The sequence below is a fragment of the Rhodococcus sp. DMF-1 genome, assembly GCF_021441945.1.
GTDB classification, from domain to species: Bacteria; Actinomycetota; Actinomycetes; order Mycobacteriales; family Mycobacteriaceae; genus Rhodococcus; species Rhodococcus ruber.
In genome coordinates this window covers 1,025,099-1,081,944 of sequence record NZ_CP090442.1, presented here as the reverse complement: position 1 = coordinate 1,081,944, position 56,846 = coordinate 1,025,099, and the positions used below count along the sequence as shown (strand labels likewise).

Annotated in this window: 51 protein-coding genes and 3 tRNA genes (2 of these 54 running past the window's edge); 18 read left to right on the top strand and 36 right to left on the bottom strand. The window is 70.1% G+C overall.

Annotation, left to right across the window (positions count from 1 at the left end):
* Positions 1-84, bottom strand: partial view of an ammonium transporter gene (locus tag LZP97_RS05035; RefSeq protein ID WP_010592828.1) — the 5' portion only. The gene continues 1,269 nt to the left of window position 1, outside the view; only the first 84 of its 1,353 coding nucleotides appear in the window; it begins with the start codon at positions 82-84; its stop codon lies off the left edge, out of view.
* Between the two features lie 238 nt (positions 85-322).
* On the opposite strand from LZP97_RS05035, the gene LZP97_RS05030 reads away from it, so the two are divergent.
* Entirely contained in the window at positions 323-2,632 is a 2,310-nt protein-coding gene (locus LZP97_RS05030; RefSeq protein WP_017680502.1) for an FdhF/YdeP family oxidoreductase, read from the top strand.
* A complete protein-coding gene (gene fdhD / locus LZP97_RS05025; protein ID WP_017680501.1) occupies positions 2,632-3,444 on the top strand; it encodes a formate dehydrogenase accessory sulfurtransferase FdhD in 813 nt (270 codons plus the stop codon). Before LZP97_RS05030 ends, fdhD begins: the two co-directional genes overlap by 1 nt.
* A gap of 16 nt (positions 3,445-3,460) precedes the next feature.
* Here the strand turns inward: fdhD and LZP97_RS05020 are convergent, their stop codons facing one another.
* On the bottom strand, positions 3,461-4,636 hold the full coding sequence (locus tag LZP97_RS05020) for an alpha/beta hydrolase family protein (RefSeq protein ID WP_040271701.1): 1,176 nt from the start codon (positions 4,634-4,636) through the stop codon (positions 3,461-3,463).
* A 63-nt stretch (positions 4,637-4,699) separates the two neighbouring features.
* Between LZP97_RS05020 and LZP97_RS05015 the strand changes: the two genes are divergently transcribed.
* The gene (locus tag LZP97_RS05015; protein ID WP_225222741.1) at positions 4,700-5,341 is read left to right on the top strand and encodes a TetR/AcrR family transcriptional regulator; all 642 of its coding nucleotides are present in this window, start codon (positions 4,700-4,702) and stop codon (positions 5,339-5,341) included.
* 31 nt (positions 5,342-5,372) lie between these two features.
* Here the strand turns inward: LZP97_RS05015 and LZP97_RS05010 are convergent, their stop codons facing one another.
* The gene (locus LZP97_RS05010) at positions 5,373-6,245 is read right to left on the bottom strand and encodes a shikimate dehydrogenase (RefSeq protein ID WP_040271699.1); all 873 of its coding nucleotides are present in this window, start codon (positions 6,243-6,245) and stop codon (positions 5,373-5,375) included.
* 101 nt (positions 6,246-6,346) lie between these two features.
* Here LZP97_RS05010 and LZP97_RS05005 point away from each other — a divergent pair, with 101 nt between their 5' ends.
* A complete protein-coding gene (locus tag LZP97_RS05005) occupies positions 6,347-6,997 on the top strand; it encodes a TetR family transcriptional regulator (protein WP_040271698.1) in 651 nt (216 codons plus the stop codon).
* A 166-nt stretch (positions 6,998-7,163) separates the two neighbouring features.
* Positions 7,164-8,507, top strand: coding sequence for an MFS transporter (locus LZP97_RS05000; RefSeq protein ID WP_010592835.1), 1,344 nt, complete (start codon positions 7,164-7,166; stop codon positions 8,505-8,507).
* A 133-nt stretch (positions 8,508-8,640) separates the two neighbouring features.
* On the opposite strand, the gene clpX is transcribed toward LZP97_RS05000, so the two are convergent.
* The 5 genes from clpX to LZP97_RS04975 form a co-directional block, all read right to left on the bottom strand.
* Positions 8,641-9,918, bottom strand: a complete 1,278-nt coding sequence (clpX, locus tag LZP97_RS04995) for an ATP-dependent Clp protease ATP-binding subunit ClpX (RefSeq protein WP_040271697.1) — start codon at positions 9,916-9,918, stop codon at positions 8,641-8,643.
* A 228-nt stretch (positions 9,919-10,146) separates the two neighbouring features.
* Positions 10,147-10,833, bottom strand: coding sequence for an ATP-dependent Clp protease proteolytic subunit (locus LZP97_RS04990; protein WP_003938128.1), 687 nt, complete (start codon positions 10,831-10,833; stop codon positions 10,147-10,149).
* A 49-nt stretch (positions 10,834-10,882) separates the two neighbouring features.
* The gene (locus LZP97_RS04985) at positions 10,883-11,509 is read right to left on the bottom strand and encodes an ATP-dependent Clp protease proteolytic subunit (RefSeq protein WP_003938127.1); all 627 of its coding nucleotides are present in this window, start codon (positions 11,507-11,509) and stop codon (positions 10,883-10,885) included.
* Positions 11,510-11,690: 181 nt separating this feature from the next.
* Positions 11,691-13,067, bottom strand: a complete 1,377-nt coding sequence (gene tig / locus LZP97_RS04980) for a trigger factor (RefSeq protein WP_026137695.1) — start codon at positions 13,065-13,067, stop codon at positions 11,691-11,693.
* 101 nt (positions 13,068-13,168) lie between these two features.
* A tRNA-Pro gene (locus LZP97_RS04975) sits at positions 13,169-13,245 on the bottom strand.
* A 137-nt stretch (positions 13,246-13,382) separates the two neighbouring features.
* Between LZP97_RS04975 and LZP97_RS04970 the strand changes: the two genes are divergently transcribed.
* Positions 13,383-13,456 (top strand) — tRNA-Gly (locus tag LZP97_RS04970).
* Positions 13,457-13,464: 8 nt separating this feature from the next.
* Here LZP97_RS04970 and LZP97_RS04965 read toward each other — a convergent pair.
* The 4 genes from LZP97_RS04965 to LZP97_RS04950 all read right to left on the bottom strand — a co-directional run bounded on the left by LZP97_RS04965 (position 13,465) and on the right by LZP97_RS04950 (position 17,441).
* On the bottom strand, positions 13,465-13,833 hold the full coding sequence (locus LZP97_RS04965) for a carboxymuconolactone decarboxylase family protein (protein WP_010592839.1): 369 nt from the start codon (positions 13,831-13,833) through the stop codon (positions 13,465-13,467).
* 59 nt (positions 13,834-13,892) lie between these two features.
* Entirely contained in the window at positions 13,893-15,284 is a 1,392-nt protein-coding gene (locus LZP97_RS04960; protein WP_234574981.1) for a wax ester/triacylglycerol synthase family O-acyltransferase, read from the bottom strand.
* Positions 15,285-15,654: 370 nt separating this feature from the next.
* Complete coding sequence (trxA, locus tag LZP97_RS04955; RefSeq protein ID WP_010592841.1) at positions 15,655-16,029, bottom strand: thioredoxin; 375 nt, start codon at positions 16,027-16,029, stop codon at positions 15,655-15,657.
* Positions 16,030-16,061: 32 nt separating this feature from the next.
* Positions 16,062-17,441 (bottom strand): MBL fold metallo-hydrolase, encoded by a 1,380-nt coding sequence (locus tag LZP97_RS04950; protein WP_102030781.1) that lies wholly within the window; start codon positions 17,439-17,441, stop codon positions 16,062-16,064.
* Between the two features lie 257 nt (positions 17,442-17,698).
* On the opposite strand from LZP97_RS04950, the gene LZP97_RS04945 reads away from it, so the two are divergent.
* From LZP97_RS04945 to LZP97_RS04930, 4 genes are all read left to right on the top strand, one after another.
* Positions 17,699-18,298 carry a rhodanese-like domain-containing protein gene (locus LZP97_RS04945; RefSeq protein ID WP_010596415.1) on the top strand — a complete coding sequence of 200 codons (600 nt, stop codon included), beginning with the start codon at positions 17,699-17,701 and terminating at the stop codon, positions 18,296-18,298.
* A 2-nt stretch (positions 18,299-18,300) separates the two neighbouring features.
* The gene (locus LZP97_RS04940) at positions 18,301-19,179 is read left to right on the top strand and encodes a sulfite exporter TauE/SafE family protein (protein WP_017682004.1); all 879 of its coding nucleotides are present in this window, start codon (positions 18,301-18,303) and stop codon (positions 19,177-19,179) included.
* Between the two features lie 167 nt (positions 19,180-19,346).
* A complete protein-coding gene (locus tag LZP97_RS04935) occupies positions 19,347-20,720 on the top strand; it encodes a wax ester/triacylglycerol synthase domain-containing protein (RefSeq protein WP_040271695.1) in 1,374 nt (457 codons plus the stop codon).
* A gap of 50 nt (positions 20,721-20,770) precedes the next feature.
* A complete protein-coding gene (locus tag LZP97_RS04930) occupies positions 20,771-21,562 on the top strand; it encodes a hypothetical protein (RefSeq protein WP_010596411.1) in 792 nt (263 codons plus the stop codon).
* Here LZP97_RS04930 and LZP97_RS04925 read toward each other — a convergent pair.
* The 3 genes from LZP97_RS04925 to LZP97_RS04915 all read right to left on the bottom strand — a co-directional run bounded on the left by LZP97_RS04925 (position 21,559) and on the right by LZP97_RS04915 (position 23,561).
* Entirely contained in the window at positions 21,559-22,356 is a 798-nt protein-coding gene (locus LZP97_RS04925) for an Fpg/Nei family DNA glycosylase (protein WP_010596410.1), read from the bottom strand. The genes LZP97_RS04930 and LZP97_RS04925 overlap by 4 nt on opposite strands.
* A 20-nt stretch (positions 22,357-22,376) precedes the next feature.
* Positions 22,377-22,856: a ribose-5-phosphate isomerase gene (locus LZP97_RS04920; RefSeq protein WP_010596409.1), complete on the bottom strand. Its 480-nt coding sequence runs from the start codon at positions 22,854-22,856 to the stop codon at positions 22,377-22,379.
* Between the two features lie 84 nt (positions 22,857-22,940).
* Complete coding sequence (locus LZP97_RS04915) at positions 22,941-23,561, bottom strand: mycothiol-dependent nitroreductase Rv2466c family protein (RefSeq protein ID WP_010596408.1); 621 nt, start codon at positions 23,559-23,561, stop codon at positions 22,941-22,943.
* Positions 23,562-23,700: 139 nt separating this feature from the next.
* On the opposite strand from LZP97_RS04915, the gene LZP97_RS04910 reads away from it, so the two are divergent.
* Together LZP97_RS04910 and pepN are read left to right on the top strand one after the other, a co-directional pair.
* Positions 23,701-24,945, top strand: coding sequence for an NAD(P)/FAD-dependent oxidoreductase (locus tag LZP97_RS04910; protein WP_017682000.1), 1,245 nt, complete (start codon positions 23,701-23,703; stop codon positions 24,943-24,945).
* A gap of 62 nt (positions 24,946-25,007) precedes the next feature.
* A complete protein-coding gene (gene pepN, locus LZP97_RS04905) occupies positions 25,008-27,590 on the top strand; it encodes an aminopeptidase N (protein ID WP_010596406.1) in 2,583 nt (860 codons plus the stop codon).
* A gap of 82 nt (positions 27,591-27,672) precedes the next feature.
* Here pepN and LZP97_RS04900 read toward each other — a convergent pair whose 3' ends face one another.
* The 3 genes from LZP97_RS04900 to LZP97_RS04890 form a co-directional block, all read right to left on the bottom strand.
* Entirely contained in the window at positions 27,673-28,149 is a 477-nt protein-coding gene (locus LZP97_RS04900) for a DUF5130 family protein (RefSeq protein ID WP_026138056.1), read from the bottom strand.
* Positions 28,136-28,399, bottom strand: a complete 264-nt coding sequence (ctaJ, locus tag LZP97_RS04895) for an aa3-type cytochrome oxidase subunit CtaJ (protein WP_003937126.1) — start codon at positions 28,397-28,399, stop codon at positions 28,136-28,138. The genes LZP97_RS04900 and ctaJ overlap by 14 nt, the downstream gene beginning before the upstream one ends.
* Positions 28,400-28,463: 64 nt before the next feature.
* The gene (locus LZP97_RS04890) at positions 28,464-29,087 is read right to left on the bottom strand and encodes an HNH endonuclease (protein WP_010596404.1); all 624 of its coding nucleotides are present in this window, start codon (positions 29,085-29,087) and stop codon (positions 28,464-28,466) included.
* A 174-nt stretch (positions 29,088-29,261) separates the two neighbouring features.
* On the opposite strand from LZP97_RS04890, the gene LZP97_RS04885 reads away from it, so the two are divergent.
* Both LZP97_RS04885 and LZP97_RS04880 read left to right on the top strand, forming a co-directional pair.
* Positions 29,262-29,654, top strand: coding sequence for a globin (locus tag LZP97_RS04885; RefSeq protein ID WP_010596403.1), 393 nt, complete (start codon positions 29,262-29,264; stop codon positions 29,652-29,654).
* Positions 29,655-29,718: 64 nt separating this feature from the next.
* On the top strand, positions 29,719-31,308 hold the full coding sequence (locus LZP97_RS04880; RefSeq protein WP_017681997.1) for a glycoside hydrolase family 13 protein: 1,590 nt from the start codon (positions 29,719-29,721) through the stop codon (positions 31,306-31,308).
* Between the two features lie 47 nt (positions 31,309-31,355).
* On the opposite strand, the gene LZP97_RS04875 is transcribed toward LZP97_RS04880, so the two are convergent.
* The 8 genes from LZP97_RS04875 to LZP97_RS04840 all read right to left on the bottom strand — a co-directional run bounded on the left by LZP97_RS04875 (position 31,356) and on the right by LZP97_RS04840 (position 42,980).
* Entirely contained in the window at positions 31,356-32,060 is a 705-nt protein-coding gene (locus LZP97_RS04875; protein WP_010596400.1) for a hypothetical protein, read from the bottom strand.
* Positions 32,053-32,487 carry an acyl-CoA thioesterase gene (locus LZP97_RS04870; RefSeq protein WP_010596399.1) on the bottom strand — a complete coding sequence of 145 codons (435 nt, stop codon included), beginning with the start codon at positions 32,485-32,487 and terminating at the stop codon, positions 32,053-32,055. The genes LZP97_RS04875 and LZP97_RS04870 overlap by 8 nt, the downstream gene beginning before the upstream one ends.
* A gap of 51 nt (positions 32,488-32,538) precedes the next feature.
* Positions 32,539-37,356 carry an NAD-glutamate dehydrogenase gene (locus LZP97_RS04865; RefSeq protein WP_230831780.1) on the bottom strand — a complete coding sequence of 1,606 codons (4,818 nt, stop codon included), beginning with the start codon at positions 37,354-37,356 and terminating at the stop codon, positions 32,539-32,541.
* Between the two features lie 108 nt (positions 37,357-37,464).
* Complete coding sequence (locus LZP97_RS04860; protein ID WP_010596396.1) at positions 37,465-37,875, bottom strand: acyl-CoA thioesterase; 411 nt, start codon at positions 37,873-37,875, stop codon at positions 37,465-37,467.
* Positions 37,868-39,541, bottom strand: a complete 1,674-nt coding sequence (gene ettA, locus LZP97_RS04855) for an energy-dependent translational throttle protein EttA (protein ID WP_017681995.1) — start codon at positions 39,539-39,541, stop codon at positions 37,868-37,870. The genes LZP97_RS04860 and ettA overlap by 8 nt, the downstream gene beginning before the upstream one ends.
* 80 nt (positions 39,542-39,621) lie before the next feature.
* The gene (locus tag LZP97_RS04850; RefSeq protein ID WP_048773875.1) at positions 39,622-40,758 is read right to left on the bottom strand and encodes a lipase family protein; all 1,137 of its coding nucleotides are present in this window, start codon (positions 40,756-40,758) and stop codon (positions 39,622-39,624) included.
* A 79-nt stretch (positions 40,759-40,837) separates the two neighbouring features.
* A complete protein-coding gene (locus LZP97_RS04845; RefSeq protein WP_048773877.1) occupies positions 40,838-41,947 on the bottom strand; it encodes an alpha/beta hydrolase family protein in 1,110 nt (369 codons plus the stop codon).
* A 142-nt stretch (positions 41,948-42,089) separates the two neighbouring features.
* On the bottom strand, positions 42,090-42,980 hold the full coding sequence (locus tag LZP97_RS04840) for an SRPBCC family protein (protein WP_010596392.1): 891 nt from the start codon (positions 42,978-42,980) through the stop codon (positions 42,090-42,092).
* A 224-nt stretch (positions 42,981-43,204) separates the two neighbouring features.
* On the opposite strand from LZP97_RS04840, the gene LZP97_RS04835 reads away from it, so the two are divergent.
* Positions 43,205-43,561, top strand: coding sequence for a hypothetical protein (locus tag LZP97_RS04835; protein ID WP_010596391.1), 357 nt, complete (start codon positions 43,205-43,207; stop codon positions 43,559-43,561).
* A gap of 79 nt (positions 43,562-43,640) precedes the next feature.
* Positions 43,641-44,186, top strand: a complete 546-nt coding sequence (locus LZP97_RS04830) for a DUF2716 domain-containing protein (RefSeq protein ID WP_010596390.1) — start codon at positions 43,641-43,643, stop codon at positions 44,184-44,186.
* Between the two features lie 256 nt (positions 44,187-44,442).
* Here the strand turns inward: LZP97_RS04830 and LZP97_RS04825 are convergent, their stop codons facing one another.
* Positions 44,443-45,570, bottom strand: coding sequence for an alpha/beta hydrolase family protein (locus tag LZP97_RS04825; protein ID WP_048773879.1), 1,128 nt, complete (start codon positions 45,568-45,570; stop codon positions 44,443-44,445).
* 114 nt (positions 45,571-45,684) lie between these two features.
* On the opposite strand from LZP97_RS04825, the gene LZP97_RS04820 reads away from it, so the two are divergent.
* Positions 45,685-46,542 (top strand): tryptophan-rich sensory protein, encoded by an 858-nt coding sequence (locus LZP97_RS04820; protein WP_017681991.1) that lies wholly within the window; start codon positions 45,685-45,687, stop codon positions 46,540-46,542.
* Here the strand turns inward: LZP97_RS04820 and LZP97_RS04815 are convergent.
* The 7 genes from LZP97_RS04815 to LZP97_RS04785 are packed head-to-tail and all read right to left on the bottom strand — an operon-like array spanning position 46,539 to position 55,384.
* Positions 46,539-48,572: a cytochrome c oxidase assembly protein gene (locus LZP97_RS04815; RefSeq protein ID WP_017681990.1), complete on the bottom strand. Its 2,034-nt coding sequence runs from the start codon at positions 48,570-48,572 to the stop codon at positions 46,539-46,541. The two genes, LZP97_RS04820 and LZP97_RS04815, sit on opposite strands and share 4 nt — an antisense overlap.
* Positions 48,573-48,603: 31 nt before the next feature.
* Positions 48,604-49,818, bottom strand: coding sequence for a vWA domain-containing protein (locus tag LZP97_RS04810; protein ID WP_048773881.1), 1,215 nt, complete (start codon positions 49,816-49,818; stop codon positions 48,604-48,606).
* Entirely contained in the window at positions 49,815-50,684 is an 870-nt protein-coding gene (locus tag LZP97_RS04805) for an AAA family ATPase (RefSeq protein WP_010596385.1), read from the bottom strand. Before LZP97_RS04805 ends, LZP97_RS04810 begins: the two co-directional genes overlap by 4 nt.
* A 25-nt stretch (positions 50,685-50,709) precedes the next feature.
* Positions 50,710-51,597 (bottom strand): XdhC family protein, encoded by an 888-nt coding sequence (locus tag LZP97_RS04800; protein ID WP_048773882.1) that lies wholly within the window; start codon positions 51,595-51,597, stop codon positions 50,710-50,712.
* 28 nt (positions 51,598-51,625) lie between these two features.
* A complete protein-coding gene (locus LZP97_RS04795) occupies positions 51,626-54,022 on the bottom strand; it encodes an aerobic carbon-monoxide dehydrogenase large subunit (protein WP_040271682.1) in 2,397 nt (798 codons plus the stop codon).
* The gene (locus LZP97_RS04790) at positions 54,019-54,498 is read right to left on the bottom strand and encodes a (2Fe-2S)-binding protein (protein WP_003936856.1); all 480 of its coding nucleotides are present in this window, start codon (positions 54,496-54,498) and stop codon (positions 54,019-54,021) included. Before LZP97_RS04790 ends, LZP97_RS04795 begins: the two co-directional genes overlap by 4 nt.
* 4 nt (positions 54,499-54,502) lie before the next feature.
* A complete protein-coding gene (locus tag LZP97_RS04785; protein WP_040271681.1) occupies positions 54,503-55,384 on the bottom strand; it encodes an FAD binding domain-containing protein in 882 nt (293 codons plus the stop codon).
* A gap of 159 nt (positions 55,385-55,543) precedes the next feature.
* On the opposite strand from LZP97_RS04785, the gene LZP97_RS04780 reads away from it, so the two are divergent.
* Positions 55,544-55,617, top strand: a tRNA-Arg gene (locus tag LZP97_RS04780).
* A gap of 147 nt (positions 55,618-55,764) precedes the next feature.
* Here LZP97_RS04780 and LZP97_RS04775 read toward each other — a convergent pair.
* Both LZP97_RS04775 and LZP97_RS04770 read right to left on the bottom strand, forming a co-directional pair.
* A complete protein-coding gene (locus tag LZP97_RS04775; RefSeq protein WP_006554821.1) occupies positions 55,765-56,634 on the bottom strand; it encodes an SDR family NAD(P)-dependent oxidoreductase in 870 nt (289 codons plus the stop codon).
* Positions 56,631-56,846, bottom strand: the 3' end of a protein-coding gene (locus LZP97_RS04770; protein WP_006554822.1) for an NUDIX domain-containing protein. Its footprint extends 306 nt past the window's final position; 216 of the gene's 522 nt are visible here — the last part of the coding sequence; its start codon lies off the right edge, out of view — the gene reads right to left on this strand; it ends in the stop codon at positions 56,631-56,633. Before LZP97_RS04770 ends, LZP97_RS04775 begins: the two co-directional genes overlap by 4 nt.

Here is a 56,846-nt window from a genome sequence, read left to right as displayed (position 1 = left end):
CGCGAGCCCGGGAACCATCAGCGAGACCGCCGTGAAGGCCGCGAGAATCCAGGCGGTATCGGCGGCAGCGATTGCCTCTTCCATAGGTGTCCACCTTGTCCAGTCCCGAGGGATCGCCCCTCGTCCGTGTCGCGGTGACTGTCTTATGTTGTTAATCACCGTCACCTGAGAGTGAACTCGCTGTGTAATGTGCGTGGGAGCCGCCGGTGAACTTCGTGTAACGGCAGCTCGCGCCCGGAACTGCCACCCCCGATCGCTCGCTCGGCGGCAACCGGTAGCGTTCGAACTGGTATGCGCATCTCCCGCGGGTGAGGATGGACACATGACTCGACACGGTCCGCTGCACGACATCGTGGAATCCGACCTGGAGGTCACCGGGCCGAAGGACCACGCCGCCGGTGTCCCGGCGGTCCTGGTGTCGCTGAAGCGCGCCTACGAACAGATGGGCGTCGCCCGCACCGCCGCGACGCTGCCGCGTCTGAACCAGCGGCACGGCTTCGACTGCCCGGGCTGCGCCTGGCCCGAGACTCCCGGTCACCGCAAACCCGCGGAGTTCTGCGAGAACGGCGCCAAGGCCGTCGCCGAGGAAGCCACCCTGCGCACGGTCACGCCCGAATTCTTCGCCCGGCACTCCGTCGCCGAGTTGTCGCAGAAGACCGACTACTGGCTCGGACAGCAGGGCCGGCTGACCCATCCGATGGTGCTGCGCCCGGACGCGAGCCACTACGCCCCGATCGAGTGGGACGACGCGTACCGGCTGATCGCCGACCACCTGCGCGACCTGCCCACCCCGGACCACGCCGTCTTCTACACCTCGGGCCGCACCAGCAACGAGGCCGCGTTCCTCTACCAGCTGCTGATCCGCAGCTACGGCACCAACAACATGCCCGACTGCTCCAACATGTGCCACGAATCGTCGGGCAGCGCACTCGTCGAGAGCATCGGAATCGGCAAGGGCTCGGTGTCGGTGCCCGACCTCGAACAGGCCGACCTGATCCTCATCGCCGGACAGAACCCCGGCACCAACCATCCGCGCATGCTCTCCACCCTGGTGAAGGCCAAGGAGAACGGCGCGAGGATCATCGCGATCAATCCCCTGCCCGAGGCCGGGCTGCTCCGGTTCAAGGACCCGCAGCGCGTCGACGGCGTGCTCGGGCACGGCACCGACATCGCGGACGAATTCCTGCAGATCCGCCTCGGCGGCGACCTGGCCCTGTTCCAGGGACTCGGCAGGCTCCTGTTCGAGGCGGAGGACGCGGCCCCCGGCACCGTGATCGACCGGGCTTTCGTCGACGCCCACTGCGCGGGCTTCGACGCGTACGAGCGGCACATCCGCGCGGTGGATCTCGGCACGGTCGTCGAGGCCACCGGGCTGAGCGAGGAGCAGCTGCGCGCCACCGCCGCGGACCTGGCGCGCTCGCAGCGCACCGTCGCGTGCTGGGCGATGGGACTGACCCAGCACACCCATGCCGTCGCCACCATCGCCGAGGCCGTCAATCTCCTGCTGCTGCGGGGAATGATCGGCAAGCCCGGCGCGGGTGTGTGCCCGGTGCGGGGACACTCCAACGTGCAGGGCGACCGGACCATGGGCATCTGGGAGAAGATGCCCGAGTCGTTCCTCGCCGCGCTCGACCGCGAGTTCGGCATCACGAGTCCCCGCGCACACGGGTACGACACCGTCGACGCGATCCGTGCGATGCGCGACGGACGGGCGAGCTTCTTCATGGCGATGGGCGGCAACTTCGTCGCCGCGACCCCGGACACCCGTGCCACCGAGGAAGCGCTCCGGCGCTGCGACCTGACGGTGCAGATCTCGACCAAGCTCAATCGCAGCCACCTCGTGCACGGCCGCACCGCACTGATCCTGCCCACTCTCGGCCGGACCGACCTCGACGTGCAGAAGAGCGGCAGACAGCTGGTCTCCGTGGAGGATTCGATGTCCATGGTGCACCTGTCCCGCGGCCGGCTGCACCCCGTCAGCGACGAACTGCGCAGCGAGGTCGCAATCGTGTGCCGGCTCGCGCGCGAGTTGTTCGGCCCCGACCACTCCGTCCGGTGGTCGGCGTTCGAGGGCGACTACGACCTGATCCGCGACTCGATCGGGCGCGTCGTGCCCGGCTGCGAGGACTACAACACGAAGGTCCGCCGACGCGACGGGTTCCAGCTGCCGCACCCGCCGCGCGACAACCGCGAGTTCGACACCCCCACCGGCAAAGCCAACTTCAGCGTCAACGACCTCGTCTGGGTGCCCACTCCCCCGGGCCGGCTCGTCCTGCAGACCCTGCGCAGCCACGATCAGTACAACACCACGATCTACGGACTCGACGACCGCTACCGCGGCGTGAAGAACGGCCGCAAGGTCGTCTTCGTCAACGCCGAGGACATCACCGAACTGGGCCTGACCGACGGCGATCTCGTCGATGTCGTGTCGGAGTGGCAGACCGGGGACACGGTCGAAGAACGCCGGGTGAAGAGCTTCCGGGTCGTCGCCTACGACACCCCGCGCGGCAACGCCGCCGCCTACTACCCGGAGACCAACCCGCTGGTGCCGCTCGACCACGTCGCCGAGAAGTCCAACACCCCGGTCTCCAAGGCGATCGTCGTGCGGCTCGAACCGGCCGGGACGGACTGATGGGCCGAGTCACCGCCCGCCGGCCCGTCCTGCGGATCACCGCGGACGGGCAGGCGCGCCGGCCGGACAGCCTCGCGGTGGAGGAACCGCTCGAGATCCGCCTGGACGGCCGCGCCCTCACGGTGACCATGCGGACCCCGGGACACGACGTGGAACTCACCCACGGCTTCCTCCTCGCGGAGGGCATCATCGGCGGCCGCGAGGACGTCGCCGTGGTGCGCTACTGCGACGGGGTCGACGACACCGGCGCCAACACGTACAACGTGCTCGACGTGCAGCTCGCGCCCGGGGTCGCGGTGCCGGACGGGGCGGGCGCACGCAACTTCGTCACGAGTTCCGCATGCGGGGTGTGCGGGAAGGAGTCCCTCGATCAGGTGCGCACCCGTACCCGGTTCCCGCTGACCGACGGTTTCGCGGTCTCCGCCCGCGCCCTCACCGGAATGCCCCCACGGATGCGTCAGCGGCAGAAGGTCTTCCAGAGCACCGGGGGCCTCCACGCCGCAGCGCTGTTCACCCCCGACGGCACCCTGCTGGCGCTACGGGAGGACGTGGGCCGGCACAACGCGGTCGACAAGGTGCTCGGCTGGGCGCTGACCGAGAACCGGATCCCGTTGTCGGACAGCGTGCTCGTCGTCAGCGGGCGGGCGTCCTTCGAGCTGGTGCAGAAGGCCGTGATGGCGGGAGTACCGGCGCTCGGCGCGGTTTCGGCCCCGTCGTCGCTCGCGGTCGATCTCGCCGCGGAGGCGGGCCTGACACTGGTCGGCTTCCTCCGCGGCGACTCGATGAACGTCTACACCGGCACCGTCGCGTGAATCGACGGTCCGGACCTCAGCTGCAGACGGCCGCCGGCGCCTCGCCGGAGCTCACCTCCTCGACGAACGAGCGCACGTCGTCGTGGGCGGCCTCGAGCACGCCGCGGTGGTCGGCGCCGTCGTAGACCTCGTACGAGACAGGGGATCCATTGCTGCACAACGAGTTCGTGACCTCGTCGGTGATCTGGCGGGAGACGAGCACGTCGGTCGTCCCTTGCACGACGAGCGTCGGCACGGTCAGCGTCAGGGCTTCGGGTTCCTGCGTGGCGAAGTACTCGGTCAGGCGACCGACGTCGGCGCCGGGCGCGAACACCTGGTCCACGGGCACGGTTGCGGCCGCGGCGCGCACGTCGTCCATGCACCCGGTGCGCGCCGCCGCGAGCAGCGGCCGGGAGGCGTCGGTGAGCATCGCGTCGGCCGCGATGTCCGGGTCGGCGGCCTCGGCGCCGAGCAGCAGGACGGGCAGGAAGCTCAGCGCCTGCGCGATGCCCGGACCGCCGGTTTCGAAGTAGGCGGCCGTCTCGCTGGTGCGGCTGCCCGGCGCATAGGCGACCGCTCCCTGCAGTTCGAGCTCGGGGGCGCGCTCGGCGCCGTGCGCGGCGGTGAACAGCGCGGCGTGCCCGCCCTGACTGTGGCCCATCGCCGTCCACCGGGTGCCGACCCCGGGATCGGCCTCGCGTGCCGCCCGCACGATGTCGACGACGGTGTTCGCGGCGCTGTCGCCGTTCATGTACGGGTGGCCGCCGGGCGTGCCGAGCCCCTCGTAGTCGGTCTGCACGACGACGTAGCCGTCCGCGACCCACCGATCGAGCATGGCGGTGGTGCGGGACAGGTAGCCGTGGGCGGGCCCGCCGACCGTGTCGGCGGACGGTGCGCAGGCGTCCCCGACACCGGTGGTGCCGTGGGCCCAGCTGATCACCGGCCACCCACCGTCGGGCGCATCGCCCCGGGGGATTGCGACCGTCCCGGATACGAGGATCGTGCGGCCGGCCGCATCCTCGGACAGGTAGGTGATCAGGTCGGTACGCGCCGCACTGGGCAGTGCCGCAGCGGTGGTCAGGGGGCGGGAGCTGACGAGTGCACCGGGTGCGCGCTCGGACGGCGGCGGATTCGACTCCGAACACGCCGATGCAGCCACTACCGAGGACAGAGCGAGCGCGACGACGATGCGCCTGCCGGAAAGTCGGGTCACGAGTTCCTCCGTTAAGATGCTCGTATTAAATGGAAAGTTGAGCTTCTTAGTACAGTGGACGTCATGGTCGTGTCAACGGGTCGTCTCGCCCTGCTCGATGCCGCGGAGGAACTGATCGCGCACCGCGGCATTCACGGCGTCTCGGCGCGGGAGGTGGTCAAAGCCGCCGGTCAGCGCAACAATTCGGCCGTCGCGTACCACTTCGGGTCGTGGCACGGACTGCTCGACGCGGTGTGGACCCGGCACGCACCGCGAGTCAACGCGGAACGGGCCGCCCTCGTGGACGCCGCCCGCCTCGACACGCCGCCGCGCCTGGAACGGCTGGTCTTCGCCTACGTCCACCCCCTCACGACCGAGGTCGCCCGCGGCCGGCCCAGCTACTGGGCCCGCTTCAACGAGCAGTGGCTCGCCGTGGCGCCCCTGGAGTTCCTGACGATCCCCGCCTCCGGCGCGTCCCGTGCCGACTACTACCCGACCGACGAGTCGCTCACGGTGCTCACGTCGCTGTTCGAGGCGATCGTGCACAGTCTCGAGCTGGCCGAGGCCGAGGCCCGGCGCCGGGTCGGCCTGACGGTGCGGTTCGTCATCGGCTCCTACGCCGCCTGGGAACGCGCCCACGACGTGGGGGAAGCGCCCGAACTGGGAGCGTTCGAGTCGGAGATCGTCGATCTGGCCTGCGCGATGCTCCGCGTGCCCAAACGGTAGCCGCCCCGGAGGACGCACCCGGACGTGCCGGTCAGACGGCGACCTTCTCCGCTTCGATCAGGGCGGTCATGTGCGCGAGCATCCGCTCCGCATCGGGCTCCACGCCGGTGAAGATGCGGAATGCGTCGACGGCCTGGAAGACGGCCATCCCCGCCCCGGTCAGCGTCGGGGCGCCGAGCGCCCGAGCCCGCAGGACGAGCTCGGTCTCGATGGGCCGGTAGACGACCTCGGCGACCCACAGGTCGGGCCGCAGCAGCGCCGGGTCGAAGGCCGTCCCGGGGTGGGTGGCCATGCCGACGGGCGTCGCGTGGACGAGGCCGTCGGCGGCGGCCAACAATCGGGGCAGCTCGTCCGGCGTCGCCGAACCGACAGCGGCGCCCGGGAACAACACGGTCAGCTTGTCGCGCAGTGCGGTGGCTCGCGCGAGATCGGCGTCGACGACGGTGAATTCGCGCACGCCGCGGGTGAGCACCGCATAGGCGACCGCCGCACCGGCTCCCCCGGCCCCGAGCTGGACCACCCTGTCGAGGGCGACACCGCCCAGACCCCGGTCGAAGTTGCGACCGAATCCCGACCAGTCGGTGTTGTGCCCGATCGCCCGGCCTCCGTCGAAGAGGACGGTGTTGACGGCACCGAGCCGGCTCGCCTCCGGGGAGAGGTCGTCGAGGTGCTCGATGACCGCCTGCTTGCACGGATGGGTGATATTCAGGCCACGGAAGCCCAGGTCGTGCGCGGAGCGGAGCAGCCGCGGCAGATCGGCCACCGCCAGACCCAGCACGTCGAGGTCGACGATCTTGTAGACGTAGCGCATACCCTGTCGCGCGCCCTCCGCCTCGTGCATGGGCGGGGTCAACGACGCACCGATGCCGGTTCCGATGAGGCCGCAGAGGATGGAGTCGGTCATGGCGGGCCTTTCCCAGCGCAATGTACGAACTAGTGAGTTACAAGACACAGCGTACGGCCACGGAGGGCGCCGGCACAACACCCGGTCGATAGGGTGGCGCCATGGCAACCGAGCAGACCACCGGCCGACGCCGCCGCAACAGCGACCTCACCAGGGAGAACATCCTCGAGGTGGCCACGGCGGAGTTCGCGGACAAGGGGCTGTCCGGAGCCCGGGTCGACGAGATCGCCGAGCGCACGCAGACCACCAAGCGGATGATCTACTACTACTTCGGCGACAAGGAGGGCCTCTACCGGGCCGTCCTCGAGAACTCGTACGGAACGATCCGCGCCCAGGAGCGGGAGCTGGACCTCGCGGACCTCGGCCCCGTGGAAGCCATCCGCACGCTGGCCGAGGCCACGTTCGACCATCACGACCAGCACCCCGACTTCATTCGCATCGTCGCCAACGAGAACATGCTCCGCGGCGAGCACATCCGCCGGTCGACCCGGCTCGCCGGCCTGGGGGCGCCCGCCGTCGACGTGCTCACCGGCATCCTCGAACGCGGCCGGGCCGACGGAATCTTCCGCGACGGCGTGGACGCTCTCGACATCCACCTGGTGATCAGCAGTTTCTGTGTCTTCCGCACCGCCAACCGGTACACCTGGAAGGCACTGTTCGACCAGGATCTCGCCACGGACGAACTGCGGACCCGGCACCGGCGGATGCTGGGCGATCTCGTGGTCGCCTACCTGACGACCGCGCCCGACTGAGCGACCCCGACGCCACGGCACACCGGCACGCCTCCCGAAAATTTATGAACTATCTAGTTCATACATCTTGCGGTGGGCGTGTGATGGCGCCTACATTCGGAACGACGCAGAACGAACCCGGGTTCGTATCTCGAACATCCCCCATCTTTTCCGCACAGGAGACGCGATGACCGCGCACACCCTCGACACGCCGGAGAATTCCGGTATGACGACCGCTGCCCGCCCGCACGACACCACCAAGGTCAAGCGCGCGGCGTCGTCGGCCTTTCTCGGCAGCATGCTCGAGTACTACGACTTCTACATCTACGCCTCCGCCGCTGCCCTGATCTTCCCGACGGTGTTCTTCCCCGACAGCGGGCACGCGGCACTGCTGTCCCTGTCGACCTTCGGCGTCGCCTACGTCGCGCGTCCCCTCGGCGCCGTGGTCCTCGGCCACTTCGGTGACCGGGTCGGGCGCAAGAACGTCATGCTGTTCACCCTCATCCTGATGGGTGTCGCCACCTTCGGCATCGGCCTGATCCCCAGCGCCGAGTCGATCGGCGTGCTCGCCCCCGCCCTGCTCGTACTGATGCGCATCTTCCAGGGCATCTCCGCCGCCGGCGAGCAGTCCGGCGCCAGCTCCCTGACCCTCGAGCACGCCCCGCAGAACCGTCGCGCATTCTTCGCGAGCTGGACGCTCAACGGCACCCAAGCCGGCTTCATCCTCGCCAGCCTGGTGTTCCTGCCCGTCGCGGCCATGCCCGACGACATCCTCTACAGCTGGGGCTGGCGCGTCCCGTTCTGGGGCAGCCTGCTCGTGCTCGTCGCCGCGTACGTCATGCGGCGCAAGCTCGAGGAGCCTGAGGAGTTCGCGGAGACCAAGAAGGCCGACGACGTCGCCAAGCTGCCGGTGGCCGACCTGCTGCGAACCCACTCCGCCAACCTGGCTCGCGTGGTCTTCTGCGCCTTCGTCGCGGTCGTGAGCACGATCTTCGCCGTCTTCGGCCTGGCGTTCGCGACCAGCGACGAAGTGGGCATCGCCAAGTCGACGATGCTCGCGGTCGCGATCGCCGCCAACGCCGTCGCCCTGTTCAGTCAGCCCGCCCTCGCCGCCCTGTCGGATCGCGTCGGCCGTAAGCCCGTCTTCGTCACCGGCGTCCTCGGCTCGGCGGTGTTCGTCTTCGTGTACTTCCAAGCCATCTCGACCGGTAACGTCGCGCTGATCTTCGCCGCCGGCATCGCCCTGATGGGTCTGCTCTACGCCGCACCCAATGCGATCTGGCCGTCGTTCTACGCCGAGATGTTCAACACGAAGGTCCGCTACTCCGGTATGGCGATCGGAACCCAGCTCGGCTTCGCCATCGCCGGCTTCGCCCCCGCCATCGGCACCGCGCTCATGGGCGGCGACCCGACGAACTGGCTGCCCGTCGCCATCCTCACCTCCGGCGCCTGCCTGGTGTGTGCGGTCTCCGCGCTGTCCGCGAAGGAGACCTTCCGCACCCCGTTGCGCGAGCTCGGCAACCGGATCTGACCCTCCCCCTCAGGGACCGAATGTCACATCGCGTCGATCACATCGATGCGATGTGACATTCGGTCACACAGGTTCCGGACATACGAGTAGGCCCCGCCACGTCGTGTGCCGGGGCCTACTCCGTGTTCCGCGATCAGGCGGTCTTGTCGCGACGCTCGCGCTCGGGCTTGCGCGGCACGATCGTGGGAAGCACGTTGTCGTTGACGGTTTCGGCGGTGACGACCACCTTGGCGACGTCGTCGCGGCTCGGGATGTCGTACATCACCGGCAGCAGGACCTCCTCCATGATGGCGCGCAGACCGCGGGCGCCGGTACCACGCAGAATCGCCTGGTCGGCGACGGCTTCCAGGCCGTCCTGGGTGAACTCGAGTTCCACCCCGTCCATTTCGAAGAGCCGGACGTACTGCTTGACGAGCGCGTTCTTCGGCTCCGACAGGATCTGCACGAGCGAATCCTTGTCGAGGTTCGTCACCGAGGCGACGACGGGCAAGCGACCGATGAACTCGGGGATGAGCCCGAACTTGATCAGGTCTTCGGGCATGACCTCGGCGAAGTGATCGGTGGTATCGATCTCGGCCTTCGACTTCACCTCGGCGCCGAAGCCGATCCCGCGCTTGCCCACCCGGTCCGAGACGATCCGCTCGAGTCCGGCGAAGGCACCGGCGACGATGAACAGCACGTTGGTGGTGTCGATCTGGATGAACTCCTGGTGCGGGTGCTTGCGCCCGCCCTGCGGCGGCACCGACGCCTGGGTGCCCTCGAGGATCTTCAGCAACGCCTGCTGGACGCCCTCACCGGACACGTCGCGGGTGATGGACGGGTTCTCGCTCTTGCGGGCGATCTTGTCGACCTCGTCGATGTAGATGATCCCGGTCTCGGCGCGCTTGACGTCGTAGTCGGCCGCCTGGATGAGCTTGAGGAGGATGTTCTCGACGTCCTCACCGACGTAGCCGGCCTCGGTCAGGGCGGTGGCGTCGGCGATCGCGAACGGCACGTTCAGCATCTTCGCCAGGGTCTGCGCCAGGTACGTCTTGCCGCAGCCGGTGGGTCCGAGCAGCAGGATGTTCGACTTGGCCAGCTCGATCGACTCGCCACGCGTATCGCGCGCCTTCTCGCCCGCCTGGATGCGCTTGTAATGGTTGTAGACCGCCACCGCCAGGGTCCGCTTCGCGGAGTCCTGCCCGATGACGTAGTTGTCGAGGAACTCGCGGATCTCGGCCGGCTTGGGCAACTCGTCGAGCTTGACCTCGTTGGACTCGGCCAGCTCTTCCTCGATGATCTCGTTGCACAGGTCGATGCACTCGTCGCAGATGTAGACCCCTGGGCCCGCAATGAGCTTCTTGACCTGCTTCTGGCTCTTTCCGCAGAAAGAACATTTGAGCAGGTCGCCCCCGTCACCGATACGTGCCATCTGTCAGGTCCCTACTTCCTCGTGAGCGTGCAACCGATCCCGCGACCGCCGACAGCGCCGGTCCGGGGAGCGGGCCCTTGGAACGACCGTACCCGGAGACAGCGACGGCGGTCGACCGGTTCCGGGCGATTCGGGCCATTATTTGTGCGCCGCAGCGGCAACGCCGCTCGAGCACACCGGCCCGGTCCCGGAGGCGCGCGGGGCGCACTCCGGGCCGGGCCGAGGCGGTTACTTCTGAGCCGAGAGCTTGCGGTACTCGAGCACGTTGTCGATCAGACCGTAGTCGACGGCCTCCGCGGCGGTGAGGATCTTGTCGCGGTCGGTGTCCTTGCGAATCTGGTCGGGATCCTTGCCGGTGTGCTTGGCCAGCGTCGTCTCCATCAGGCGGCGCATGCGCTCGATCTCCGCTGCCTGGATCTCCAGGTCGGACACCTGGCCCTGGATGCCGCCGGTGGCGGGCTGGTGGATGAGCACGCGGGCGTTGGGCAGGGCGAGCCGCTTGCCGGGGGTGCCGGCAGCGAGCAGCACCGCCGCCGCCGATGCGGCCTGGCCGAGGCAGACGGTGGTGATGTCGGCCCGCACGTACTGCATGGTGTCGTAGATCGCCATCAGTGACGTGAAGGAGCCGCCGGGCGAGTTGATGTACATCGTGATGTCGCGGTCCGGGTCCAGCGACTCGAGCACCAGCAGCTGAGCCATGACGTCGTTCGCGGAGGCGTCGTCCACCTGCACGCCGAGGAAGATGATGCGTTCCTCGAAGAGCTTGTTGTACGGGTTGGACTCCTTGACGCCGTAACTCGAATGCTCGATGAACGAAGGCAGGATGTAGCGGCTCGCCGGGGATGCGGGGGCGGTGCCCCCAGGTGCGGCAGCAGCTTGGCCGCCGAGCTGGCGCGGATCGAACAGGTTGGTCATCGCTTCTCCAGGAATTCGTGGGGCGTAGAGCGGATCGGGGGGCTCGGAACTAGTTGCCGGTGCCGCCGGCCTGCTGCGCCCGCGAGACGACGTGATCGACGAAGCCGTACTCGAGCGCTTCCTTGGCGGTGAACCAGCGGTCGCGGTCCGAGTCCTTCGTGATCTGCTCGACGGTCTGGCCGGTGTGCTCGGCGATCAGTTCCGCCATTTCCCGCTTGGTGTGCGCGAACTGTTCCGCCATGATCGCGATGTCACTCGCGGTACCGCCGATACCGGCGGACGGCTGGTGCATCATGATCCGCGCGTGCGGCAGGGCGTACCGCTTGCCCCGCGTGCCGGCCGAGAGCAGGAACTGCCCCATGGAGGCAGCCAGACCCATCGCGAAGGTCGCCACGTCGCACTCGACGAACTTCATGGTGTCGTAGATCGCCATGCCGGCTGTGACGGATCCACCCGGGGAGTTGATGTAGAGCGAGATGTCGCGAGTCGGATCCTCCGCGGACAGCAGCAGGATCTGCGCGCAGAGCTTGTTCGCGATGTCGTCGTCGACCTGGGTACCGAGGAAGATGATCCGCTCGCGCAGCAGCCGCTCGTAGACCGAGTCGCTGAGGTTGAGCCCAGCGGTGGCCGAGGTCATCGTGGGACCGATGGATGTCGCCGGATTCTGAGGAGTCACGGTACCTGCCTTCTCGTCAATCGTGGATTGCTGACACTGACAGTAACGAAGTGGGGCGGCACCGGATGCCCGGTGCCGCCCCACTTCGCTCAAAGCGGAAATTTCCACTCGGCGTACCCGGCGGAGGACCGTTGCCACGCCCCGCATGCAATCGCGCGGTGCGGCAACGGATCTCGGCCGACTACTCGGATTCGCCCTCGCCGGCCGGAGCCTCGGCGTCCTCGGACTCGTCGTCGCTCTTCGTGCCGAACAGCTCGGAGGTGTCGACCGTGGCGCCACTGGTGTCGGTGACGGTCGCGCGGTCGACGACGCTGCCGAGGGCCTTGCCGCGACGGACGTCAGCGTAGACGGCGCCCAGCTGGTTCGCCTGGCCGATCTGCTGGATGAACTGCTCCGGCGGAATCCCGTAGCGCTGCGCCTGGAAGAAGATGCGCTCGGTGAGCTCTTCCTGCTCGACGGTGGTGCCTTCGGCCTCGGCAATCGCGTCGAGCAGCAGCTGCACCTTCACGGCGCGCTCGGCGGACTCACGGGTGTCCTTGTCGAACTCCTCGCGGCTCGAGCCCTGCTCTTCGAGGAGCTCGTCGAGCTTGGTCTCGTCGTGATCGAGCGCGTGGATGGCGTCGTGCAGGGCGCCGTCGATCTCGGCCTGGACGACGGCCTCGGGCAGCGGCACCTCGACCGTCTCGAGCAGCACGTCGAGAACCTTGTCGCGGATCTGACCGGCCTGCTCGACCTTCTTGACCCGGGAGACCCGCTCGCGCAGGTCCGCCTTGAGCTCGTCGAGGGTGTCGAACTCGCTCGCGAGCTGGGCGAACTCGTCGTCCTCGGCGGGCAGCTCGCGCTCCTTGACACTGTTCACCGTGACGGTGACGACGGCCTCGTCGCCGGCATGGTCACCGGCGACCAGCGTGGTGGTGAACTCCTTCGACTCGCCCGCGGACATGCCGACGAGCGCCTCGTCGAGGCCGTCGATGAGCTGACCCGACCCCACCTCGTGGGACAGACCGGTGGTGGAGGCCTCGGGGACCGCCTCGCCGCCGACGGTCGCGGACAGATCGATGGACACGAAGTCACCGTCCTGCACCGGACGCTCGACACCGGTGAGGGTGCCGAAACGCTGACGCAGCGACAGCAGCTGCTCCTCGACCGCCTCGTCGGTGATCTCCACGGGATCGACGGTGACCTCGATGGTGGAGAAGTCGGGCAGGGCGATCTCGGGCCGGACATCCACCTCGGCGGTGAAGACGAGCTCGACGTTGTCCTCGAGCTTGGTGATGTCGACCTCGGGCTGGCCGAGGACCTTGACCTCGTTGGCGGTCACTGCCTCGCTGTAGCGGGCCGGGATGGCGTCGTTGACGACCTGCTCGAGCACGGCGCCCCGCCCGACGCGGGCCTCGAGCAGCTTGCGCGGAGCCTTACCCGGCCGGAAGCCGGGCAGTCGGATCTGGCTGGCGAGTGCCTTGAACGCGCGGTCGAAATCAGGCTGGAGCTCCTCGAAGGGCACCTCAACGTTGATACGGACTCGCGTCGGGCTGAGCTGCTCGACGGTGCTCTTCACGGACATGCTCCTTCTGTCGTGCTCGTGTGTCGTTCTGTTCGTGCTCGTGTGTCGTTCGATCAAGCTGTCACCGGGTGCGCGGTCTTCCACCCGGTTCTTCCTGGTCGGGATGACAGGATTCGAACCTGCGACCCTCCGCTCCCAAAGCGGATGCGCTACCAAGCTGCGCCACATCCCGTCAACACCGGCACCCGGAACCTTCCGGGGACCCGCGGGAGAATCCTACGGCCCCCCGATTATGAAATCCAAAGCGAGGTTCGGTACAGTCTGTTCCTGCACGCGGCGGACCCGGAAACCCGGGTCGATCGCATGCATGGGGATGTAGCTCAATGGTAGAGCCCCAGTCTTCCAAACTGGCTACGCGGGTTCGATTCCCGTCATCCCCTCCACCGGACCGTCACCGGTCCCGCCGCTCCTCGGCGTCGGCGAATTCGCAGAACGCGGTGTACGCCCGCGAACCGTAGATCGTCGCGGGCCCTCCCTGCATGAGGAATGCGACGCCGATCGCCTCGGCCGCCTCCTGCCTGCTCGCTCCGGCACGGACGGCGCTGCGCGCATGAGAGGCGATGCAGCCGTCGCATTCGTCGACGACGCCGATCGCGAGGGCGATCAGTTCCTTGGTCCTGGTATCCAGGGCTCCGGGAGCGAAGGCGGCCTTGCTCAGTGCGTTGAAACCCTGATAGACCTCGGGGATCGCCGCACGCAGCGCCCGGTGCTGCGGATTCAGTACGTTGAGGATTTCCTGGTAGTGCCCGTGCTCGCTCATGAGCCGACGGTAGACATCCACCCCCGGCGCGGGCATCGAATCGGCGGATTCGGGGCGTGTCACACAGCGTGCGAGAGCCGCAGCAGCCCGTCGATCTCGTCGGTGAAGGCGCGGACGAGATTCTCGGGATCGGGCACCCGGTCCGCGTCCGCCTTGAAGCCGACCCGGACCCTGCCGCTGTAGCTGAAGATCGAGACACCCAGGGTCTGCTCGCCTGCGCCGGGCACCCAGGCGAGCACACCGCGGATCTTCGTTCCTCCCAGGTACCGGTCGCCCGTCGGGCCGGGGACGTTGGTGGTGACCCCGATCGCCTTGTCGGAGAAGAAGTCCACGAAGAACCTCTCCAGTTCCGGGCCGGTACGCCCGATCGCCTTGATCAGGCCGAAGGTGAGGGTCACCTCCGGTGAGTGCTTGATGACCTCCATGCGCCGGTGGGTCTCGACGATGCGTTCGAGCGGAGTCGCCAGCGCCGACGGGTATTTGAAGAGCACCAGTGCGAACTGGTTCCCGAGTTCCTTCGGGAGGGGCTGGTCGAGGGGGCGAACGTTGACGGGCACCATCGTGGGTACGTCCTGCGGCTCGCCGCCGTGCTCACGGATGTACGTCGCGAGTGCGCCGGCGACGGCTCCCATGAGCACGTCGTTGACGGTGGTGCCGGTCTCGTGACCGATGTGCTTGATGTCGTCGAGCGGAAAGGGCTCGCACCACACCGCGCGCTTGGCCGTTCCCGGTCGGCCACTGAGCGGCGTGTGCGGCTTGGGACCGAGCACGAGCTTGTCCGCGATCCCGCCGGTGCGTTCGACCTGGGTGAAGGCGTCTCCCAGGACATGCGGGTCGAGCAGTTTGGGCAGGTCCCACAGCATGTGGGCGACTCCGGACGCGGCACCGGCGGTGGTCGCTATCGCGGTGCCGGCCAGTTTGGCCGCGCCCTCGAGGAGACCGGCACGGTGCTCGGGCTCGGTAGCCCCGGGGGCGTCGAGGTCACTGTCCGGAGTCTCGCCGGTCATCGAGAGCATCACCTGGTTGAGCGCGATGCCGTCGGCGATGCAGTGGTGGAGCCGGGTGTAGACGACGGCTCCGTGCCGGTATCCGTCGACGAGGTGCATCTCCCACAGCGGGCGGTGACGATCGAACGGCACCGGCATCCGCTGCTCGATGTACCGCTGCAGCGTCGCGTCGTCACTGCGGGGCAGGGTCGTCCAGATCAGGTGGTTGTCGAGATCGAACGCCGGGTCGTCCTCCCAGTGCGGCGACCCGATGTGGGTGCGCGGTTGCACCGGGCGTTGCCGGAAAGCGGGGTAGGCGTCGACGAAGCGGCGTTGCACGAGGGACACCACGCGCGACCAGTCCACGGGCCCCTCGAAGAACATCAGCGAGTCGATGATCATGAGGTTCTCGGGCCGGTCCATGTTGAGCCAGATGGTGTCCACCGGCCCCATCGCTCTGTTCACCACGGATGTCCCTTCTCGAGTGGGCGTCTACGAGTTTTTCACCGGCACGCGGACCGCGGAAGGGTCATTGGCCCTCGGACCGCGACGCGAACACCCCGCCCAGCTCGCGCAGGGCGGGGTGTTGCCGCGGCGGAGAATGCGGTGGAGGCGCAGTCTCGTCGAGGTGCGGTCAGCGGCGAAAGAGTCCGCCGAGGGTGTGTGCCTGCGCACCGGGGGTGGTGTCCTGGCCGCAGGTGCAGCGCTCGGGTGCGGGCACGGAACGCATGACGGCATCGACATGCTGGCCGCAGCCGCCCCAGCCGGTCTTCCCACAGTTCGGGCAGGTGACGGGGTAACACATGGGGTCCTCCTAGGGGTGACAGGGTCGGCGTCAGGCGCCGGCGGCGGCCTTCTGGTCGGCGATCCGGGCGTGGACCTCGGTCATGTCCAGCGCCTCGATCTGCCCGATGAGGTCTTCGAGGGCGGCCGCGGGCAGGGCGCCGGGCTGGGAGAAGACCAGGACGCCCTCTCGGAACGCCATGATCGTCGGAATCGAGCGGATGTCGGCCATCGCGGCGAGCTGCTGCTCGGCCTCGGTGTCGACCTTGGCGTGCACGATGTCCGGGTGCGCCTGTGACGACTTCTCGAACACCGGGGCGAAGGCGCGGCACGGACCGCACCACGACGCCCAGAAGTCGACGAGGACGATGTCGTTGCCGAGGATTGTGGACTCGAAGTCCGCGAGGGTGAGATTCTTCGTTGCCATCGGATGGTTCCTTTCGTTCTCGTCGGCGCCGGTCAGGCGGGGACGTGGGCCTCGGCCCAGGCGTTGTACCCGCCGAGCAGGTCCGACACGTTCTCGAAGCCCTGCGCCCGCAGCAGCGACGCGGCCACACTCGACCGCCACCCGCCGGCACAGTGCACCACGATCGGCTTGCCGGTGGGCACCTGCTCGAGCCGCGCCCGCAGCTGCGCCAACGGAATCGGCACCGCCCCCGGAATCGTCCCGAACTCCCGCTCCCCCGGATTGCGGATGTCGACCAACGCCACCGCCTCCGCGGCGAGCATCTCGTCGAGCTCGGCGACCGTGGTGCGCGGCGCGCTCTGCACCAGCTCCGCCAGCTCCGCCGGGAACACCCCGTCGTGATCGACCGTCAGGTACCCCAGCGCGTTGTCCGACCCGATCCGGGCCAGCCGCACCGCCGCGTCCTGCTCCTCCCCCGGATAGGTGATCAACACGATCGGCTCCCCCACCTCGGCGACCATGCCGCCGGTCTCGGCGAACCGCCCGTCGAACCCGACGTTGACCGACCCGCGCAGATGCCCCGCCGCGAACTCGTCCACGCTGCGCGCATCGAGCACCCGGGTCCCGGCGGCCAGCTCCGCGCGCACCCGCTCCGGGCCCAGCGCCGGGATGGCCCGGCCCTGATCGAGCAGCGGATGCAGGCTCTTGTTCAACCCGGCATCGACCGAGAAGTACGACGGCGCCGCGGGCTGGCCCTCGGTGACCAGCGCGACGAACGCCTCCTCGCTCATCGGCTGCACCGACGGGTTGCTCACCCGCTGCTCCCCGATCGTCGAGGTCAGCTCCGCCGACAGGTTCTTCCCGCACGACGAGCCGGCGCCGTGCGCGGGCATCACGGTGACCTGATCGGGCAGGGTCAGCAGCTTCTCGTGCACCGTGTGGTACATCGCCCGGGCCAGGTCCTCGGTCGACGAATCCCCCAGGTTCACCAGGTCCGGCCGGCCCACGTCCCCGATGAACAGCGAATCCCCGGTCAGCACCGCCGTCGGCGTCGCGCCCGGATGCTCGCGCACCAGCACCGAGATCGACTCCCAGGTGTGCCCCGGGGTGGACAGGATCTCGAGGTCCACCTCCCCGAGCGAGAGGTGCTCGCCGTCGCGCAGCCGGCGGATCGGGTAGTCCGCCTCGGCGGCCTCGCCGAACCCGATCCACGCCCCGGTCGCCTCGAGCAGCTCGAGGTGCCCGGAGACGAAGTCGGCGTGGAAATGGGTGTTGATCACACCCTCGATGCTCAGCCCGTGCCTGCGCGCGTCGTCGAGGTACTCGGTGACGTCCCGGCGCGGATCGACCACGATCGCCCGGCCGGTGCCCTCGTCACCGATCAGGTACGACGCGTGCGACAGGCACTCGATGTAGTACTGCTCGAGAATCATTCGGTTCTACCTCTCCTCGGCCGCGAAGACCGGTCGCGTTCTGCGTTGACCCCATCCTGACATATACCCCCCTGGGTATGTCAAGTACCCCCTGGGGTATGCGGGTGGAGTGCGTCACGAAGGCGACCCACGGCCTGTGTCCGCCTTGCATATACCCCCTCCCGTATGCTTATCATTGTCGCCGACATACCCCCCGGGGTTTATTGCCCACGGCGATCGCCTCTCGCGCGTTCGCGCCACCGACCCGAAAGGCCCCCATGACCGAGCCGAGCCCCGCAACCCTCGATCCCGCCGCCCTGCGCGAGCTCCTCGACTCCGGCAAGAACGTCCGCGTCGTGGACGTCCGCACACCCGGCGAGTTCGAGTCCGTGCACATCCCCGGCGCCTACAACGTCCCCCTGGACCTGCTGCGCGAGCACCGGGACGAGTTCCTCGCCCACCTCGACGAGAACGTCGTCCTCGTGTGCCGGTCGGGCCAGCGCGCCACCCAGGCCGAAGAGACCCTCCGCACGGCCGGGCTGTTCAACGTGCACATCCTCGAGGGCGGCATGACGGGCTGGGAAGCCAACGGCTTCTCCGTCAATCGCGGCGTCGAGCGCTGGGACCTCGAACGGCAGGTCCGCCTCGTCGCCGGCTCCCTCGTGCTGACCTCCGTCCTGGGCAGCATCGCGGTCCCCAAGCTCAAGTGGCTCGCCGCCGGTGTCGGCGGCGGCCTCACCTTCGCCGCGCTGTCCAACACCTGCGCGATGGGGATGCTGCTCTCCAAGCTGCCCTACAACCGCGGCGCCTCGTGTGATCCGCAGACCATCGTCGCCCAGCTGGTCGATTCGAAGACCGCTCCGGCCGAAAGGAACTGATCATGATCGCGCTGACCGTTGCGCTGGCGGTCCTCGTCGGCGTCACCCTCGGACTGCTCGGCGGCGGTGGATCGATCCTCACCGTCCCGCTGTTGGCGTACGTCGCCGGTATGGACGCCAAGGAGGCCATCGCCACCTCGCTGCTCGTCGTCGGCGTCACCAGCGCGGTCGGCGCGATCTCCCACGCGCGGGCAGGCCGCGTCCAGTGGCGCACCGGCATCCTGTTCGGCCTGGCCGGCATGGTCGGCGCCTACGCCGGCGGCCTGCTCTCGCGCTTCGTTCCCGGCAGCATCCTGCTGCTCGCCTTCGCCGCGATGATGATCGCCACCGCCATCGCGATGCTCCGCGGCCGCAAGAACAAGACCGCGGCTTCGGACGGCACCCACTCGATGCCGGTCGGCAAGATCCTCCTCGACGGCGTGGTCGTCGGCCTGGTCACCGGCCTCGTCGGCGCCGGCGGCGGGTTCCTCGTCGTGCCGGCCCTCGCCCTGCTCGGCGGACTGCCCATGCCCGTCGCCGTCGGCACCTCGCTGATCGTGATCGCCATGAAGTCCTTCGCCGGCCTCGGCGGCTACCTGTCCACCGTGCAGATCGACTGGCGCCTGGCGGCGATGGTCACCGCCGCCGCCGTCGTCGGCAGCCTCATCGGCGGACGCCTGACCTCCATGGTCGACCCGGACTCGCTGCGCAAGGGCTTCGGCTGGTTCGTCCTGATCATGTCCTCGGTCATCCTCGCCCAGGAGATTCATCCTCTGGTCGGCATCGCCGCAGCGGTACTCACCCTCGTCGCCGCCGGCACCACCTTCGCCTGCAGCCGCAGTACCCACTGCCCCCTGCAGCGACTCGGACGACGGACGGAAGCCGCCACCTCGGCCGCCTGACGGCCGCACAACCCGGACGAAAGTCACTATCGATACCACGGCCCGGCGCCTAGAGTTCGGAGTATCCGCTCCGGATTCCGCGCCGGGCCGTGGTGCCGTCCCCGGTCCGACGGTGCGGACGGAGCGAAACCCGATCGTCCCGGCGGCCCGTGTGAGAAGTTACCGAGATGAGCAACGCAGCCGACCGTCACATGCAGCAGACGGACTACCTCACCTGGAGCATGGAGCGCGACCCCGCGCTGCGCTCGACGATCGTGGCCGTCGTCCTGCTCGACGCCTCACCCGACTGGGACCGTCTGTGCGAGATGATGGACCGCGGCACCCGCGAGGTGCCCAGCTTCCGCCATCGCGTGGTCGAGGTGCCCTTCGGGCTCGCGCCGCCACGATGGGTCGCGGATGCGAACTTCGACCTGTCCTGGCACATGCGCCGGGTCTCGCTGCCCGGGCCGGCAAACTTCGACGACGTCCTGGAGTTCGCTCGGACCACGGCCATGGCCGCGTTCGACAAGGACCGGCCGCTGTGGGAGATGACGGTGGTCGACGGACTCGCCGGCGGTCAGGCCGCGCTGCTGATCAAGGTGCACCACGCGCTCACCGACGGAATCGGCGGTATGCAGATCACTGCGCGGCTGGTCGACTTCGACCGCGACGGCACGCCCCGCGAACCCGCCCCGGAACCGCCCGCCCCGGAGTCCCCGGACAGCCTGGACCTGGCCGCCGAGGCGATCGGCTGGGACTGGTCGCAGCTCCGCGGACTGGCGGGACGCGGGCTGGCCTCGATCTGGCCGACCACCCGGGCCGTCGTGACGAACCCGATCGGTTCCGCCCGTAGTGCCGCGGGGGTCGCGGTGTCCGTCGCCCGTTACCTGCGCCCGATCCTGCGACTGGAATCCCCGGTCATGACGCAACGCAGCCTCAGCCGCCGGCTCCACGTGATCGACGTGCCGCTCGACCGGCTGCGCGATGCCGCTCACCGCGGCGGCGCCACCCTCAACAGCGCCTTCCTCACCGCAGTCCTCGTCGGCCTCGCCGACTACCACCGCCGCCACGGGACCGACGTCGACGAGCTACGGGTCACGATGCCGCTGAGCATCCGCACCGAGCAGGACACCCTCGGCGGCAACCGGATCAACCTCGCGCGTTTCCCGCTGCCCGTGCGTTCCGACGATCCCCTCACGCTCATGCAGGAGGTGAACAAGATCGTCGAGGGCTGGCGGCACGAGCCTGCGGTGCCGATGGCGCAGGCCCTCGCCACCCCTCTCAATCTGCTCCCCCCGGCTGTCGTCGGCGAGATGCTCAAGCACGTCGACTTCCTCGCCTCGAACGTGCCGGGGTCGCCGGTGCCGCTCTACATGGCCGGCGCGAAGGTCGAACGGTACTACGCGTTCGGTCCCACCCTCGGCTCGGCGTTCAACGTCACCCTGATGTCGTATCTGCACACGTGCTGCGTCGGATTCACTCTCGACACGGGCGCGGTTCCCGACCTCGAGGTGTTCGACGACTGCATGCGCGGCGGATTCCACGCCGTCTTCGACGCCTGAGCCGCCGGTAGGCTGGACGTCGACCGTCCAGTCCGCCGGAAGGGACCGCCGTGGAACTCCTACTGATCGTCGCCGTCCTCGTCGCCGTCGTGTTCCTGGTGTCCGCGGCGCAACGGAACAAGTCGGGGCGCGGAGCCCACGAACTCGACGACGCGAAGGCCGATGCCCGCCAGGCCATCGAACGGCTCGGCGGGCAGATCTACAACCTCTCCGGCACGGACGCCGCATCCAAGCAGGCGCTCGCCGATGCGTCCGAGCGCTACACCGCCGCCGGATCACAGATCGAGCAGGCCCGGACGCCGGTGCAGGCGCGGCTGGCCAAGCAGACCGCTCTCGAGGGGCTGTACTACATCCGCGCCGCTCGTCTCGCGATGGGCATGGATCCCGGTCCCGAGATCCCCACGCTGGACGGCCAGCAGACGGCCGGCCGGGTGACCGAGAACCGAGAGATCGATTTCGAGGGACGCAAGGTGGCGGCCTCACCGGCCCCGTCGTCGCGCACCCCGAACTACTTCCCGGGCGGTCGCGTCGCGGGCCGGCCGGTACCGGCCGGCTGGTACTCCGAGCCCTGGTGGAAGCCCGCCCTCGTCGCGGGGGCGTGGGGCGTCGGATCGATGCTGCTGTTCTCGGCGATGTTCTCCGGCATGGCCGGGGTGCCCTACGACGCACAGGCGTTCGAGCAGGGCTTCGACTCCGGATACGACCAGGGCCTCGAGGCCGGCCAGGACGGCGGGGACTACGGCGACGCCGGTGGTGACTACGGCGGTGGTGACTACGGCGGCGGTGACTACGGTGGCGGCGACTTCGGGGCCGGCGGCGACTTCGGCGGTTTCGACTTCTAGCCCGTCTGGCAGGCGGGGCACCAGAACAGGTTGCGGCCCTGCATGATCGAGTGCAGGACGGGTGTGGTGCACAACCGGCAGGGCTCACCGGCACGCCGGTAGACGTAGGTCCGGGGACGGCCCTTCGCGTAGGCCGGTGCCCCGCGGTCGTGTTCGCGTCGCACGACGTGGATCGCGCCGCGTCGCACTCCCGTCCGCATCAGCACGACGAGATCGTCCCAGATGCCGTCGAACTCGGCTCGGGTGAGATCACGTCCGGGGCGCTGCGGATGGATGCCGTGCCGGAACAGGACTTCGGCCCGGTAGATGTTGCCCACCCCCGAGATCACCGACTGGTCCATGAGAAGCGAGCCGATGGCACTGCGGGACTTGCAGATTCGCGCCCACGCCCGCTCGGGGTCGGCGTCCTTCCGCAACGGGTCGGGGCCGATCCGCGCGGCGATCGCCGCCACCTCGTCCGGGGTGAGGACCTCGCACGCGGTCGGACCGCGCAGGTCGGTGCCGTACTCGGCGCCGACCATGCGCATCCGTACCTGCCCGACCGGGTCCGGCATCGGAACCGGCGCCTCCGTGAACGAGCCGTACAGACCCAGGTGCACGTGCACCGTCAGGCCGTTGTCGTAGTGGTGCCACAGATGCTTGCCGAGAGCCTCGGCCCGGAGCAGCACCCGGCCGTCGACGAGCGCCGCATCGCCGGCGAAGCGCCCCTGCGGGCTCGACACCCGCAGGGGCGCACCCGAGAAACGCCGCTGGTGCAACCGGGCGAGCCGGTGCAGGGATGGTCCCTCCGGCACGGTCGATCAGGCTCCGTTCGTCAGGACGGCGCGCCGGGAACTTCCGGGGCCTGCCCGGTCTTCTCGTACTCGCTCAGGATGTCGATGCGCCGCTGGTGCCGTTCCTCCCCCGACCACGGGGTGGCGACGAACGCGTCGACGATGGCCAAGGCGTCCTCGAGGCTGTGCATGCGCCCACCGATGCCGATGAGCTGCGCGTTGTTGTGCTCGCGGGCCAGCTTGGCGGTCTCCACGCTCCACGCGAGGGCACAGCGGGCACCCGGCACCTTGTTCGCCGCGATCTGCTCGCCGTTGCCGCTGCCGCCGAGAACGATGCCGAGGCTGCCTTCGTCGGCGACGACGCGGCGCGCGGCCTCGATGCAGAACGCCGGGTAGTCGTCGAGGGCGTCGTACTCGTACGCGCCACAGTCGACGGCCTCGTGGCCGTTGGCGGTGAGGTGTTCGATGATCTGGTTCTTACGTTCGAAGCCGGCGTGGTCGGCACCCAGGTAAACGCGCATGGCGTCGAGAATAGGCGGCTGCGCCGCCGGTGTGTCCTTTGGGCGGCTACAGCCGCCCAAAGGACACACCGGCGCCGAAGGCGCCTACTCGAAGCTCGGGTCCTCGGTGCGCGTGCGCTTGAGTTCGAAGAAGTGCGGGTACGACGCCATGGCCACCACCCCGTCCCACATCCGCCCTGCCTCCTCGCCGCGCGGGATCCGCGAGAGAACCGGACCGAAGAATGCCACGCCGTTGACGTGGATGGTCGGCGTGCCGACATCCGGACCGACCGCGTCCATGCCGGCGGCGTGGCTGGTGCGCAGCGCCTCGTCGTAGGCGTCGGTCTCGGCCGCTCGCGCGAGGTCCGGATCCAGGCCCAGGTCGGCGAGGGACTTGGCGATCACCGCCGGGAAGTCCTTGTTGTCCTCGTCGTGGATCTGCGTGCCCATCGCCGTGTACAGCGGTTCGAGGACCTCGTCGCCGTACTTCTGCGCCGCGGCGATCGCCACGCGCACCGGGCCCCATGCCCTGGTCATCAGCTCCCGGTAGTTCTCAGGCAGGTCGTCGTTGCCCTCGTTGAGCACGGCAAGGCTCATCACGTGGAACTTCGCCTCGATGTCGCGGACCTGCGCCACCTCCAGGATCCAGCGCGAGGTGATCCAGCACCAGGGGCACAACGGGTCGAACCAGAAGTCGGCGGTGTCCTTCGAGATCGGGTCGCTCACGGGGTCTCCTCGCTGCAGAAATTCGGACTACGGTCCGATTCAACGCCGGTCGTCGTCGGATTCTTCCCGAACCGCCGGTTCCCGCGCCTCCACCGACGTACCGTCGAAGGACCGGTGCCGCACGGAACGGGGATGCGCGATGTCCAACGAGAAGCTCTTCGTCATCGTCGGCGGTGGGCTCGCCGGCGCCAAGACGGCCGAGCAGTTGCGCGCCCGCGACTTCCCCGGCCGGATCCTCCTCCTGGGCGAGGAGGAACACCTCCCCTACGAGCGACCACCGCTGTCGAAGGACTACTTCGCCGGCAAGAAGCAGCTTGCGGAGTTCACCGTGCAGCACGGTGACTGGTACCGCGACCACCGGGTCGAGGTCGAACTCGGCGTCACCGTCACCGCCCTCGACCCGGGAGCCCACACCGTCACCCTGCCCGACGGTTCCACCGTGCGCTACGACAAGCTCGCCCTCGCGACGGGTTCGCGCCCGCGACGGATCCTGCTGCCAGGCATCGACGCCGCGGGCGTGCACATGCTGCGCACCGTCGAGCAGTCCGACGCGCTGCTCGCGGCCGTCCGCCGCGACGAGGGTCCGGCGCCGCACCTGGCGATCGTCGGCGCCGGCTGGATCGGTCTCGAGATCGCTGCCGGGGCGCGCGGACACGGCGCCGACGTGACCGTCGTCGAAGCCGCCGCCCAGCCGCTGTCCGGCGCACTCGGCGAGCAGATGGGCGCCGTGTTCGCGGACCTGCACCGGAGCCACGGTGTGGACCTGCGTCTGTCGACGACGGTGTCGGAGATCCTCACCGTCGAAGGCCGTGCCACCGGCCTGCGCCTCGGCGACGGCACCGAGATCCGGGCCGACGCGGTCCTCGTCGCCGTGGGGGCGCAGCCCAACGTCGAACTCGCCCGCGACGCGGGACTGACCGTGGCGAGCGACGGCGTGGCAGTCGATGCGTCTCTCGCGACGAGCGATCCCGACATCGTCGCGGTCGGCGACATCGCCGCCGCCGAGCATCCGCTGCTGCGGACCCGGATCCGGGTCGAACACTGGGCCAACGCGCTCAACCAGCCCGACGTGGCGGCCGCCACCATGCTGGGCCGGCCCGCCTCCTACGACCGCCTGCCCTACTTCTTCACCGACCAGTACGACCTGGGCATGGAGTACGTCGGGCACGCACCCGCCGAGGCGCGGGTGATCACCCGCGGCGACGTCGGCTCCCGGCAGTTCCTCGCGTTCTGGCTCGACGCGGCCGGCCGGGTCCGCGCCGGGATGAACGTCAACATCTGGGACGCGGGCGACGACATCCGCGCGCTGATCTCCTCCGGCGAATCCGTCGACCCGCACCGACTCTCCGATCCGCAGGTGCCCCTCGCGGAGGTCGCCGGGTGAACCGGTCCCTCACATGATGGGATGGCACCCGAGTCGCATCCCGTCTTGAGAAGGAGTCTTCCGTGGCACCACCGAATCTGACCCGCGAGCAGGCGGCCGAGCGGTCCGCGGTCCTGACCGTCGACAACTACCGCATCGAGCTGGATCTGACCGACGGCGCGGGCGCTGCGGGAACGACCACGTTCCGTTCGACCACCACCATCACATTCGACGCCACGGACGGTGCGTCGACCTTCGTCGACCTGATCGCGCAGTCCGTGCACTCGGCCACCCTCAACGGCAAGTCCGTCGACGTCTCCGGATACACCGAGGAGAACGGGATCGCGCTGAGCGGACTGGCCGCGCGCAACGAACTCACCGTCGAGGCGGACTGCCTCTACACGAACACCGGCGAGGGCCTGCACCGGTTCGTCGACCCCACCGACGACGCGGTCTACCTGTACTCGCAGTTCGAGACCGCCGACGCGAAGCGGATGTTCGCGTGCTTCGACCAGCCGGACCTGAAAGCCACGTTCGACATCGCGGTGACCGCGCCGGCGGACTGGTCGGTGATCTCCAACTCCGAGACCGTGCACAACGTCGCCGCGGAGCCGGGCCGGCACGTCTTCCGTACCACCCCGCGGATGAGCACCTACCTCGTCGCGCTGATCGCCGGGCCGTACGCGCAGTGGACCGACGTCTACACCGACGAACACGGCACCATCCCCCTCGGCATCTACTGCCGCGCCTCGCTGGCGGAGTTCATGGACGCCGACCGGCTGTTCACCGAAACCAAGCAGGGCTTCGCGTTCTACCACGAGAACTTCGGCCTGCCCTACGCGTTCGGCAAGTACGACCAGCTGTTCGTCCCCGAGTTCAATGCCGGCGCGATGGAGAACGCCGGCGCGGTGACGTTCCTCGAGGACTACGTCTTCCGCTCCAAGGTCACCCGCTACTCGTACGAACGCCGCGCCGAGACCGTACTCCACGAGATGGCGCACATGTGGTTCGGCGACCTGGTGACCATGCGCTGGTGGGACGACCTGTGGCTCAACGAGTCGTTCGCGACCTTCGCGTCGGTGCTGTGCCAGTCGCGGGCCACCGAGTACACGAACGCGTGGACCACGTTCGCGAACGTCGAGAAGTCGTGGGCCTACCGCCAGGACCAGCTGCCCTCGACCCATCCGATCGCCGCGGACATCCCCGACCTCGCGGCGGTGGAGGTCAACTTCGACGGCATCACCTACGCCAAGGGCGCGTCCGTGCTCAAGCAGCTCGTCGCTTACGTCGGGGAGGAACCGTTCCTGGCGGGCCTGCGGGAGTACTTCCGCGAGCACGCCTTCGCCAATGCCACGTTCGACGACCTGCTCGCGGCGCTGGAGAAGTCGTCCGGCCGGGACCTGTCGGGATGGGGCGCGCAGTGGCTCAAGACCACCGGCCTGAACATCCTGCGTCCCGACTTCGACGTCGACGACGACGGGCGGTTCACCCGTTTCGCGGTGATCCAGGAGGGTGCCGATCCGGGCGCCGGGGAACATCGGGTGCACCGGCTCGCGATCGGGGTCTACGACGACGACGGCTCGGGCAAGCTGCTCCGCACGCACCGCGTCGAGATCGATCTCGACGCCACCGAGCGCACCGAGGTGCCGGAACTCGTCGGCGTGGACCGCGGCCGGCTCGTGCTCGTCAACGACGACGACCTCACCTACTGCTCGGTGCGTCTCGATCCCCGGTCGCTCGAGGTGCTGACGGACCGGATCGGCGACATCGCCGAGCCGTTGCCACGCACCTTGGCATGGTCCGCCGCATGGGAGATGACCCGGCAGGCCGAGATGAAGGCCCGCGACTTCGTGGCGCTGGTGCAGCGCGGTATCGCGACCGAGACGGAGGTCGGCGTGGTGCAGCGGTTGCTGATGCAGGCGCACACCGCGCTCGGCAGCTACGCCGACCCCGGCTGGGCGACCGAGCGGGGCTGGAACGACTACGCGAACCGGCTGCTGGAACTGGCCCGCGAGGCGCAGCCGGGCTCGGATCATCAGCTCGCGTTCGTCAACGCGTTGACCACGGCCCGGCTCGCGCCGTGGCACACCGAGGTGCTCGGCGAGCTGCTCGGTGCCGATCCGGCGAACGTCGGGCTGGCCGGACTGGTCGTCGACACGGATCTGCGGTGGCGGATCGTGCAGGCGCTGGCCGCGGCCGGCGAGATCGACGCCGAGGGGGTGGAGTCGCCGTTCATCGATGCCGAGGCCGAGCGAGATCCGACGGCTGCCGGCGCGCGGCAGGCCGCCACCGCGCGGGCGGCGCGGCCGCAGGAGGCCGTCAAGGAGCAGGTGTGGGAGACGGTGGTGGGCGACGATTCGATCCCGAACATCACCGCTCGCGCGATCATCGGCGGCTTCGCGCCGGCCGGACAGGGTGAGCTGCTCGAACGGTACGTCGCGCGGTACTTCGCCGACGTGCCGGGCGTGTGGGAGCGCCGCTCCAGCGAGGTCGCGCAGACCGTCGTCGTGGGGCTGTACCCGTCGTGGTCGATCAGCGAGTCGTCGGTGGCGGCGGCCGACGAGTTCCTCGCCGGTGATCACCCGCCGGCCCTGCGCCGGCTGATCAGCGAGGGTCGCGCGGGGATCGTCCGGTCGCTGAAGGCCCGGGCGTTCGACGCGTCCTAGCCGCCCTACGCGTGTGGCCGAATGTCACATCCGGTCGACGGAATCGACCCGATGTGACATTCGGCCACAGCAACGAGGGGCTCTACGGCGCGGTGATCGCGTTCGCCATCACGCGGATCGCACTGACGATGCCGTCGATCAGGTCGCCCTGGCCGAACGACGAGATCGCCGCGGTCACGCCGAGCTGCGCGATCCGGTTGTCGACGCGGTCGGCGACGCCGCGTCCGCTGCGGATCTCGATGGCGCGCTGGTTCGGGTACACGGCGATGAGCACCGAGTTCGACGATTCCGGCGTGGTCGGGAACACCGCGTCGGTCGTGATCGCGGGATCTGCGGCGTCCGCGACGTACACGTTGAAGCGCACCTTCGTCGCCCGGGTGGCCTCGGTGAGCGCATCGTCGAGAGCGATCATGTCGCGGTCGCTGAACGGCGGGCCCTCGAACAGGCCGTCGAGGACACGGGTCCGGGAGATACGGCCGCTCGACGTCAGGGCCGCACCGTACGGCAGCTCCGCGGGAGCGACAGCCGTCCGGCTGTGCATCACGTCACCACTTGCCACTTGCCCTACCTCCGATCGGGTCGACCGGCGCGCCGGCGACGAGTTCATGATGCCCACCGTGATGGCCGTGCGTGGTGACCTCGTCGACCGCGCTCCACAGCATCGGCTCGTGGTCCCACTTCTCCCCGAGCTTGTACTCGGCGGGCCGCGTGCCCGGAATCGGCTTCGTGAAGACGGAGAAGACCCCGAATATCACGATGATCGCCACCGGGATGGCAACGAATATGAGGGTTGTCTCGAGAATGCTCACACCGCAAACGGTAGCCCAGCATGTCCAATCCCGGCGCGCTTGCCCCGACTTGCGGCGACGTCGGTCAGGCCGCGCCCTCGCCGAGGTACGGCAACCAGGTCGGATGCAGCTCCGGCAGCGTCGCCAGCAGCCGCCAGTGCCGGCCCTTGGGGGGCACGAGCGCGGCGCGCAGCGTCCAGCCGAGTTCGCTGAGCAGCTTGTCGGCCTTGCGGTGGTTGCACGACGCGCAGCACGCCACACAGTTCTCCCACGAGTGTTCCCCACCGCGGCTGCGCGGCACCACGTGGTCGATGGTCTCGGCCTTGGCGCCGCAGTAGGCGCACCGATTCCGGTCGCGGTGCATGAGCGCGGCCCGCGTCATCGGCACCCGCGCGTGGTACGGCACGTGCACGAAGGTCCGCAGGCGGATCACCCACGGGATCTGCACGGCCCACTCCGCGGAGCGCACCAACGGGCCGAGCGGGTCGTCGTGCACGGTGTCGGCCTTGCCGCCGGCCATGAGCACGACCGCACGACGGGCGGGCAACGCGGTGAGCGGCTCGTAGGTGGCATTGAGCAGAAGTACGCGGCGTTTGACCCAATCCGGGACGGCGTCGTCGCGTACGACACACAGGGAGTTGGCCCCCGGCGCCCCGGTGGGGGCGTCGGCGGGCGGGAGTTGTCGATGTGCGCTGCGTCGGTGCTTCATACGACCTCCGGAAGACTGCTCACAAGTTGACCACGGATCTACGCACGTCGCACCCCGATTCTGCGGACTTTCCGGGTCGCGGAGGTGAACATCCGGTACCGGCGACATGCGGCTCGGGCGCGTCCCCACCGAACCGGCACAATGGACGAGCGAGAGGAACGGTGAGCAGAACCCATGAGTGACGAGCAGACCTTCTACGACGCGGTCGGCGGCGCCGAGACCTTCCACAAGCTCACGGCGCGGTTCTACGAGGAAGTGGCCAAGGACGAGATCGTCCGCCCGCTGTACCCCGAGGAGGACCTCGGGCCCGCGGAACGTCGCATGCGGATGTTCCTCGAGCAGTACTGGGGCGGACCGCGCACCTACTCGGACGAGCGCGGGCACCCGCGGCTGCGGATGCGCCACCACCCGTTCCGGATCGGTCCGCTCGAACGCGACGCCTGGTTGCGCTGCATGCACACCGCCATCGCCTCGATCGATTCGCAGACGCTCGACGACGCGCACCGCAGCCAGTTGATCGCGTACATGGAGATGGCGGCGGACTCGATGATGAACTCGCCGATCTGACGACGGGCCGGGGCGGCGACATTCGAGTCGTGGCCCACCTGTCGGTTTGGCACTATGGGTGGCTGTGAGCACTCCCCCCGGCACCCCTGAACAACGCTGGTGGGCGGACGCCGTCTTCTACCAGGTGTACCCCCGCTCGTTCGCCGACTCCGACGGAGACGGCGTCGGCGACCTCGACGGGATCCGCGACAAGCTCGGATACCTGGAGCTGCTGGGAGTCGACGCGATCTGGCTGAACCCGGTGATGCGCTCCCCGATGGCCGACCACGGCTACGACGTGTCCGATCCGCGCGACGTCGACCCCCTGTTCGGCGACCTGGCCGCCCTCGACGCCCTGATCGAGGCCGCGCACGCGCGCCGGATCCGTGTCGTGATGGACCTGGTCCCCAACCACACGAGCTCCGAACATCCCTGGTTCCGGGAGGCCCTGGCCGCCGCGCCCGGCAGCCCCGCGCGGGCCCGCTACCACTTCCGGGACGGACGCGGGCCGAACGGCGACCTGCCGCCGAACAACTGGCCGAGTGTGTTCGGCGGCCCCGCATGGTCCCGCGTGACCGACCCCGACGGCGCGCCCGGCCAGTGGTACCTGCACCTGTTCGCGCCGGAGCAGCCGGACCTGAACTGGCGCAACGACGAGGTGTTCGAGGACCTGGAGAAGACCCTGCGCTTCTGGCTCGACCGCGGCGTCGACGGCTTCCGCATCGACGTCGCGCACGGCATGGCCAAACCCGGCGGGCTGCCCGACTTCGACCACTGGGAACAGAACCGGCTGCTGCGGCACTTCGACGACGATCCCCGCTTCAACAACGCCGAGGTCCACGACATCCACCGCCGGATCCGCACGGTGCTCGACGAGTACCCGGACGCGGTGGCCGTCGGCGAGATCTGGGTGCACGACCATGTGCTGTTCTCGGAGTACCTGCGCCCCGACGAACTGCACCTGGCATTCAACTTCCATCTGGCACTCGCGAGCTGGGACGCCGCGCGGATCCGGGAGGCGATCGACACGTCGCTCGCCGCGGTCGCACCCATCGGTGGGGTCGCGACGTGGACGCTGTCCAATCACGACATCGAGCGTGAGGTGACCCGCTACGGCGGCGGGCCGCTCGGGCGCGACCGCGCGCGGGCGATGATCCTCGTCGAGCTGGCACTGCCCGGCGCGGCCTTCCTCTACAACGGTGCCGAACTCGGTCTGCCCAACGTCGACGACCTGCCCGAGGAGGTGCTGCAGGACCCGGTGTGGGAGCGGTCGGGGCACACCGACCGCGGCCGGGACGGGTGCCGGGTGCCGATGCCGTGGGAGGGCGCCCGGCCGCCGTTCGGCTTCACCACCGCAGCACAGACGTGGCTGCCGCAACCGGACGAGTGGTCCGAGCTGACCGTCGAGGCGCAACTCGAGGATGTCTCGTCCACCCTGTCGCTGTACCGGGCGGCGCTCGAGGCGCGACGGCGACGGCCGGAGTTCGACGGCCCCGACGTGGAGTGGTACGGCAGCCCACCCGGATGCCTGGCCTTCCGCCGGCCCGGGGGGCTGATCTGCGCCCTCAACACCACCGAGCACCCGGTGGAGATGCCGCCGGGCACGGTGATCCTGTCCAGCGCTCCGCTCGTGGACGGACAGCTGCGCGGCAACTGCGCGGCGTGGCTGATCTGACGGCACACTGCACGCCGACCGGGCCACTCACCCTGGTGCCGGCGGCGTCAGCGCACGCTGAGGCCGAGACCGCCCCCGCGACGGAGGTAGACCGATCCGTAGCGGGCGTCGAGCCGCAGCCACGTCGCCGTCGCCCGCACGCGCACCACCTCGGCCGGATCGATCCGGTCCAGGTCGATCTCCGCCGTCGCGCGGGCGCCGCCGGTGGGCACGAACCCCATCGCGTTGAGCGCGAACACCAGCCGCATCGGCACCCCGGCCCGCTCTCCCCCGCCGGCGACCTCGAGCACCTCCTGCGCGAGCAGCGACGACGGCGGTCCCTGTCCCTGCTCGCGGCTGAGCGCGACGCCGCGCTGCGCGAGGTCGACGAGAATGCGGGCGGGAACGTCGTCGAGGTGGACGTACCCGGTTTCCGGGGGCAGCGCGCCGCGCCACACCGAGTCCATCGCCCACCCGGGATCCACCCCGTCGTCGCCGGCGGCGACGAGGATCGCGCGCAGCCCGTCCGCGGCGACGGTCGTGTCCGGCGGGGCGACCGTGCCGCGCAGCACCCGGACGGCGAGGGCATCGAATCCGGTGTTCACCCAGGCCGAGAGGAGGCCGTCGCGCCGTTGCCGCAGCCGCACCACGGCGGCCTCGTCGAGACGGACCGCACGGGTGAGGAACGCGACGAGGTCGGCGCGGTCGACGGGGTCCGGGATCTGCAACCACCGTTCGGGTGCCGTCCCGGCCGCTCCGACGGCGTCAGTCACGACGCCACCGTTGCAGGTACTCGCGTTCGGGATCGGTGAGCCGGCGCAGCCGCTGGGTTCCGATGTCGAACGCCGCGATCTGGGTCGAGGCGACGACGGAGGCCGTGGCGTCGGCCGGCGCACCACCGGGCCGGACCTCGTAGCCGATGGTGAAGTCGACCGCCCGCACCCGCTCGATCCACATCAGCACGTCCAGGGGGCTGTCCTCGTGCCGCAACTGGCCGCGGTACCGCACGTGCAGGTCGGCGATCACGGCGCCTTCCCGCAGGTTCACGGTGGGCCGGCCGTCGGCGAACAACCACGGGATGCGGGCCTCCTCGAGGAGGGTGACCATGCGCGCGTGGTTGATGTGCTGGAACGCGTCCATGTCGGACCAGCGGACCTCCACCGCGGTGTGGAAGCCGAACTGTTCGGTCGCGTCGCTCACTGCGCGGTCCCCACGGCTCCACGGTGGTCGGCCCCGGCGTGCTTCAACTGTCTACCTCCTGTCGGGTGCGCCGGCGCGCACCATGCTCCTGACCTGACGCGCCGCCACGGACAGCGTCGCGAGGTCCAGGTTTCCAGACAGGAAGATCTCCTCGAGCGCCGACCTCGCGCGGCCGAGCCGCGAGCCGTTGGTCAGCTCCCAGTCCTCGATCATCTCGCGGGTGCTCTCGCCGGGTTCGGCCGTGGCGAGCACGTCGAGGGTGAGCGTGCGCAGCGACCCGTACAGCTCGTCGCGCAGGGCGAGCCGCGCCAGCGAGTGCCAGCGGTCGCCGCGTTCGAGGGACGTCACCGCCGAGAGCAGCCAGTCGATCCCCATGTGCGCGTCCATCGCGTAGTACAGCTCGGCGACCTCGGCCTCGTCCCGTTCGGCGATGTCGGCGATGTCGATCACGTCCAGCAGCGGGAACTGGTCGAGGAGGCGGAACACGTCCCACGTCAACTCCTCGGGGGCGCCGCGCGCGAGCAGCGGCTCGGCGCGCTCCTTCAGGTCCTGCACGTGGTGACCCTGCATCCACTCCCCCACGCGGGGGGCGAGCCGCGCGAACATCGCCCGGTACCGGCTGATCTCGGCGCCGACGGCCAGAGGTTGCGGCCGGTTCGACAGCAGCCACCGCGACGCCCGGTCGAGGACGCGGTGCGATTCGAGCAGCAGGTCGTCGGCGACGGCCGTGGTCGTGTCGGCGGAGCGGATGCGGGCCCACACGCCGGGCAGGTCGAAGATCTCGGTGACGGCGGCGTAGGCGCGGATGGCGTCGGTGCTCGATGCGCCGGCCTCCTCGGAGAGCCGGTAGACGTAGCTGATCCCGCCGTTGTCGACGGTCTCGTTGGCGAGGATGGTCGCGACGATCTGCCGGCGCAGGGGGTGGGACCGGATGCCGGCGCGGAAGGGTTCGCGCAGTTGCCTCGGGAAATAGCCGGGTAGCCGTCCGGCGAAGGTCTCGCTGTCGGGCAGGTCGGTGTCGAGCAGGTCGTCGGCGAGGGCGAGTTTGACGTGGGCGAGCAGGGTGGACAGCTCCGGCGAGGTGAGTCCCTCACCTTCGAGGCGGCGCCGCTCGATCTCGGCGTCGCCGGGCAGCGCCTCGAGGGACCGGTCGATCCCGCGCTCGGCGACGAGATCGGCGATCAGCCGCTGGTGCACCGCGAGCATCGTGGGGGCGCCGGTGCGGGAGTAGCCGAGCAGGTTGTTCTGGGAAATGTTGTCCTCGAGGACGATTCGCCCGACCTCGTCGGTCATGGATTCGAGCAGCGGATTGCGGTCGGCGGCGGCGAGCGCGCCGGCGGTGACCATCGAGTCGAGCAGGATCTTGATGTTGACCTCGTGGTCGGAGCAGTCGACCCCGGCGGAGTTGTCGATCGCGTCGGTGTTGATCTTGCCGCCGGCCCGGGCGTACTCGATGCGGCCGCGCTGGGTGACGCCGAGGTTGCCGCCCTCCCCCACCACCCGGGCGCGGAGGGTGCCGCCGTTGACGCGGACCGCGTCGTTGCTCTTGTCGCCCACGTCGGCGTCGGTTTCGGGAGCGGCCTTGACGTACGTGCCGATGCCACCGTTCCACAGCAGGTCCACCGGGGCGCGCAGGATCGCGCGGATCAGTTCGGGGGGCGAGAGCTCGGTGACGTCGTTGTCGAGTCCGAGCACGCTCCGCACCTCGGCGCTGAGGGGGACGGACTTGAGGGAGCGCTCCCATACCCCGCCGCCGGTGCTTATCAGGTCCGTGTCGTAGTCGGCCCACGACGAACGGGGCAGCTCGTACAGGCGGCGCCGCTCGGCGTACGAAGCGGCGGGCTCCGGATCGGGATCGAGGAAGATGTGCCGATGGTCGAACGCGGCCACCAACCGGATGTGCGTGCTCAGGAGCATTCCGTTGCCGAACACGTCGCCGCTCATGTCGCCGATGCCGGCGACGGTGAAGTCCTCGCTCTGGGTGTCGACGCCCAGTTCACGGAAGTGCCGCTTGACGCTCTCCCAGGCTCCGCGGGCGGTGATGCCCATCGCCTTGTGGTCGTAGCCGGCGGAGCCGCCGGAGGCGAAGGCGTCGCCGAGCCAGAACCCGTACTCGCGGGCGACCTCGTTGGCGAGGTCGGAGAAGGTGGCGGTGCCCTTGTCGGCGGCGACCACGAGGTAGGTGTCGTCGCCGTCGCGGCGGACGACCCGCGGCGGCGGCACGGCCACGCCCCGGGCGCGGTCGAGGTTGTCGGTGACGTCGAGCAGACCGGCGATGAACCGCCGGTAGCAGGCCTCGCCCTGCGCGCGCACGGCCTGCCGGTCGGCGGCCGCATCGCCGGTCGGCGAGACCGGACGCTTGACCACGAAGCCTCCCTTGGCGCCGACGGGGACGATGACGGCGTTCTTCACGGCCTGCGCTTTCGCGAGACCGAGGATCTCGGTGCGGAAGTCCTCCCGCCGGTCCGACCAGCGCAGGCCACCGCGGGCGACCGCCCCGAAACGCATGTGCACACCCTCGACGTCGGGGGCGTAGACGAACACCTCGAACTTCGGTCGCGGCTGGGGCAACTCGTCGATGCGGGTCGGGTCGAGTTTGAACGACAGGGCCCGGGCGGGTGCGGCGTCGGCGCGTGCGGGCGGGACGGCCCCGTCGTCGCCCGACACGAAGTAGTTGGTACGCAACGTCGCCCGGATCAGGCCGAAGAGGCCGCGCAGGATCCGGTCGGCGTCGAGACCGACGACGGCGTCGATCCGGCCGGCCAGTTCGGCGGTGGTGTCCTGCTCGCGGTCGGCGGACGCCTCGGCCGGGTCGAACATCGCCTCGAACAGCTCCGCGAGCAGCGCGGTGGTGGCCGGGTCGGCGAGCAGGACTCCTTCGATGTGGTACTGGCTGTAGGGGAAGCCGGCCTGCCGCAGGTACTTGGCGTAGGCGCGCAGCATCATGGCCTGCCGCCAGCCCATTCCGGCCCGCAGGACCAGTTCGTTGAACCGGTCCGGTTCCGACAATCCGTGCCACACGGCGGCGAACGCCGCGGTGAAGCGGGTGGTCACCTTCGGGTCGGGTTCGAGGTCGACGGGCAGGACCAGTCCGAAATCGTAGATCCAGCAGCTCATCCGGTCGGCGCGGATGATCTGGTACGGCCGCTCGTCGAGTACCTCGACGCCGAGGCTCTGCAGCACCGGCAGCACCTGGCTGAGGGTGATGCCCTCACTGCCGATGTAGAGCGTGAAACGCCAACGCCGTGGGTCGGCGCCGGGCCGCCGGTACAGCAGCAGGTCGATGCTGCCGTCCCGCAGCGCCTCGAGACGGGCGATGTCGGCCAGCGCCCGGTCTGCGTCGAAGTCCTCCTTGTAGCCGTCGGGCAGCACCTCCGCGTACCGCTGCACGAGCACGGGATCGACGGTGTGGTCGGTGGCGGCCAGGTCGGCGAGGTGATCGTCCCAGCTGCGGCTGGCCTCGGCGAGCAGGGCCTGGATGCGCAGCCGATTGTCCTCGGAGGTGTCGATCCGCGGCAGGGCCTGGCCCGGCGGCGTCCGGATGGTCACGTGCAGCAACGCCAGATCGCCCTCGGTGACCCGGGCGGTGTAGTGGATGGCACCTCCGCCGTACTCGCGCAGCAGGATCTGCTGCATCGCGACCCGCACGCGGGTGTTGTAGCGGTCACGGGGCAGGTAGATCAGGCACGAGACGAAGCGGCCGTAGGGATCGACCCGCACGAACAGCCGCAGTTGCCGGCGCATCGCGACGACCGCGGTGACGGTCTCGTGGAGGGTCTCGGTGTCGGCGGAGAACAGTTCCACCCGGGGCAGCGCCTGCAGCACCTCGAGCATGGCCTGTCCGGTGAACGACGACAGTTCCACGCCGGCGCGGGCCACCACCTCTCGTACCCGCCGGGCCAGCACCGGAATGTCGAGCACGTTCTCGTGCAGCGCGGTCACGGCGAGCACACCGAGGAACCGGTGCTCGCCGACGACCCGGCCGTCGGAGTCGAGAACGGCGACTCCCACGAAGTACGGGTACACCGAGCGGTGCACCGTGGCAGGCAGGGACGCCTGGGTGAGCACCAGCAGCGGGCGGTCGGCGGCCTCGACCGTTGCCGACATGTCGATCACGTCGTCGGCGGCCAGGTCGGAGCGCAGCACCCCGAGTCCGCTGCCCGGCACGGCGCGGGCATGGCGCGTTCCCGAGGCGTCGGCGACGACGTCGTAGCGCCGATAGCCGAGGACGGTGTAGTTGCCCCGCGCGAACCAGCGCAGCAGCGCCGCCGTCTCCCGCAGATCCTCCGCGGCGCGCCGCGGCGGCGGGTTCTCGGCGAGCGCGTCGAGTTCGGTGGCGAGATCGCGTTCCCGGACGAGCATTTCGGCGGTGTCCGCGCCGACCTGCCGGACGTCGGCGAGCACGCCCCCGATCTCGGTGCCGACCGCGTCGAGGGCGGCCTCGGCGGTGGCCGGATGCAACTGGACGTGTATCCACGACTCGGTGACGAAGCCGGACGGGGGCGTCGTGTCGGCCACCATCTCGCGCAGGCCGCCGTCCTCGTCGCGCCGGACGGACACGACGGGATGGACAAGTTCGCGGATGGCGACGCCGAGCCGGGTCAGCAGCGCGATGACGGATTCGACGAGCAGGGGCATGTCGTCGGTGACGATCTGCAGGGCGGCACCGATGTCCCATCGGTCGCCGGGCCGGTAGACGCGGGTCAGGACCTCGGCCTCGTGCCGCTGCCGGCCGAGGTCCAGGTGAGCGGCCAGGGCGCGCTCGGGGGCGTCGACGGTGTCCGCGTAGCGCCGGTAGCTGTCCTCGAGAGCGGATGCCGCGAGCTGCCGGTTCGGCGAAACCCCGTGGGGTGGGGCGGACTCGGCCATGGTGCTCACTCCCTCATTCGCGGCCGGAAACCGGCAGCGCCGCGGACAGGCTCTGGTGCGAGCCTATCCGCGGCGCCGGGTGTGAGGGGGGAATCCCGCGCCGGGCGGTCAGGCGACCGGGGCGGCGACGTACTCCTCGAGAACCGCCCGCTCCTCGGCGGACAGCGGCCGGGCGGTCTCCGTGCGCGGGTCGAACCCGACGAGCACCGCGTCCCCGGAGCCGCACGGGTGGCCCTGCACATCGGTGATCACGTGCCGCAGGGTGTACGAGCTGTTGCCCACATGCAGTACCGAGATGGCGACGGTGATCGGACCGGAGTCGTCCTTGAGCGGACGCAGGAACTCCACGTCCATCTTCCGCACCACCACGGCGCCGCGCGCGAACGGGCCGCTCTGCAGGAACTTGATCCGGGCTTCCTGCATGTACTCCACGAACTTCGTGTTGTTGACGTGCCCGAGGCGGTCGGAGTCGGCCCAGCGCACCTCCAGCGTGCAGGTGAAGGTCTTCCGCTCAGTCACGGGTGAGCTTCCGGTGGGTGACGCGGTGCGGACGCGCCGCCTCCGCTCCGAGCCGCTCGACCTTGTTGGCCTCGTACGACTCGAAGTTGCCCTCGAACCAGAACCACTTGCCCTCCTCGACGTTGCCCTCCCACGCGAGGATGTGGGTGCAGGTGCGGTCGAGGAACCAGCGGTCGTGGGAGATCACGACGGCACAGCCGGGGAACTTCTGCAGCGCGTTCTCGAGCGAGCTGAGGGTTTCGACGTCGAGGTCGTTGGTCGGCTCGTCGAGCAGGATCAGATTGCCGCCCTCCTTGAGGGTCAGCGCCAGGTTGAGGCGGTTGCGCTCGCCACCGGAGAGCACCTCGGCCTTCTTCTGCTGATCCGGTCCCTTGAAGCCGAAGGCGCTGACGTACGCCCGTGAGGGCATCTCGTTCTGGCCGACCTCGATGTAGTCGAGCCCGTCGGACACGACCTCCCAGACCGTCTTGTTCGGGTCGATGTTCGCGCGGGACTGGTCGACGTAGCTCAGCTTGACGGTGTCGCCGACCCTCACGGTGCCGGAGTCCGGCTTCTCGAGGCCGACGATGGTCTTGAACAGGGTGGTCTTGCCGACGCCGTTGGGGCCGATCACGCCGACGATGCCGTTGCGCGGCAGCGTGAAGGACAGGTCCTTGATCAGCACGCGGCCTTCGAACCCCTTGTCGAGGTGGTCGACCTCGACCACGACGTCGCCCAGGCGCGGCGGCGTCGGGATCTGGATCTCCTCGAAGTCCAGCTTGCGGAACTTCTCGGCCTCGGCGGCCATCTCCTCGTAGCGGGCGAGACGGGCCTTGTTCTTGGTCTGGCGGGCCTTGGCCCCGGACCGGACCCACTCGAGCTCCTCGCGCAGGCGCTTCTGCAGCTTCTGGTCCTTCTTGCCCTGCACCTCGAGGCGCTCGGCCTTCTTCTCCAGGTAGGTGGAGTAGTTGCCCTCGTACGGGTGCAGCTTGCCGCGGTCGACCTCACAGATCCACTGCGCGACGTGGTCGAGGAAGTACCGGTCGTGGGTGACGGCGAGGACGGCACCGGGGTAGCTCGCGAGGAACTGCTCGAGCCACAGCACCGACTCGGCGTCGAGGTGGTTGGTGGGCTCGTCGAGCAGCAGCAGGTCGGGCTTGCTCAGCAGCAGCTTGCACAGGGCGACGCGGCGGCGCTCACCGCCCGACAGGTGGGTGACCGGCTCGTCCGGCGGCGGGCAGCGCAGGGCGTCCATCGCCTGCTCGAGCTGCGAGTCGATGTCCCAGGCGTTGGCGTGGTCGAGTTCCTCCTGGAGCTTGCCCATCTCCTCCATGAGCTCGTCGGAGTAGTCGGTCGCCATCAGCTCGGCGATCTCGTTGAACCGGTCGAGCTTGACCTTGATCTCGCCGAGACCCTCCTCCACGTTGCCGCGGACGGTCTTGTCCTCGTTGAGCGGCGGTTCCTGCAGGAGGATGCCGACGGAGGCTTCGGGATCGAGGAAGGCCTCCCCGTTGCTGGGCTGGTCCAGCCCGGCCATGATCTTGAGGATGGACGACTTGCCCGCGCCGTTCGGTCCGACCACACCGATCTTGGCACCCGGGTAGAAGCTCATGGTGACGTCGTCGAGAATGACCTTGTCACCGTGCGCCTTGCGCACCTTCTTCATCGTGTAAATGAACTCCGCCATAGGTCCAGCGTATCGGGCCGACCCGCGGACACCACATCCCGGACGACCGGCCCGGTCGGTAAGACCCGGAAGCGGCCCGGCTACGAGGCGAACAGCCGCGCCACGAACGGGGTGGTGTCGGGCAGGGAACGGGTCATGGTCGTGTTGTGGCCGGCGACGTACACCCGATAGTCGATGTCGGCACCCGCCGCCAGCAGGTCGGCTGCGAGCCCGGCCGACAACGGCGCGGGGACCATCGTGTCGTGGATGCCCTGGGCGAGGAACATGGGGCGGTCGTACCCGCTGGTCGGGACGCCGAGGTAGTCGGTGAACACGGCGGGAAAGGGGCCTTCGGACAGGGGCCGCGCCGCGAGGTCGCCGACCCGGACGTCGCCGGCGAGCGCGTCGAGCTCGTTGTAGCAGAGTCGTTCGGCCGCATCGACGAACTCCCGCCCGGTGGGGGTCAGGTAGCTGTTCACGTCCAGGTCGGGATGGGCGGCGCGGAGTCCGGCGAAGATGTAGGAGCTGAACGCGACCAGACCTTCGAAACCCGGATCGGGGAATCCGGGCCCGCCGAAGGGGAACAGCCGCTCGAGGTTGGACGGCGCCCCGGTGGTGACCGTGCCGCGGAAGTCGAGTTCCGGCGCCCGCAACGAGGCCCGGTGTGCGGTGTGCAGCGCGGCGTGCCCGCCCTGCGACTGGCCGACGACGACCCACCGCGGCGACAGCGACGGCTCGGCGGCACGGCCCGCGCGCACGATGTCGACGACGCTGTTGGCGGCGCTCTGGCCGTCGAGGTAGGTGTGGACGCCGTCGGTGCCCAGTCCCGGGTAGTCGGCCGCCACGACGGCGTACCCCTGGGCTAGCCAGTGTTCGAGGTACGCGCGCTCGACGTCGGCGCGCGGATTCCGCGACGGTGCGCAGTCGTCGCCGATGCCGACGGTGCCGTGGGCGTAGGAGATCACCGGCCGGCCGCCCTCCGGGGCCGGGCCCGGAGGCAGGAACAGCACTCCGGTGCCGACGGCCGGCGCACCGGAGCGCCACTCGGTGCGGTACGTGAGCCGCTGGGCGACCGCGGCGCCGGACACCGACAGTTCGGGTGGCAACGGTTCGACCGAGACGATCGCGCCGGGGTCGGCGGCTGCGGGTTCGGCCCCGGCGACGGGCGGAGTGAGCCCGCCCGCCAGCACCGCACCGACCGCACACAGCGCCCATCGCCACCGCCTGGTCCGGCCCATGAAAGTCCTCCGCTCGTCCGACGCGCGTGCCGGTCGTCGGCAGGCACCACCTCGCACGTCGGTCCCCGACCGTCCGGCGTTACCGGACGAATCGGGCGGTGACGAACCTCGTGGTGTCGGGGAGGGCCTCGAAGAGGGTGGCGAAGTGGTCGGCCGGATAGGTGCGGTAGTCGACGTCGGCGCCGCCGGCCCACAGGTCGGCGACGAGCTTGAACGACAACGGGGCCGGCACCATCCGGTCCTCCAGGCCCTGGCCCAGGAACAGGGGCCGGTCGTAACCGCGGGCCGGGACGCCGAGGTAGTCCGCGAGCGTGGCGCGCATCCGGTCGTCACCGAGCGGCCGGGACAACAGCTGCCCGACGGCCACACCGGCGGCGCGGTCCTCGAGCTCGCTGTAGCAGAGGCGCTCGGCGGCATCGACGAGTTCGCGTCCGACGGGCGTGAGGTAGCTGTTCACATCGACGTCGGGACGGGCCGTCCGCAGACCGGCCATGATGTACGCGCTGAACGAGACGAGCCCGTCGAGGTCGAGGTCGGGGAAGCCGGGCACACCGAACGGGAACAGCAGCTCGAGGTTGGACGGCGCACCGGTGGCGACCGCGCCGCGGAAGTCGAGCTCCGGCGCGCGCGCCGTGGCCCGGTGCGCGGTGTGCAGCGCCGCGTGCCCGCCCTGCGACTGACCGACGACGACCCAGCGGGGCGACAGGGACGGCTCCACTGCGCGCGCCGCCCGCACGATGTCGATCACGCTGTTCGCGGCCGTGGGCCCGTCGAGATATGTGTGCAGGCCGTCGGTGCCGAGTCCGGGGTAGTCGGCGGCCACCACGGCGTAGCCCTGCGACAGCCAGTGCGCGAGATACCGCTGTTCCCGGTCGACGCGTGGGTTGCGCGACGGGGCACAGTCGTCGCCGAGACCGACGGTGCCGTGGGCCCACGACACCACCGGACGGCCACCCTCGGGTGTCGGGCCCGGCGGCAGGAACAGCACCCCGGTGTCGACGGCGGCGGCACCGGAGCGCCACTGGGTGCGGTAGGTGAGCCGCTCCGCGACCGCAGCGCCCGGCACGGACAGCTCGGGTGGCAGCGGCTCCACGGACATCACCGCCCCGGGCACCGGTTCGGCGACCGCGACGGGCGGGCACAGTCCGGCCGGGAACAACACGGCCGACGACGCGCAGACCGTCCACACCGCCCGGCGTACCCCCGTCTCACGAGGGAGTCGGCTCGTCCACGGATCCCCTCGGGTCTCCCCGCGACGACGACGCGCGGTCGGGGACGGCGTGCCGGCCGCCGCGACGGTGCGATCCGGCACCCGGCGCGACCGGCTCGGGTCAGCCCACACGCTCGATCCGGGTCTTCAGGTGGGCCGGCATCTGCTGCATGCTGCTCTCGGTCCATTTCGGGAGATGATCGCCGAGGGGGACGTCGGCGACGAGGACGGCGACATGCGAGGTTCCTGCCAGCGTCACCTCGGTGCCGCCGTCGGCGGGCGCAAGCGTGAGCGTCCACAGAAACTCGATGCCCGCCCGGGGCGTCGACCGGACGACGATGCGTTCGTCGGGGACGACCTCGACGAACTCGACGTGATCCTCGAAATGCAGGCCCCGGAGTCCTCCGAACCACTGGGCGCTCGACCCGACACCGTCCGGGGTCGAGTGGACCTCCCGGACCGCCATGTTCGGGTGAGCGGACCACAGCTTCCCGATGTCGCGCGCGAACCCGAACACCTTCTCGACGGGGGCATCGATCGTGATGCTCTGCGCCGCACGCGCGCTCGGCGGCGCGGCCGGAGTCCGGGCACCCTCGACCCGTGCCTTCACGGTCGCGAGCATCCGTTCGATGTCACCCCCGCTCAACTTGAACATCAACTCCTCGACGGGCACCCCGACGACCGGAACGTCGAGTGTCCATTCGCAGTCCAAGGTCAGGCTCGTCGCGCCGTCCTGCGGCGCGAACGTGAAGGTCCAGACCGGTCCCATGCTGGATCGGGCCACGATGCGCTCGCCGGGGACGACCTCGGTGTACTCCACGCGTCCTTTCAGGTGCAGGCCCAGCAGCTTCTCGAACCACTCGGCACTCGTCCCGACCCCGTCCGGGGTGAGGTCGACGTCCCTCACTGCGCAGTCGGGAAAGCAGACCCACAACTTCCCGACGTCCTTCGCGAACTCGAACACCTCCGCCACGGGCGCCTCGATCGTGGTGGTGCGGCTCATCTTCGCCATCGGTCCGATCCCTTCCGTCCTGACTGTCCCCGAATTACGGCCGCCGGATCACACGTTTCGCACGCTACGCTCCGCCGGCCACCCGGAGCTCGGGATCGGCCGGTTGTGGTCTCGATGTCACCGCTCCGTGGGCCCAGGCTGCTGTGCTGTTCGACGATCTTCGAACAGCACTCCGTACGTTGGTTTCCCGACCTTCCAGCGGAAGGGCCGTATCGTCCGAGCGCATGGCATGGTTGGTGTTCGGAGTTCTGGCGCTGATGGGGCTGGTGGCGGGCGTGGTGGTGCGACAGCGAGACCGGGTGGAACGCGCTTCCGGGTTTCCGTGGTTCTGGGTGGCATTCCCGGCGACCTGCATCGTCATCGCGGCTGCGGTGAGTGTCTTCGCATGGCCTCAGGTGCTGACCGGCTCGGGCAGTTACTGGTGGGATCCGCCCACCGTGAATCAGCCGGGTTTGCAGTTCCTGTCGAACGAGCAGTACCAGCGGTTCATGACATTGCGTCGGTGGAGATGGGTACTACCTGCGATATCACTCGTGGGAATTGCCTTGTGCGTGTGGACCTGGCGGCGACGCCACGTGTGACCCCGCCCTTGTGATGGTCCCGCACAGCAACAGAGGTATCGCTGTGGGCGCGGCGGTACCGGTTACGAGGAGACGCGCCATGATGAGACACACACTCGACTTCGGTAGCCCGTTGCCCCCGGGCTGGACCACACTCGACGACCAGAACCGGTACTGGGATCAGTTCACCGACCGGTTCAGGTTCCGGCCTGGTCTTACCGAGTCGGATTGGCCGGCGATGGCAGAACCGACACCGTCGATCACGTTCGATCTCACCGCGCCTGCCGACATCGCAGGCGCGTGGCAGAGCCGCTTCGATGCGATCAACGCCGAAGCGTTACGTTGTTTCGTCTCCGATTTCCCCGAGGACCCGATGTTCGTGGTGCTGGACTGGCAGCACACCTGCTATCGGCTCGATACGGCCGTGCATGCCGCCACCCCGGACACCGAGTGGCGGGTTCCGGTCTACCCCAACGGCGACTACCACCTCTTTCTGCGCGACGACCTCAGCGAGGGCACGTTCGGACACCCGTGGGAGCAGACCCTGTGCGTGTTCGGCGAACGTCCTGTCGGTTCATTGGGCCGGACCCTCGCGACGTGGCTGCCTGTCATACGGATCGACGGCCGTCGACCCGACGCCCTGTAACACAACAGCACACCACTCGCGCACCGCGGGACGGGGCCACGACATCGGCCCGGACTGTGCGAAGCCCTCGCCACCTGTCGAGAAGGCGACACCCTCATCGTCGCCGGATTCGGCTGACTGGGCCGATCCGCCGGCGACCACAGTCTTCGCGCCGGCCTCGTGCAGGTCGAACATCTTGCGGCCCTGCGCCCGCGTCAGCTGACGCGTCGACCCGCAGCAGCCTCGACAATCACCGGGCCCCGCACGAACAGCGGCTCTACCCGCCGAACAGGGTCGCCGCGAACGGCGTGGTGGCCGGCAGTGCGTCGAACATGGTCTCGGAATGCCCGTTGGGGTAGGTGCGGTAGTCGACGTTTGTACCCCCGGACCACAGGTCGGCGACGAGCTTGAACGACAGCGGCGCCGGCACGACCTGATCGCGCAATCCCTGGCCGAGGAACAGCGGCCGGTCGTAGCCACGGGTGGGCACTCCCATGTAGTCGGCGAGGGCCGCGCGCATGCGGTCGTCGCCGAGCGGGCGGGCGAGGATTTCCCCCACTCCGATGCCGTCGACGCGGTCGCTGAGTTCGGCGTAGCAGAGCCGCTCCGCGTCGTCGACCACGTCCCGTCCGACCGGGGTGAGGTAGCTGTTCACGTCCACGTCGGGCCGTGCGACTCGCAGACCGGCCAGGACGTAGGACAGGAACACGGTGGTGCCGTCGAGGCCCAGATCCGGGAATCCGGGACCGCCGAACGGGAACAGCGTCTCGAGGTTCGACGGCGCGCCGGTGGCGATCATGCCGCGGAAGTCGAGTTCGGGGGCCCGCGACGTCGCCAGGAGCGCGGTGTGCAGGGCCGCGTGGCCGCCCTGCGACTGGCCGATCACGATCCAGCGGTTCGACAGCGACGGCTCGGCGGCGCGGGCGGCCCGGACGACGTCGACGACGCTGTTCGCGGCGCTCGGCCCGTCGAGATACGTGTGCAGGCCGTCGCCGCCCAGGCCGGGATAGTCGGAGGCGACCACGGCGTAGCCCCGGGACAGCCAGTGCCCGAGGTACGTCCGGTCGCGGTCGGTGCGCGGGTTGCGCGACGGGGCGCACTCGTCGCCGACGCCGACGGTGCCGTGGGCCCACGACACGACCGGCCAGCCACCCTCGGGCGCCTGACCCGGGGGCAGGTACAGGACACCCGAGGCGGTCGTCGACGCACCCGATCGCCACTGGGTGCGGAAGGCCAGTCGCTCGGCCGTGGCCGCTCCCGGCACCGACAGCTCACCGGGCAGTGACTCGACCGCGACCACCGTGCCGGGCCCGGGCTGCGCGCCGGCCGTCGCGGGCACGACCAGCCCGGCAGCCACGGCCCCGATGCACGCGAGCGCCCGCAGCCGCCACCCGATTCCCCTCATCGTGTCCTCCCGTCGTCGGTGCAGGCGCTCGAACCTACAGGCGCTCAAACCTAGCAGCGGCGCCCAGCCGGACAGGACGTTTCGGGCACGGTGACGCCGGGCATCTTCCGAGGCATGACGACTTTCCCGGCGAGCTCGACGACCCCACAGGCCACCGCCGCCGATCGGCTCCGCGTCGCAGGCGTCGCCGTGTCGGCGATCGCCGCGGTCGCTCTGTCCTTCCTCGGTTCCGGGGCCGTGGTGGGCACACCGATCTCCGAGGTGGCCGACGGGGCGCTCTCCGCCGATGCGACGGCGGTGGCGCCGGGCGGTCCGGCATTCGCGATCTGGTCGGTGATCTACGCGGGTCTGCTGGCGCTCGCGGTGTGGCAGGCGCTGCCCGCGCACCACGCCGACCCCCGCCAGCGGGCGCTCGGCTGGTGGATCGCCGCGTCGATGCTGCTCAACGCCGCGTGGATCCTCGTCGTGCAGCTCGAACTGCTCGCGCTCAGCGTCGCGGTCATCGTCGCGCTGCTGGCCGTGCTGGTCCGGATCTTCCTCGGCCTGACCCGCACCGCGCCGTCGTCCCGCGTGGAAGCGGTCGTCGTGGACGGCACGATGTTCCTGTACCTGGGCTGGGTCGCGGTGGCCACCGTCGCGAACACGGCGGCGGCGCTGCGCGCCGCGGACGTCGACCCGTTCTCGCTGGGCGCCGACGCCTGGGCGGTGATCGTCCTGGTCGCGGTCGCCGCGGTGTCGGTGCTCCTGGCCATCGCCGGGCACGGGCGGCTCGCCGTCGCCGCGGCCATGGCGTGGGGCCTGGTGTGGATCGCGGTGGCCCGCAGCGGCGACACCGGATTCACCTCAGTCCCGGCCGCCGTCGCGGCGGGCGGCGCGGCGGCCGTGGCGGTGCTGTCCGCGGTGATCGTGCGGCTGCGCACCGAGGCCGCGCGGCGGCGGCGCACCGACACCGCGCGGCGCCGGCGAACCTAGTGGCCCTCGTGGTCCCGCCGCGCCAGCTCGGCGAACATCGCGTTGTGGGCGGCGAGATCGGCGTCGTCGTCGCGCTCGGCGGCGCGGTCCACCCGTCGCGCGGTGCGCTCGTCGCTGCGCGACCACTGCACCAGCAGCGCCAGCATGACCAGCACCAGCGGGATCTCCCCCGCCGACCAGGCGATACTGCCCCCCACCTTCTGATCGGCGAACAGGTCGCTGTTCCAGGCCAGGCCGAGCCCGCGATAGTAGGACTCCGCCATCACCGAGCCCATGCTCATCAACGTCACGCCGAAGAACGCGTGGAACGGCAGGGAGCCGAACACCATCGCCAGCTTCGTCACCGGCGTCACGTCCCGCGGCGACGGGTCCACGCCGATCACGACCCAGTAGAACAGGTAGCCGCTGATCAGGAAGTGCAGGTTCATCAGCACGTGCGCGGCATGGCTGTCGGCGTTGGCCTCGAAGATCCCACCCAGGTACAACGCGTAGAAGCCGCCGACGAACATCACCGACGCGACGACCGGATGGGTGAAGAACCGCGACGGCGGGCTGTGCAGGAACGCGAGGAGCCATTCCCGCGGGCCGGGGTAGCCGTCGCGGCCCGCCGGTTTGAAGGCCCGCAGCGCCAGGGTCATCGCCCCGCCGAGGGCGAGCAGCACGGGCGCCAGCATCGACATCGCCATGTGGGCGCCCATGTGGACGCTGAACATCGCCGGCGAGTACATGCCCACGCCCGACGACGTGGCGACCAGCAGCACGAAGCAGCCGGAGAACCAGGCGATCGACCGGCCGACGGGCCAGCTGTCGCCGCGCCGGCGCAGCGTCCACAGCCCGATCGCGTAGGCGACCGCGAGGACGAGGGCGATCGTGCCGAAGATCAGGTCGAAGCGCCACGCCCCGAAGAAGAGGGTGCCGAGTGTCGGGGGGCCGTCCAGGTTGTAGCCCAGCTCCACCTCGAGCAGCGACGGCACCGTCGCGGGCGGGGGCGGCGGGGTGCGGCCCAGCCCGACGGCCAGGCCGACCGTGGCGGCCAGGATGACGGCCTCGACGGCCGCGAACCGGACGAGCGCGCCCCGATCGTCGGGGTTCGCCTCGAGCGCGGGCAGCGCACGGCGCCGCTGCATCCACCCGAGGACACCCAGGGCGATCAGTGCCAGCGCCTTGGCCACGATCAGCCGGCCGTAGGTGCTGGTGAGCAGCTCGTCCGCGGGCAGCCGGACCGCGGCGTTGACGACCCCGCTCAGGGCCATCACCGCGAACGCCAGCCCGGCGACGAACGAGAACCGGCGGGCCGCGAGGTCGGTGTGCGTGCCGCGGCGCCACCCGTGGGCGAGCAGGGCGAACAACCCGCCCGCCCACACCGACGCCGCGACCAGGTGCAGCACGAGACTGTTGGTGGCCATGTCGTGCGACCCGCCCGACGACGAGTGCCCGGTCAGGGCCAGCGGCATCAGGGTCACCAGCGACAGCAGCAGCAGGTACGGCACCCACGACCAGCGCACCGCGGCGCGGATCAGCACCGCCAGGATCAGGGCGAGCGCCGACGTCCACGCCCACGCGAGCGCCGTGTCGACCTGCCCGATCGCGCCCCACAGGTTCTCCGGCTTCAGCGCCTCGGCCAGCGGCTGCCCGGAGGTGTCGGACAGGGTCAGCGGCACCAGCACCGCCGAGCACAACGCCCAGATCAGGGCGGCGGCGCCCGCGGTCCGCACGGCCCGGTAGCCGCCCACGTCCAGCACCCCGCTGCGCTGCGGCGGCACCAGGAACGCGGCGAAGAACAACGATCCGACCGCGGCGACGGCCGCGACCTCCGCGATCGCGCGCACCGCGGGCAGTCCGTAGGTGGTGAGCGGTCCCGGGTCCGGGATGCCCAGCAGCACCAGCGCCTGCGCGGCGGACAGACCGACCACGATCGGCGCGACGACCGCGGCGACGAGCCCGAGGAGGACGTACAGTGCCGACGTGTTGCGCCGCCCGGCCGGCGGCGAGGAGGTCGGCGCGGCCGACGCGAGCTCGGGTGATGCCATAGGTACCAGGGTAGGACCTCGGCGAGCGCCGCTACGACGCACCGTCGGAGACGTGCGCCACCCACCCGGCGACCGGGTCGAGATCGAACACCACGCGCAGGGCGTCGAGGGTGTCGGCCGCGTGCAGAGCGTCGCAGTGCGGCAGCGCTGCCGCCATGGGCCCCGTCTCGGGACGGTAGCCGGGCCGGCCGGCCCGCGGGTTCAGCCACACCAGCCGGTGGGCGCGGCGACGGATCCGCGCGACGGCCCGGCCGAGCGCCTGCGGATCGTCGCTGTCCCACCCGTCGGAGGCGACGAACACGACGGCGCCGCGCAGCAGGTTGCCGTGGTGGGAGGCGAGCAACGCCTCGAGGCTCCCGGCGATGTGGGTGCCGCCGTAGCGGTCGACGACCGTGTCGTTGGCCCGGGCGACGGCGTGCTCGGCGGAGCGGTGCGCCAGGGTCGCGGTGAGCCGGGTCAGGCTCGTGGAGAACGCGAACACCTCGGCGTCGCCGGCGCGCACCGCGGCCCGCATCAGGTGCAGGTAGGTGTCGGCGTAGCCGTGCATGGACCGGCTCACGTCGCACAGCACCACGATCCGGCGCGGCCGGCGGATCGGCCGCGCCCGGCACAGACGGATCAGCTCGAACCCGGTGTGCCGGGAGGCGGCGAGGGTGGCCCGCACGTCGAGGCGGCCGTGGTGGTGCGGCGTGCGGCGGCGGCCGAGGCGCCGCGGCCAGCGCACCCGGGCCTGCTCGAGCCACTGGCCCAGGAGGCGCAGGTCCTCGGGCCGGAGGTCGCCGAACGGTTGGTCGGCGCGGATCTCGACGGGGCTCGGCGCCCATGGCCCGGGCCGGGCCGTCTCGCCGGGGTCGCCGGAGCGGCGCGGGCCGCGGGTGTGCCACGGCACACCGGACTGCGGCGCCCCGGGGGGCGCGTGCGGCCCCGGCACGGTGGTCTCCCTCGCGCCCGTCGTCCCGTCGGGTCCGGTGCGCCGGGCGTGCGGGTCGACGGCGATCACCTGCTGGTCGAAGACCTCGGCGAAGACGGCGTCGAATGCCTCGAGCGCGTCCTGCCGGTCGACGAGGGCGATCCGCGCCGTCCAGTACAGGCGACTGCGGGTGCGCGGCGGGTGCAGGCGCAGTGCCCGCACCAGGGTCGCGGTGGCGGTCGCGGCGACGGGCACGCCGGCGCGGCGCAACCGGTCGGTGAGCGCCACGGTGAACGCGGCGAGGTCGACGCCGCGCAGCAGCAGCGCGCTGCTCACGCGCGGAACTCCTCGTATTCGGCGCGGATGGTGGTCCGGTCGTCGGGGGTCTTGGCGAGCGCGGTCAGTGTCGCCACCGCGCCCGGGTGGACCAGATCCGCCACTCCGAGCGCCACGAGTGCGGACACCCAGTCGATGGTCTCGGCGATGCCCGGCGCCTTGTCCAGGTCCAGCCGGCGCACGGAGGCGACGAAGTCGGCGGCCGATTCGACCAGCGCGAGGTTCGCGGCGGGGACGGTGCGGCGCAGGATCGCCACGGCGCGGTGCCGGTCCGGATAGTCGATCCAGTGGTACAGGCAGCGCCGGCGCAGCGCGTCGTGCAGGTCGCGACTGCGGTTGGAGGTGAGCACGACGATCGGGGGCCGAGCGGCGGCGAGGGTGCCGAGTTCGGGGATCGTGACCGAGTACTCGCCGAGGAACTCGAGCAGCAGCGCCTCGAATTCGTCGTCGGCCCGGTCGATCTCGTCGATGAGCAGCACCGGGACGGTGGGCCCGCGGTGGCGCACGCAGCGCAGCACCGGCCGTTCGAGCAGGAACTCCTCGGTGTAGAGGTCGGCCTCGCGCAGCGTCTCGCCGCGGGTTTCCGCGAGCCGGATCGCGAGCAGCTGCCGCTGGTAGTTCCAGTCGTAGAGGGCCTCGCTCGCGGCGAGACCCTCGTAGCACTGCAACCGGATCAGCTCGGTGCCCACGGCGGCGGCGAGGGCCTTGGCGGCGGTGGTCTTGCCGACGCCGGGTTCGCCCTCGAGCAGCAGCGGCCGGCCGAGTTCCACCGCGAGATACAGGGCGGTGGCGGTGCCCTCGTCGAGCAGGTAGTCCCGGTCGTCGAACCGGCGGACGACGTCGTCGACGTCGGCGAACACGCTCATCGGCCGGCTCCCGGAGCCGGTCCCGTCACGAACACGTGGCGTGTTCCTTCTGGTAGGCGCGGCGGCATCCCGGGCAGCAGAACCACACATCGGTGCCGGCGTCGGACAGATGCGGCGTGTCGGCGGTGACGGTGACGGTCATTCCGCAGACGGGGTCCACCGCGGTGCGCGGGGCCGCGATCGGCGCGGTGGGCGACCCGAGATTCTCGCGGCGGACCGCCTGCACCAGTTCGGCGACGATCGACAGCCCGATCTCCGCGGCGGTGCGCGCCCCGATGTCGAGACCCGCGGGGGTGTGCAAGCGCGCTCGTTCGTCGGGGCGCACCTCGGCCTGCGCGAGCACGTCGGCGCCGCGCCGCCGGCTGGCGACGAGCCCGACGTAGCCGATCCCGGCGTCGAGGGCGGCCCGGATGACGCCCGGCTCCTCGCCACCGAGGCTCGCGACGACGACGGCCGCGGCGTCGGCGGCGGGCGTGGCGCCCGGCTCGAGGCGGTCGACCACGAAGTCGAGCCGCTCGGCGAAGTCCGCGACGGCCTCGGCCACCGGCGTCGACCCCGACACGACGAGCATCGGGGCGGGTAGCTGCGGCTCGAGGAAGATCTCCGTCGCGCCGCCCGACAGGCACGGATTGACCGCGACGGTGGCCCCCGGGGTGTCGGGGAAGGTCTGCGCGGTGCCGGGCAGGACCCGCAGCAGGGTGCTCTCCCCCGTGGTCAGGGCCTGTCGCGCGGCGTCCCGCACCGAGGTCTCGGTGCACTGGCCACCGACGAAGCCTTCGATCGTGCCGTCGTCGAGTACCAGCGCGCAGTCGCCGGGCCGCGCGGACGTCGGCCGCTGGGCGCGCACCACGGTGGCACGGACGAACGCCCGGCGCCGGCGGGTCAGTTCCGCGGCACGCATCGTCAGGTCCATACGGCTCTCCCTGGTTCGGGCCGGTGGGTCAGATCGGCGGGGTGGGCCGGCCCTGCATCGCCTCCCACACCCGGGACGGGGTCAGCGGCATGTCGGCGTGCCGCACCCCGAAGGGGCGCAGGGCATCGACGACGGCGTTGACCACGGCGGGCGGCGAGCCGACGGTCGCGGACTCGCCGATGCCCTTGGCGCCGATCGGGTGGTGCGGCGACGGGGTGACGGTGAACCCGGTCTCGAAGTGCGGCACCTCCATGGCCGTGGGGATGAGGTAGTCCATGAGCGAGCCGCCGAGGCAGTTGCCGTCCTCGTCGAACTCGATCATCTCCATCAGCGCCATCCCGATGCCGTCGACGAGTCCGCCGTGGACCTGGCCCTCGATGATCATCGGGTTGATGCGGGTGCCGCAGTCGTCGACGGCGAGGAATCGGCGGACCGTCACCTCACCCGTGCCGGGGTCGACGTCGACGACGCAGAAGTACGCCCCGTACGGGTAGGTGAGGTTCTCGGGGTTGTAGCAGATCTGGGCCTCGAGTCCGCCCTCGACACCCTCGGGCAGATCGCCCGCGCCGTGCGCCCGCATCGCGATGTCCTGGATGGTCACCGACGCGGTCGGATCGCCCTTGACGTGGAAGGAGCCCTTGGTCCAGTCGAGGTCGGCGACGGACACCTCGAGCATGCCGGAGGCGATGATCCGGGCCTTGTCGCGGACCTTGCGCGCGACGAGGGCGGCGGCCGCGCCGGAGACCGGGGTGGACCGGCTGCCGTAGGTGCCGAGACCGAACGGGGTGTTGTCGGTGTCGCCGTGCACGACGTCGATGTCCTCGGGTGGGATGCCGAGTTCCTCGGCGACGATCTGCGCGAACGTCGTCTCGTGCCCCTGGCCCTGGGTCTGCACGGACAGCCGCACCACCGCCTTGCCGGTGGGGTGCACGCGCAGCTCGCAGCCGTCGGCCATGCCGAGACCGAGGATGTCCATGTCCTTGCGGGGGCCGGCACCGACGGCCTCGGTGAAGAACGCCACGCCGATGCCCATCAGTTCGCCCCGCGCGCGGCGCTCGGCCTGCTCGCGGCGCAACTCCTCGTACCCGACCATCTCCGCCGCCTTGCGCAGGGTGGTCGCGTAGTCGCCGGAGTCGTACTTCCATCCGGTCTTGCTGGTGTACGGAAACTGTTCGGGCCGCAGCAGGTTCTGCAGCCGCAGCTGCACCGGATCGAGCTCGAGATCGTAGGCCAGGCAGTCCACGAGCCGCTCGACGAGGTAGACGGCCTCGGTGATGCGGAACGAGCACGCGTAGGCCACGCCGCCGGGCGCCTTGTTGGTGTAGACGGCGGTCATGTGGCAGTAGGCGGCCTCGATGTCGTAGCTGCCGGTGAACACCCCGAAGAAGCCGGCCGGGTACTTCACCGGGGCGGCGGTGCCGTTGAACGCGCCGTGGTCCGCGAGGACCTGGGTGCGGATCGCGAGGATCTTCCCCTCGCGGGTCGCTGCGATCTCACCGACCATCACGTAGTCGCGGGCGAAGCCGGTGCTCACCAGGTTCTCGCTGCGGTCCTCCATCCACTTGACCGGCTTGCCCGTGACGAGGGACGCGACGATCGCGCAGACGTACCCGGGATAGATGGGCACCTTGTTGCCGAACCCGCCGCCGATGTCCGGGGCGATCACCCGGATCTTGTGTTCGGGCAGACCCGCGACGAGGGCGTAGAGGGTGCGGTGGGCGTGCGGCGCCTGGCTCGTCGACCACAGCGTGAGCTTGCCGGTGATCCGGTCGTAGTCGGCCACGGCACCGCAGGTTTCCATCGGCGCCGGGTGCACCCGGGGATAGACCATCTCCTGCCGGGTGATCACGTCGGCCTTCGCGAACGCGGCTTCGGTGGCGGCGGCGTCCCCGGTCTCCCAGTCGAAGCAGTGGTTGTCGGTCTTGCCCTCGAGGTCGGTGCGGATCACCGGGGCCTCAGGTGCGAGGGCACGACGGACGTCGACGACCGGATCGAGGATGTCGTACTCGACGTCGATGAGTTCGAGGGCGTCGCGGGCGGAGTACCGGTCCTCGGCGACGACGAAGGCGACCTCCTGGCCCTGGAAGCGGACCTTGTCGGTGGCGAGGACGGCCTGGACGTCGTTGGACAGGGTCGGCATCCAGGCCAGGCCCTTGTCCGCGAGGTCGGCGCCGGTGACGACGGCCCGCACCTTCGGGTGGGCCTGCGCGGCGCTGGTGTCGATGCCGAGGATCTTCGCGTGCGCGACCGGGGAGCGCAGGATCGCCAGGTGCAGCATGCCGGGTAGTTGCACGTCGTCGACGAAGCGGCCGTGGCCGCGGATGAATCGCGGGTCCTCCTTGCGCAGCATGCGGCCGTGGCCGCACGGCTTCTCGTCGTTGTCGACGGTGTCGAGCAGCTCGGGGGTCGGGTCGACGGCGGTCATGACGGCGCCTTCTCGGTGGCGGGGTGTTCGGCGGCCCAGCGGACGGACCGCACGATGGTGGTGTAGCCGGTACAGCGGCAGATCTGCCCGGAGATCGCCTCGCGGATGGTCTGCTCGTCGGGGTCCGGGTTGCGGTCGAGCAGGGCGCGGGCGGTGATCATCATGCCGGGGGTGCAGAAGCCGCACTGCAGCCCGTGGCAGCGCATGAAGCCCTCCTGGACGGGGTCGAGCACGCCGTCGCGCTCGAGTCCCTCGACGGTGCGCACGTCGTGGCCGCTCGCCATGGCAGCGAGCATGGTGCACGACTTGACGGGCTCGCCGTCGACCGCGACGACGCAGGTGCCGCAGTTGCTGGTGTCGCAGCCCCAGTGCGTGCCGGTCAGGCCGAGGTGATCGCGCAGGAAGTGGACGAGCAGCAGCCGCGGTTCCACCTCGGCACTGACCTCGTCTCCGTTGACGGTCATCGAAACACGCATCGGGTCAACCCCTTTCGGAGGTGGTGAGCCGCTCGACGGCGCGGCGCAGGGTCCGCACCGTGAGCTCCGCGGCGAGGTGGCGTTTGTAGTCGACGGTGCCGCGCTGATCCGCGACCGGGTCGCTCGCGGCGGCGGCGAGTTCGCCGGCCTCGCGGTAGAGGTCCTCGGACGGCGTCGCGCCGCGCAGCCGGTCGGAGATGCCGGCCAGGGCCTGCGCGTCCGCCCGGACCGCGGTGAGGCCGACGCGCGCGTCGTCGATGGCGCCGTCGCTCATCCACACCGCCGCGCCGGCGGCGGCGATCGCCCAGTCCCCCGTTCGTCGCTCGACCTTGGCGTAGGCGCTCGACCCGCGGCCCCGTCGCGGCAGCCGGACCTCGACGAGCAGTTCGTTGGCGGCGGCGGTCGTCTCGTAGGGGCCCAGGTGGAACTCCTCCATCGTCAGCGTCCGGCTGCCGCGCGGACCGCGCAGCACGACCGATGCGTCGAGGACCTGGCACACGGTGGACAGGTCCTCGGCGGGGTCGGCCTGGCACAGCGACCCGCCGATCGTGCCGCGGTTGCGCACCACGGGGTCGGCGATGACGCGTTCGGCGTCGCGGAAGATCGGGAAGATCTCGGCGAGCGCCTCGTTTTCGAGGAGTTCGCGGTGCCGCGCCAGCGCGCCGATCCGCACGACGTCGGGCTCGACGGCGATGTAGCCGAGCTCGCCGGCCAGGTCGTTGATGTCGATCAGACACTCGGGGCCGGCGAGCCGCAGTTTCATCATCGGCAGGAGACTGTGCCCACCAGCGACGACTCGGGCTTCCTCGCCGCGTTCGTCCAGTAGAGCGATGGCGTGTTCGATGCCGGTGGCGCGCTCGTATTCGAAAGCCGAAGGTACTTGCATGTGGCATACCTCACATTTCAGCTACCTACGGAGTGTATGCCCGCGCTCGCGGCGCGACGGGCGGATTCGCCGCCCGATCGGGACGCACGCGCCCACCGCGCCGGCAGCGGCGGGGCCTCGGTCGGGCACGCACCGGCAAACAGTTAAGATTCTGGCCGCGCCTCCGTAGCTCAGCTGGATAGAGCAAGAGCCTTCTAATCTCTAGGTCGCAGGTTCGAGTCCTGCCGGGGGCACCGTGACACTGCCGGCCTCCGGCCGCGGTGACACTGCCGGCCTCCGGCCGGGGTCCAGTATCCGCGGCGTTCCCAGTCAGCCGCGGCCCCGATAGTCGCCGCGGTTGACTGGCGCCCGCGCGTCTGTGCCGGTCGCGGGCTGTGCGGTCACGCCGCGCGGGTGAGGCGTTCGGCGAGTTCCCAGAACCGCCGGGCCTGAGCGACGTCGTGGGACTGCGGGCTGGAGTCGATCTCGTGGCACTCGCCGAAGAACCGGCCGCCGATTCCGTCGAGCGACGGGTCGACGGCCATGAACACCAGCGAGTCGGTGGCCGCGTCGACGGACGTGGCGAACGGCATGTGCGGCAACACGTGCGCCATGAACAGCCGCATGAGACCGCGGGTGCTCGCCGCAGCGGTGGTGGGCACGAAACCGGGGCACACGGCGTTCGCGGTGATCGGACGCCCCTCGAGGCGGCGCTGGAGCTCGTAGGTGAACCACAGCACCGCCAGCTTCGAATTCTTGTACGCCCGATCGGGGTGGTACCCGTGCTCGAGCTGGACGTCGGCGAAGTCGAAGTCGACCGGCGCACCGCGGGATCCGGGCAGATGCAGCCGCGAGCCGACGGTGACGACGCGCGCGGCCTCGCTGCGTTCGAGTGCCGGTAGGAGCAGGCGGGTGAGCAGAAACGGGGCCAGGACGTTGACGGCCACCGTCTCCTCGTACCCGTCGACGGTGAGCCGGCGCTGCTTGCTCGTCTGCAGAATTCCGGCGATGTGGAACAGCACGTCGATCGGTGCGCCCCGCGCGGCTTCCGCGACGGCGAAGGAGCGGACCTGTTCGAGGGAGGACAGGTCCACCCAGCGGGGCTCGGCTCGCGCACCGGGATGCTCCCGCCGTATCGCCGCGACGGCGTCCTCCGCGGCAGCCCGGGTACGCGCGGTGAGCAGGACGTTGTGCCCTCGGGCGGCGAGCTTCCCGGCCGTGACCCGGCCGAGTCCCCGCCCTCCCCCGGTGATCAGCACGGTCTTGCTCACGTACCCGCGTCCTCCGTTCCGCTGCTGGACGTCCCCGCGGACGCCCGGCCGGCCGCGTGCACCCGCTCGCCGAGCCGGGCGAGGATCGGGCGCTGCCCCTTCACGAGCTTGACGTCCGCGACGGCGAGCGGGAACCAGCGGGCGTCGTCCACCTCGGGAAAGCTCTGCACCTTTTCGGACCGCGGCGGCCACTCCAGATCGAAGGTGTTGCT

What these genes read in the sequence shown, in the direction of transcription:
- LZP97_RS04885 (WP_010596403.1), top strand. Translation starts at nt 29,262, where the DNA reads ATGAGTGACGAGCAGACCTTCTACGACGCGGTCGGCGGCGCCGAGACC.
- LZP97_RS04840 (WP_010596392.1), bottom strand. Translation starts at nt 42,980, where the DNA reads ATGGCGAAGATGAGCCGCACCACCACGATCGAGGCGCCCGTGGCGGAG.
- LZP97_RS04805 (WP_010596385.1), bottom strand. Translation starts at nt 50,684, where the DNA reads ATGAGCGTGTTCGCCGACGTCGACGACGTCGTCCGCCGGTTCGACGAC.
- LZP97_RS04965 (WP_010592839.1), bottom strand. Translation starts at nt 13,833, where the DNA reads ATGAGCGAGCACGGGCACTACCAGGAAATCCTCAACGTACTGAATCCG.
- LZP97_RS04815 (WP_017681990.1), bottom strand. Translation starts at nt 48,572, where the DNA reads ATGGCATCACCCGAGCTCGCGTCGGCCGCGCCGACCTCCTCGCCGCCG.
- LZP97_RS05000 (WP_010592835.1), top strand. Translation starts at nt 7,164, where the DNA reads ATGACCGCGCACACCCTCGACACGCCGGAGAATTCCGGTATGACGACC.
- LZP97_RS05015 (WP_225222741.1), top strand. Translation starts at nt 4,700, where the DNA reads ATGGTCGTGTCAACGGGTCGTCTCGCCCTGCTCGATGCCGCGGAGGAA.
- LZP97_RS05005 (WP_040271698.1), top strand. Translation starts at nt 6,347, where the DNA reads ATGGCAACCGAGCAGACCACCGGCCGACGCCGCCGCAACAGCGACCTC.
- LZP97_RS04820 (WP_017681991.1), top strand. Translation starts at nt 45,685, where the DNA reads ATGACGACTTTCCCGGCGAGCTCGACGACCCCACAGGCCACCGCCGCC.
- LZP97_RS04790 (WP_003936856.1), bottom strand. Translation starts at nt 54,498, where the DNA reads ATGCGTGTTTCGATGACCGTCAACGGAGACGAGGTCAGTGCCGAGGTG.
- LZP97_RS04940 (WP_017682004.1), top strand. Translation starts at nt 18,301, where the DNA reads ATGATCGCGCTGACCGTTGCGCTGGCGGTCCTCGTCGGCGTCACCCTC.
- LZP97_RS04935 (WP_040271695.1), top strand. Translation starts at nt 19,347, where the DNA reads ATGAGCAACGCAGCCGACCGTCACATGCAGCAGACGGACTACCTCACC.
- LZP97_RS04945 (WP_010596415.1), top strand. Translation starts at nt 17,699, where the DNA reads ATGACCGAGCCGAGCCCCGCAACCCTCGATCCCGCCGCCCTGCGCGAG.
- LZP97_RS04835 (WP_010596391.1), top strand. Translation starts at nt 43,205, where the DNA reads ATGGCATGGTTGGTGTTCGGAGTTCTGGCGCTGATGGGGCTGGTGGCG.
- LZP97_RS04890 (WP_010596404.1), bottom strand. Translation starts at nt 29,087, where the DNA reads ATGAAGCACCGACGCAGCGCACATCGACAACTCCCGCCCGCCGACGCC.
- LZP97_RS04990 (WP_003938128.1), bottom strand. Translation starts at nt 10,833, where the DNA reads ATGACCAACCTGTTCGATCCGCGCCAGCTCGGCGGCCAAGCTGCTGCC.
- LZP97_RS04865 (WP_230831780.1), bottom strand. Translation starts at nt 37,356, where the DNA reads ATGGCCGAGTCCGCCCCACCCCACGGGGTTTCGCCGAACCGGCAGCTC.
- LZP97_RS04800 (WP_048773882.1), bottom strand. Translation starts at nt 51,597, where the DNA reads ATGGACCTGACGATGCGTGCCGCGGAACTGACCCGCCGGCGCCGGGCG.
- LZP97_RS04950 (WP_102030781.1), bottom strand. Translation starts at nt 17,441, where the DNA reads ATGATTCTCGAGCAGTACTACATCGAGTGCCTGTCGCACGCGTCGTAC.
- LZP97_RS04850 (WP_048773875.1), bottom strand. Translation starts at nt 40,758, where the DNA reads ATGGGCCGGACCAGGCGGTGGCGATGGGCGCTGTGTGCGGTCGGTGCG.
- LZP97_RS04785 (WP_040271681.1), bottom strand. Translation starts at nt 55,384, where the DNA reads ATGCAAGTACCTTCGGCTTTCGAATACGAGCGCGCCACCGGCATCGAA.
- LZP97_RS04920 (WP_010596409.1), bottom strand. Translation starts at nt 22,856, where the DNA reads ATGCGCGTTTACCTGGGTGCCGACCACGCCGGCTTCGAACGTAAGAAC.
- LZP97_RS05010 (WP_040271699.1), bottom strand. Translation starts at nt 6,245, where the DNA reads ATGACCGACTCCATCCTCTGCGGCCTCATCGGAACCGGCATCGGTGCG.
- LZP97_RS05030 (WP_017680502.1), top strand. Translation starts at nt 323, where the DNA reads ATGACTCGACACGGTCCGCTGCACGACATCGTGGAATCCGACCTGGAG.
- clpX (WP_040271697.1), bottom strand. Translation starts at nt 9,918, where the DNA reads ATGGCACGTATCGGTGACGGGGGCGACCTGCTCAAATGTTCTTTCTGC.
- LZP97_RS04830 (WP_010596390.1), top strand. Translation starts at nt 43,641, where the DNA reads ATGATGAGACACACACTCGACTTCGGTAGCCCGTTGCCCCCGGGCTGG.
- fdhD (WP_017680501.1), top strand. Translation starts at nt 2,632, where the DNA reads ATGGGCCGAGTCACCGCCCGCCGGCCCGTCCTGCGGATCACCGCGGAC.
- LZP97_RS04825 (WP_048773879.1), bottom strand. Translation starts at nt 45,570, where the DNA reads ATGAGGGGAATCGGGTGGCGGCTGCGGGCGCTCGCGTGCATCGGGGCC.
- trxA (WP_010592841.1), bottom strand. Translation starts at nt 16,029, where the DNA reads ATGGCAACGAAGAATCTCACCCTCGCGGACTTCGAGTCCACAATCCTC.
- ettA (WP_017681995.1), bottom strand. Translation starts at nt 39,541, where the DNA reads ATGGCGGAGTTCATTTACACGATGAAGAAGGTGCGCAAGGCGCACGGT.
- LZP97_RS04795 (WP_040271682.1), bottom strand. Translation starts at nt 54,022, where the DNA reads ATGACCGCCGTCGACCCGACCCCCGAGCTGCTCGACACCGTCGACAAC.
- LZP97_RS04910 (WP_017682000.1), top strand. Translation starts at nt 23,701, where the DNA reads ATGTCCAACGAGAAGCTCTTCGTCATCGTCGGCGGTGGGCTCGCCGGC.